At 47.6% G+C, this 57671-nt stretch carries 50 protein-coding genes and 1 other RNA gene (2 of these 51 running past the window's edge); 4 read left to right on the plus strand and 47 right to left on the minus strand.

Annotated elements, in window-relative coordinates:
* Positions 1–54, plus strand: the final stretch of a protein-coding gene (locus BM358_RS09040) for a S8 family peptidase (RefSeq protein WP_028540466.1). It extends 1827 nt beyond the left edge of the window; only the last 54 of its 1881 coding nucleotides appear in the window; the start codon falls outside the window, past its left edge; the stop codon is at positions 52–54.
* Between the two features lie 57 nt (positions 55–111).
* Here the strand turns inward: BM358_RS09040 and BM358_RS09045 are convergent, their stop codons facing one another.
* Entirely contained in the window at positions 112–342 is a 231-nt protein-coding gene (locus tag BM358_RS09045; RefSeq protein ID WP_071558470.1) for a hypothetical protein, read from the minus strand.
* An 88-nt stretch (positions 343–430) separates the two neighbouring features.
* Positions 431–1906, minus strand: coding sequence for a MocR-like pyridoxine biosynthesis transcription factor PdxR (locus BM358_RS09050; RefSeq protein ID WP_028540465.1), 1476 nt, complete (start codon positions 1904–1906; stop codon positions 431–433).
* A 116-nt stretch (positions 1907–2022) separates the two neighbouring features.
* On the opposite strand from BM358_RS09050, the gene BM358_RS09055 reads away from it, so the two are divergent.
* Complete coding sequence (locus tag BM358_RS09055; RefSeq protein ID WP_028540464.1) at positions 2023–3243, plus strand: aminotransferase-like domain-containing protein; 1221 nt, start codon at positions 2023–2025, stop codon at positions 3241–3243.
* A 409-nt stretch (positions 3244–3652) separates the two neighbouring features.
* Here BM358_RS09055 and rnpB read toward each other — a convergent pair.
* The 34 genes from rnpB to BM358_RS09220 all read right to left on the minus strand — a co-directional run bounded on the left by rnpB (position 3653) and on the right by BM358_RS09220 (position 45592).
* Positions 3653–4051: RNase P RNA component class A (gene rnpB, locus BM358_RS09060), an RNA gene on the minus strand.
* 79 nt (positions 4052–4130) lie between these two features.
* On the minus strand, positions 4131–4697 hold the full coding sequence (locus BM358_RS09065) for a flavin reductase family protein (protein WP_028540463.1): 567 nt from the start codon (positions 4695–4697) through the stop codon (positions 4131–4133).
* A 62-nt stretch (positions 4698–4759) separates the two neighbouring features.
* Complete coding sequence (locus BM358_RS09070) at positions 4760–5875, minus strand: Nif3-like dinuclear metal center hexameric protein (RefSeq protein WP_028540462.1); 1116 nt, start codon at positions 5873–5875, stop codon at positions 4760–4762.
* A complete protein-coding gene (locus tag BM358_RS09075) occupies positions 5851–6612 on the minus strand; it encodes a tRNA (adenine(22)-N(1))-methyltransferase (RefSeq protein ID WP_023989476.1) in 762 nt (253 codons plus the stop codon). The genes BM358_RS09070 and BM358_RS09075 overlap by 25 nt, the downstream gene beginning before the upstream one ends.
* Positions 6609–7448, minus strand: coding sequence for a hypothetical protein (locus tag BM358_RS09080; protein WP_023989477.1), 840 nt, complete (start codon positions 7446–7448; stop codon positions 6609–6611). The genes BM358_RS09075 and BM358_RS09080 overlap by 4 nt, the downstream gene beginning before the upstream one ends.
* Positions 7449–7535: 87 nt before the next feature.
* Positions 7536–8669: an RNA polymerase sigma factor RpoD gene (gene rpoD, locus BM358_RS09085; RefSeq protein ID WP_007431230.1), complete on the minus strand. Its 1134-nt coding sequence runs from the start codon at positions 8667–8669 to the stop codon at positions 7536–7538.
* Between the two features lie 43 nt (positions 8670–8712).
* On the minus strand, positions 8713–10587 hold the full coding sequence (gene dnaG / locus BM358_RS09090) for a DNA primase (RefSeq protein WP_025722118.1): 1875 nt from the start codon (positions 10585–10587) through the stop codon (positions 8713–8715).
* Positions 10580–11056 carry a YaiI/YqxD family protein gene (locus tag BM358_RS09095; RefSeq protein WP_013311130.1) on the minus strand — a complete coding sequence of 159 codons (477 nt, stop codon included), beginning with the start codon at positions 11054–11056 and terminating at the stop codon, positions 10580–10582. The genes dnaG and BM358_RS09095 overlap by 8 nt, the downstream gene beginning before the upstream one ends.
* Positions 11057–11177: 121 nt before the next feature.
* Positions 11178–13253 carry a glycine--tRNA ligase subunit beta gene (glyS, locus tag BM358_RS09100; protein WP_028540461.1) on the minus strand — a complete coding sequence of 692 codons (2076 nt, stop codon included), beginning with the start codon at positions 13251–13253 and terminating at the stop codon, positions 11178–11180.
* On the minus strand, positions 13246–14133 hold the full coding sequence (gene glyQ / locus BM358_RS09105) for a glycine--tRNA ligase subunit alpha (protein WP_023989480.1): 888 nt from the start codon (positions 14131–14133) through the stop codon (positions 13246–13248). Before glyQ ends, glyS begins: the two co-directional genes overlap by 8 nt.
* A 118-nt stretch (positions 14134–14251) precedes the next feature.
* Positions 14252–14398 carry a hypothetical protein gene (locus BM358_RS26420; RefSeq protein WP_155613687.1) on the minus strand — a complete coding sequence of 49 codons (147 nt, stop codon included), beginning with the start codon at positions 14396–14398 and terminating at the stop codon, positions 14252–14254.
* 136 nt (positions 14399–14534) lie between these two features.
* The gene (gene recO / locus BM358_RS09110) at positions 14535–15287 is read right to left on the minus strand and encodes a DNA repair protein RecO (protein WP_023989481.1); all 753 of its coding nucleotides are present in this window, start codon (positions 15285–15287) and stop codon (positions 14535–14537) included.
* A 42-nt stretch (positions 15288–15329) separates the two neighbouring features.
* Positions 15330–15467 carry a YqzL family protein gene (locus tag BM358_RS09115; protein WP_013372137.1) on the minus strand — a complete coding sequence of 46 codons (138 nt, stop codon included), beginning with the start codon at positions 15465–15467 and terminating at the stop codon, positions 15330–15332.
* A 447-nt stretch (positions 15468–15914) separates the two neighbouring features.
* Entirely contained in the window at positions 15915–16817 is a 903-nt protein-coding gene (gene era, locus BM358_RS09120) for a GTPase Era (RefSeq protein WP_013311134.1), read from the minus strand.
* Positions 16818–16866: 49 nt separating this feature from the next.
* Positions 16867–17241, minus strand: coding sequence for a diacylglycerol kinase family protein (locus tag BM358_RS09125; protein ID WP_023989484.1), 375 nt, complete (start codon positions 17239–17241; stop codon positions 16867–16869).
* A complete protein-coding gene (ybeY, locus tag BM358_RS09130) occupies positions 17241–17738 on the minus strand; it encodes an rRNA maturation RNase YbeY (protein WP_023989485.1) in 498 nt (165 codons plus the stop codon). Before ybeY ends, BM358_RS09125 begins: the two co-directional genes overlap by 1 nt.
* Before the next feature lie 55 nt (positions 17739–17793).
* Complete coding sequence (locus tag BM358_RS09135) at positions 17794–20040, minus strand: HD family phosphohydrolase (RefSeq protein ID WP_028540460.1); 2247 nt, start codon at positions 20038–20040, stop codon at positions 17794–17796.
* A 95-nt stretch (positions 20041–20135) separates the two neighbouring features.
* Positions 20136–21107 carry a PhoH family protein gene (locus BM358_RS09140; RefSeq protein ID WP_013311138.1) on the minus strand — a complete coding sequence of 324 codons (972 nt, stop codon included), beginning with the start codon at positions 21105–21107 and terminating at the stop codon, positions 20136–20138.
* 6 nt (positions 21108–21113) lie between these two features.
* Positions 21114–22307, minus strand: coding sequence for a sporulation protein YqfD (gene yqfD / locus BM358_RS09145; RefSeq protein WP_028540459.1), 1194 nt, complete (start codon positions 22305–22307; stop codon positions 21114–21116).
* Entirely contained in the window at positions 22304–22597 is a 294-nt protein-coding gene (gene yqfC, locus BM358_RS09150) for a sporulation protein YqfC (RefSeq protein ID WP_023989488.1), read from the minus strand. The genes yqfD and yqfC overlap by 4 nt, the downstream gene beginning before the upstream one ends.
* A gap of 379 nt (positions 22598–22976) precedes the next feature.
* Positions 22977–24386: a branched-chain amino acid transporter BcaP gene (locus BM358_RS09155; RefSeq protein WP_028540458.1), complete on the minus strand. Its 1410-nt coding sequence runs from the start codon at positions 24384–24386 to the stop codon at positions 22977–22979.
* Positions 24387–24805: 419 nt separating this feature from the next.
* Entirely contained in the window at positions 24806–25384 is a 579-nt protein-coding gene (locus BM358_RS09160) for a hypothetical protein (RefSeq protein ID WP_028540457.1), read from the minus strand.
* Positions 25385–25428: 44 nt separating this feature from the next.
* The gene (gene floA / locus BM358_RS09165) at positions 25429–26436 is read right to left on the minus strand and encodes a flotillin-like protein FloA (protein WP_043922497.1); all 1008 of its coding nucleotides are present in this window, start codon (positions 26434–26436) and stop codon (positions 25429–25431) included.
* A 37-nt stretch (positions 26437–26473) separates the two neighbouring features.
* Complete coding sequence (locus BM358_RS09170; protein ID WP_028540456.1) at positions 26474–27841, minus strand: NfeD family protein; 1368 nt, start codon at positions 27839–27841, stop codon at positions 26474–26476.
* A 280-nt stretch (positions 27842–28121) separates the two neighbouring features.
* Entirely contained in the window at positions 28122–28565 is a 444-nt protein-coding gene (locus BM358_RS09175) for a GatB/YqeY domain-containing protein (protein WP_013311146.1), read from the minus strand.
* A gap of 16 nt (positions 28566–28581) precedes the next feature.
* Positions 28582–28755 (minus strand): 30S ribosomal protein S21, encoded by a 174-nt coding sequence (gene rpsU / locus BM358_RS09180; RefSeq protein WP_005547957.1) that lies wholly within the window; start codon positions 28753–28755, stop codon positions 28582–28584.
* Positions 28756–28926: 171 nt separating this feature from the next.
* Positions 28927–29286 (minus strand): histidine triad nucleotide-binding protein, encoded by a 360-nt coding sequence (locus BM358_RS09185; protein ID WP_025722131.1) that lies wholly within the window; start codon positions 29284–29286, stop codon positions 28927–28929.
* Positions 29287–29448: 162 nt separating this feature from the next.
* Positions 29449–30792: an aminotransferase-like domain-containing protein gene (locus tag BM358_RS09190; protein ID WP_028540455.1), complete on the minus strand. Its 1344-nt coding sequence runs from the start codon at positions 30790–30792 to the stop codon at positions 29449–29451.
* A gap of 328 nt (positions 30793–31120) precedes the next feature.
* A complete protein-coding gene (locus BM358_RS09195; protein WP_028540454.1) occupies positions 31121–31525 on the minus strand; it encodes a hypothetical protein in 405 nt (134 codons plus the stop codon).
* Between the two features lie 262 nt (positions 31526–31787).
* Positions 31788–35183, minus strand: a complete 3396-nt coding sequence (locus BM358_RS09200) for an AAA family ATPase (RefSeq protein ID WP_028540453.1) — start codon at positions 35181–35183, stop codon at positions 31788–31790.
* Positions 35180–36364 (minus strand): exonuclease SbcCD subunit D, encoded by a 1185-nt coding sequence (locus BM358_RS09205; RefSeq protein ID WP_028540452.1) that lies wholly within the window; start codon positions 36362–36364, stop codon positions 35180–35182. The genes BM358_RS09200 and BM358_RS09205 overlap by 4 nt, the downstream gene beginning before the upstream one ends.
* Before the next feature lie 28 nt (positions 36365–36392).
* A complete protein-coding gene (gene addA, locus BM358_RS09210) occupies positions 36393–40412 on the minus strand; it encodes a helicase-exonuclease AddAB subunit AddA (RefSeq protein WP_028540451.1) in 4020 nt (1339 codons plus the stop codon).
* Positions 40409–43975 carry a helicase-exonuclease AddAB subunit AddB gene (gene addB / locus BM358_RS09215; protein WP_028540450.1) on the minus strand — a complete coding sequence of 1189 codons (3567 nt, stop codon included), beginning with the start codon at positions 43973–43975 and terminating at the stop codon, positions 40409–40411. The genes addA and addB overlap by 4 nt, the downstream gene beginning before the upstream one ends.
* 237 nt (positions 43976–44212) lie before the next feature.
* Positions 44213–45592, minus strand: a complete 1380-nt coding sequence (locus BM358_RS09220; protein ID WP_028540449.1) for a class I SAM-dependent rRNA methyltransferase — start codon at positions 45590–45592, stop codon at positions 44213–44215.
* 143 nt (positions 45593–45735) lie between these two features.
* On the opposite strand from BM358_RS09220, the gene BM358_RS09225 reads away from it, so the two are divergent.
* Positions 45736–46758, plus strand: a complete 1023-nt coding sequence (locus tag BM358_RS09225) for a Na/Pi cotransporter family protein (RefSeq protein WP_023989500.1) — start codon at positions 45736–45738, stop codon at positions 46756–46758.
* On the opposite strand, the gene BM358_RS09230 is transcribed toward BM358_RS09225, so the two are convergent.
* From BM358_RS09230 to prmA, 5 genes are all read right to left on the minus strand, one after another.
* Positions 46748–47182: an NUDIX hydrolase gene (locus tag BM358_RS09230; protein ID WP_023989501.1), complete on the minus strand. Its 435-nt coding sequence runs from the start codon at positions 47180–47182 to the stop codon at positions 46748–46750. The genes BM358_RS09225 and BM358_RS09230 overlap by 11 nt on opposite strands.
* Before the next feature lie 104 nt (positions 47183–47286).
* Complete coding sequence (gene mtaB, locus BM358_RS09235; protein WP_023989502.1) at positions 47287–48630, minus strand: tRNA (N(6)-L-threonylcarbamoyladenosine(37)-C(2))-methylthiotransferase MtaB; 1344 nt, start codon at positions 48628–48630, stop codon at positions 47287–47289.
* A 1-nt stretch (position 48631) separates the two neighbouring features.
* The gene (locus BM358_RS09240) at positions 48632–49396 is read right to left on the minus strand and encodes a 16S rRNA (uracil(1498)-N(3))-methyltransferase (RefSeq protein ID WP_023989503.1); all 765 of its coding nucleotides are present in this window, start codon (positions 49394–49396) and stop codon (positions 48632–48634) included.
* Between the two features lie 188 nt (positions 49397–49584).
* The gene (locus BM358_RS09245; protein ID WP_023989504.1) at positions 49585–50277 is read right to left on the minus strand and encodes a site-2 protease family protein; all 693 of its coding nucleotides are present in this window, start codon (positions 50275–50277) and stop codon (positions 49585–49587) included.
* Positions 50278–50279: 2 nt separating this feature from the next.
* Complete coding sequence (gene prmA, locus BM358_RS09250; protein WP_023989505.1) at positions 50280–51245, minus strand: 50S ribosomal protein L11 methyltransferase; 966 nt, start codon at positions 51243–51245, stop codon at positions 50280–50282.
* 195 nt (positions 51246–51440) lie between these two features.
* Here prmA and BM358_RS09255 point away from each other — a divergent pair, with 195 nt between their 5' ends.
* A complete protein-coding gene (locus BM358_RS09255) occupies positions 51441–51860 on the plus strand; it encodes a hypothetical protein (RefSeq protein WP_023989506.1) in 420 nt (139 codons plus the stop codon).
* An 85-nt stretch (positions 51861–51945) separates the two neighbouring features.
* Here BM358_RS09255 and BM358_RS09260 read toward each other — a convergent pair whose 3' ends face one another.
* The 6 genes from BM358_RS09260 to dcuS all read right to left on the minus strand — a co-directional run.
* Entirely contained in the window at positions 51946–52131 is a 186-nt protein-coding gene (locus BM358_RS09260; RefSeq protein ID WP_023989507.1) for a YfhD family protein, read from the minus strand.
* Between the two features lie 24 nt (positions 52132–52155).
* Positions 52156–52530, minus strand: a complete 375-nt coding sequence (locus tag BM358_RS09265) for a hypothetical protein (RefSeq protein WP_013311164.1) — start codon at positions 52528–52530, stop codon at positions 52156–52158.
* Between the two features lie 179 nt (positions 52531–52709).
* Positions 52710–53906, minus strand: coding sequence for an NAD(P)-dependent malic enzyme (locus BM358_RS09270; RefSeq protein WP_025723348.1), 1197 nt, complete (start codon positions 53904–53906; stop codon positions 52710–52712).
* 63 nt (positions 53907–53969) lie between these two features.
* Positions 53970–55316 carry a 2-hydroxycarboxylate transporter family protein gene (locus BM358_RS09275; protein WP_023989508.1) on the minus strand — a complete coding sequence of 449 codons (1347 nt, stop codon included), beginning with the start codon at positions 55314–55316 and terminating at the stop codon, positions 53970–53972.
* Between the two features lie 121 nt (positions 55317–55437).
* Positions 55438–56145 carry a two-component system response regulator DcuR gene (dcuR, locus tag BM358_RS09280; protein WP_028540448.1) on the minus strand — a complete coding sequence of 236 codons (708 nt, stop codon included), beginning with the start codon at positions 56143–56145 and terminating at the stop codon, positions 55438–55440.
* Positions 56138–57671, minus strand: partial view of a DcuS/MalK family sensor histidine kinase gene (gene dcuS, locus BM358_RS09285; RefSeq protein WP_071558461.1) — the 3' portion only. Its footprint extends 122 nt past the window's final position; only the last 1534 of its 1656 coding nucleotides appear in the window; its start codon lies beyond the right edge, outside the window; the stop codon is at positions 56138–56140. Before dcuS ends, dcuR begins: the two co-directional genes overlap by 8 nt.

Genomic DNA, 57671 nt, shown 5'->3' on the forward strand with positions numbered 1-57671 from the left:
CCACAGCATTTAAGTGACAAGTTAAAATCAATATTAAAGAAACTGGAAACGTAAGATTCCTTATTGGAAAAAAGCAGCCATGTTGCTCCATGGCTGCTTTTTTGGGCTTTATTAACGCTTGGAACTGCTGCGAACAGGACGCTTGCCATGGCTGCGAGTATGACAGCAAGGTTCTCCAGGGTCCTTTATACTCACCGGAAATACGTGATGAGGTACAGGTACAATGTGCGTCTGATTAACAATTTCAATCGGATGAACCACAGGCACGACTTGTGGGAAAAATTGATGATTTACAAATTGGATCGGCGGGCACACGATCGGGTCGTAGGGGCAATGACTCATAATGTGCAACTCCTTTCGGTGAATTAGTACAGCATATTAAGAAGGCGTGTGCTGTGCTTGGATGTTTACCCCCTAATACAAATATCCCTTATAAAATAGGCTTCCGTTCAACAATGACCGAATGATCAGGCAGTTCGCCCAACAAACGGCACAGTTTGTGAAGACCTGTTTTAAGTGTTTCCTTGTCCGCATACGAAAAAGAAATACGGATATGATTACTGTCCATACCACCTGCATAGCATACTGCACCAGGTAAAAAGGAAACTCCTTCTCGGTCAGCCAGCCGCTCCAATTCTGGAATATCAACATTAGGTGGAAGCTTAATCCACACATTTAAGCCGCCTTCGGGAGCATACCAGCTGACCTCTGGCGGAGCATAGCGCTGGAGCGTATGCAACGCGACTGTCAACCGATCCCGCATTTGTTCCCGCAACCAAACAAGATGCTGATCAAGTCGATTCTTGATAAAGGGCAGTAGCGCTTTTTGCGTTAATAGAGGGCTCCCCAAATCCGTAGTAGACTTGGCAGCCACCAAACGATCCATTACACTGCCAGTGGCCGCTACACAAGCTATACGGCAGCCGGGAGCAACGGTTTTGCTAAAGCTTTTGATATATATCACATGTCCGGACTGATCATGCGCCTTGATAGAGAGTGGCGGCTTTGTTTTATAGTATAGGTCGGAAAATGGATCATCCTCAACAATGAGGCAATGATAACTTTGAGCTAGATCCAGTAATTGTGTGCGTCTGGCCATCGTTAAAGTTACTCCGGTAGGATTATGAAAAGTGGGTATCGTGTAGATCAGTTTTGGGGGATGAGTGTCACAGAGACGCGTGAGGATATCGATCCTCATGCCCTGCTCATCCATCGGAATCATAATTACTTTGGCACCACGACTGGTAAACACATCAATGGCCCCCGTATATGTAGGAGCCTCCATGTAGACAACATCACCAGAACCAACAAAGGTCCGTGCCACCAAGTCAATGCCCTGTTGGGCACCACTAGTCACGAGCAGCTGTTCTGCCACTGTGCATATACCGCGTTCGTTCAGGTGATCTGCAAACACTTCCCTCAGCGCTAAATCACCTTCAAAAGTCCCGTATGCTGCCATTGCATCGGGATTTCCAGAGGATAGACGTTGAGTATCAGCGATGATTTCGCGTGTAGGAAGAAGCTCCGGTTGAATTGCTGCTATATGAAAAGAATAAGGAAACTGTCTGCTATGGTTAAAGTTTCTCCATAACTGTGCGCGCGGCAAATAATCGATCAGCGACATTTGCCATGACAAATCCTGCGCTCCCTCACGTTGAACAGCTACCGAAGGCTCCGCTACATAGCAACCTTTTCCCTGTGTACAGGTAACCAAATGAATAGACTCCAGCTCAGCATACGCCTTGCTTACAGTTACGGGACTTACCGCAAGCAGACTGGACAGATGACGGACAGAGGGAAGCTTTGTACCCTGAGGCAGCAATCCAGACTGGATGCGATCTGCTAATGTTTTGGCAATCTGTAAATATAATTTGACACTGCTATTGCGGCTGAGATCAATATGCATCGGAACCGTCCCCTCCAAAAATCAACTGTTACATTTAGACGTTTACTGTTATACTTCATTATCGATATAATACAACAAATTTCATAGTACAGTATAGAACACAGGAGATGATTGGATTGGAACACAAATTTTCGGGTATGGCTCGTACTCAGGGCTCGTCCATGGTAAGGGACATTTTAAAGCTGACACAGGGAACAGATGTATTATCTCTGGCAGGCGGCCTTCCGGCCGATGCCTTTTTCCCCATCGAAGCTGTTGCTAAAGCCTATGAGCGGGTATTTCGTCTCGGCGGTACTACCGCTCTTCAATACGGCCTAACCGAGGGCTACATTCCTCTACGGGAACGTCTTGCAGCAATCATGTCATCCCAAGGCATCTCCGTCACCAGAGATAATATCATCATGACGACGGGCTCACAGCAGACCATTGATCTGGTTTCGCGTGTGTTGCTCGATCCGCAGGATACTGTATTGGTGGAGTCCCCTACTTATTTGGCAGCTCTTCAGGTATTTAATTCCTATGGTGCCAACATTGTAAGTGTAGATACAGACTCTAACGGTATGCGATTAGAAGATCTTGAAGCCAAGATCAAAAAACATCAGCCTAAATTCGTGTATGTCATCCCCACCTTCTCCAACCCGGCAGGAAGTGTTTGGAGTATGGAACGCAGAACAGGCGTTGTTGAACTATGCCGTAAATACGGCACTTTGATTTTTGAAGATGATCCTTACGGACGTCTTAAATTTGACGAAAACCTTAACTTTCCATCCCTTTTCTCAATTGATCAACAGCTAGGTGGAGACGGTCATGTGATGTACACTTCTACATTCTCTAAAACCGTTGCTCCTGGTGTTCGCTCTGGATGGTTGGTAGCCGATCAAGCTATCGTCGTTAAAGTCGCGAATGCCAAACAATCTGCCGATCTGCACTCCAGCAGTATTGATCAACGTGCTTTGAATGAGTTATTGGACTTTTTTGACTTGGACGGACATATTCGTACCGTGTCCGCCGAGTACTACACTCGTATGCTACGTCTCACATCGCTGATGAAAGAACGTCAATGGGAAGGAATCACCTGGAATGATGCACTCGGCGGTATGTTTATGTGGGTTACTCTACCCGAGGGCTTCCGTTCTGATCGGTTGCTGCAACTCGCAATTCAGGAAGGAGTCGCATTTGTCCCCGGACAAGTCTTCTATGCTGACCTAAGTGGCAGCAACCACATGCGGATCAACTTCACGCATACGGATCCTTCCCTGCTGCCTAAAGCGGTTGACCGATTGGATCGAGCACTGAAGATGTACACAGAGGAAAGTGTGGTAAAAAGCGTGCGATGATGGAGTTGGCAGGATATGTACGTGAGGCCGCTTCACCAATCATTTGATTTACGATCGCTGTTACCCCTGATTCGTTTGGAATTTGAATAGTATGGTGGAATCTGGGACAAAGGTGCAGGCCTCGCTTCTACAGATTCAAATGCGTTGCTAAGCTACGTGCCTCATCCTCGAACGGTTTTACGGTAGAGGAAGTAAAAATTAAAATGAAAGCCCCCAGTAATTATGCTGGGGGCTTCATTCTAAGAAGGCACTATGTCTGCGTAATACGGTATGTTAAAAAGGGTGTGCCATGATTCCCGTTGGAATATGACACACCCTTTTTAATTCAATAAATACATTTGGATTAAAAGCTTTCATGCAAACAGGTCATTTACAAAAGTTAAATTTATGCATTTTAAGGTGTTGCAGTGGGGAAAGTTTTCCGTAAGCCGGGTTCTGTGCTATTCGTGGTACAGACGGGAACTACCCTCCCACTACAAGCGACAATCATCTATCTAGGCCGAACATTGCTATCCAGCTCCAGCGACCAACCTAGACACGCCTCGGGCTAAGGCTGCTTCGCGAAGAAGCTGTGTCCCATTAGGTCTTGCTCCAGATGGGGTTTACCAGGAACGAAGTCACCAGCGTTCCTCGGGGTCTCTTACACCTCGGTTCCATCCTTGCCTGTGCCGCAAGCGGCCATCGGCGGTCCATTTCTGTGGCACTATCCTTCAACTCGCGCTGACTGGACGTTATCCAGCATCCTGCCCTATGGAGCCCGGACTTTCCTCTCGCGGCTCACGCCGCCAGCGATTGTCTGTCAAACTTTCCGAACAACATTACATAGTATACAGGGAACGCGCGCATGATACAACCCTGAAAATATTGTAAAACGTATAGATCTCTGTTTACTTGCTCAAATAAAACGGATGCACCTTTCTCTGCAATGAATCATCCGCCACATAATAAGCAGACCTTCCCACGTATAGCGGGATAGAAAGCTTACTAAAATCAGGAACGTCCTCATCTAGGAACAGTTCATCATCTCGGTAGGTCTGCTGTATTTCACCGACGATCCAATCATGATCTCCATAGGTATGAATATCCACGACTTTACACTCATAAGCAAGATAAGCCTCCAGCAATATAGGCACATTGACTGAAATTCCATCCTCATATGCAATGCCAAACTGCTGAAACTTATCTACATCTTTACCACTAAAGGTACCTACAGCCTGAATCCATTCCGATCTGTGTGCAGGCAGAAACTGAATACCAAAGCCTCTGCTTTTCTCGATCAGACCGTGAGAATATGTTTCCTTCCTCAGTGAAATGCCATACATGCCCGGTGATGATCCGATATAGGTATGCCAGCCTGAGGCCATTACATTATTTTCCCCCTCATAGCGGGAAGTAACAACAGCGACCATGCCTGGATAGGCATGAATTGCAGAATCAGCTATCAGCGTCCGCATAGAACCTCTCCCTACGAAAAAAAATAATAGAGCATCTTCATTTTCTCATAGATGTTGAGATTTTACAAAAATTGAAAAGGCTCGGTTTCCACCTGAGATACATGTACTTCCGTTGAGTATCGACCTTCTACCAAGCGTTTACGCATCCACTCTGCAGTTTTAGGCTTCATAATCTTTTCAGCGTTATGTCCAGGGTCAATAATAGCAATCCCCGCCATAAGGGCATCCTGAGCCGTGTGATAGTCAATATCCCCCGTGACTAATACGTCAGCTCCCTTAAAGAGCGACTTGTTCACATAACGGCTACCAGAGCCCCCAAGCACGGCTGCCTTTTTGATCGTACGATCTAAGTCGCCCACCACACGTACATGCTCGACGTTGAGACCGTTTTTTACAACATCGACAAACTCCCGTAACGTGCAGGTTTCCTTGAGCTTGCCGACCCGCCCCAAACCAAAGCTACGGCCTTGCAAATCCATATGGTACAGGTCATAAGCCACCTCTTCATAAGGATGAGCCTTCAGCATCGCTTGAACAACTTTACTGCGTACACCCTGCGGTACAATGGTCTCGATACGAACCTCTTCACTACGTTCCATTTTACCCAGCTCACCCAAAAACGGCTGTGTGCCTTCACCCGGCACAAAAGTTCCGTAGCCGTCAATGTTAAAGCTGCAATGGCTGTAGTTGCCGATATGTCCAGCTCCCGCCCCTAATACGGCATCAAGTACCCGTTGATGATGTGTTTTGGGTACGAAAACAACAAGCTTGAATAATTGCTCGGTGTGAACATCCTCCAGCGTACCTTCACTTTGAATACCCAGAGCTTCCGCCATCCAGTCATTCATGCCGTCCTCAGCCGTATCCAGATTCGTATGACTGATGTAGACAGCAATATCATTCTTGATCAGCTTTTCATACAATCTGCCCGCAGGCTGATCCGTGTTCAATGCTTTAAGTGGGCGGAATATAATCGCATGATGTGCAATAATGAGATCAGCTTTTATGCGGATTGCCTCTTCGACAACCTCATCATTAACATCCAGGGCTACTAATATGTTTTTGATTTCCTTTTGCAGACTACCCAGCTGAAGCCCGATTCTATCGTCCGGAACTGCCAAGTATTTCGGAGCCAGCTGCTCCATGTAGCTAATCACTGTCTGTCCTTTGGCAAACATGCAAGTACCTCCTCTAGCTGTTCAATTTGCTTGCGCAATTGCTCCCGCTTATGCTGTGCGGATTCCTGATCTGATCGTGCCACTTGTGCCAGCACATCCTCAAGCTTGCGAATCTCCAATTTCCATTTATAAAAAAAGATTTCATTCGGTGCTTTGACCAATAGCGGTCCAAGTTGCATTAACAAATCCTGTGTCAGTACCAGCGAACTATCGGGAAGTTTCCATGGTTGATACAGCTCATCCTGTTTCAGTGGGCTTACCGAATCAGGTACGGCCGTCAGAATTTCATATATTTTTCCGTCTTCTTCCATAATATGTTCACTTGTTAGTACCCATTGATGTTCGATGAGCCAACGGCGTAAGATATCCTCGCCTACGTTAGGCTGTAGAACAAGCTGTTTCACTGAAACAAGCTTGTCTTTCCCTTGCTCTAAAATGGAAGCGATCAAGGCACCACCCATGCCGGCTATCGTAATAACATCAACCTCATTGGCCTTAATTACAGCCAAGCCATCTCCCTTTCTAACCGCAATGCGATCAGTAAGACCTGCTTCGGCCACCTGCTTTTGAGCCGCACGTAACGGACCATCGTTGACCTCACCCGCCACGGCTTGCGGTACTCTGCCACTACGCACTGCAGCCACAGGGAGTAGTCCATGATCCGAGCCAATATCCGCAAGTCTGCTCCCGGCAGGAATTTGTTCCATAATATATTGTAATCGTTGAGAAAGTTTCATGACGTCACCCACGTAATCCATTTTTTTCGAGTCCAAAATAAAATTCCTACAACAAATGCCAACTTCAGTATGCTGTAAAATACCACATCACCCGCCGCTTGATGGCGCAGGATAATCATGTCTGCTTCAGCCATGAATGCTAGTGTCATGCCTATAGCGAAATAAATCAAAGCGAGACCCGGAAAGCGGCGATGTACCCACCAGCTTAGCCAGATCAACAATACTGCGTGCAAAATCCAAAATGCCTCAAGCATCACTAAAGTTGCTGTAGGCCAGTGGCGGCCTATAAGGACCGCGTACACTAAAAGCAGCCCAGCAAGACCACAGTAATGAAGTAAGCTGATCCGCAAAGTTAATCCCACAAGACACCATACCACACCGCATAGGCCTACGAGCAAAAGAAACCAAACCCTAGCTTCACCTTGATGGAGCTGAATGATCCACACACCCGAACCCAGCATAATCGCACTGCCTAAAGTGCTCAACATCGCACTCATACTCTTTTCGGAAGACCGCCAAAATGCGGCCACTCCATAGCAAATCGTAGTAACTGCACTTGCCGAGAATATTTGCATTGCCAACGGAAAAGCGGTAAAATAAAAACCGATCAAACAAATGCAGGAAATAATGACAAAACCAAGAAGCCAGGCGATCCCATGCCCGTGTCTAAGATATGTAAGTAGCCCGGTGTTGTTACGGTTCTGGCTCTGCGACGGATCTTCGTCCTCCCGATACAGGTTAGACAAAAAATCGCAATATTGCTCAGGGAGCAGCCGACTTCGCCGCCAATGCTCAATTTCATGCAACAGTATTGCCCGTTTTTTCTCCTGGTCCAAGCTTCTTCCCCTCCACCAAGGCTGCCATGAGATAAAAAAAGACCTCCTGCGCGCTTCAAGCCGCAGAAGGTCCGCAATGTTACGCTTCTATTCGAGGAAATCCTTCAGTCGCTTACTGCGGCTTGGATGGCGCAACTTACGCAGCGCTTTGGCCTCAATCTGACGAATACGTTCACGTGTAACACCGAACACTTTACCCACTTCTTCAAGGGTTCTGGTTCTTCCGTCGTCCAAACCAAAGCGGAGACGCAAAACATTCTCTTCCCGTTCGGTTAACGTATCCAGTACATCCTCGAGCTGTTCCTTCAGAAGTTCATAGGCAGCCGCATCTGCAGGCGCCAATGCTTCTTGATCCTCAATGAAATCCCCCAGATGTGAGTCATCCTCTTCACCAATTGGTGTTTCCAATGAAACAGGTTCTTGGGCAATTTTCATAATTTCCCGTACTTTTTCCACGCTCAGCTCCATCTCGGCAGCCACTTCCTCCGGCGTAGGTTCGCGCCCCAACTCTTGCAACAGTTGACGCGATACGCGAATCAGCTTGTTGATCGTTTCCACCATATGCACCGGAATACGGATTGTTCTCGCCTGATCGGCTATTGCGCGCGTAATGGCCTGACGAATCCACCAGGTTGCATACGTACTGAATTTAAAGCCTTTTTCGTAATCAAATTTTTCTACTGCCTTAATCAAACCCATATTACCTTCCTGAATCAGATCCAGGAAAAGCATTCCGCGACCAACATAACGTTTGGCAATACTTACAACCAGACGCAAGTTCGCTTCTGCCAACCGACGCTTAGCTTCTTCATCGCCGTTATTTATCCGTTTGGCAAGCTCTACCTCATCATCAGCAGAAAGCAACGGTACACGACCGATTTCCTTCAAGTACATCCGGACCGGGTCATTAATTTTAATACCGGGAGGCAGGCTCAGATCGTCATCGAAATTAAAATCATCCCCATCATTGTTTTCCGGGTCGTCATTTTGACGCAATCTGGTAACTTCTTCGTCGTTGTCATTCACAACTTCAATCCCCAAGTCACCCAGTTGCTCATAAAACTCATCCATTTGCTCGGGGTCCTGATCAAACGGCGACAGTTTTTCCATGATATCTTTGTAGTTCAGAGAAGAACTTTTTTTACCCAACTCAATCAGTTGATCTTTGACCTGATCCAGTGTTAGTTCCGTCTCCAGTTCAGTATGCTGATCATTCGCCATCTTTCGACTCCCTCCTCCCTAGAAACATCCGACCTCTGTGTGTTCATTGTCTCTCTAGGGCTATAATCTCACTTGCAATTTGTGCTGCGCGTAAAAAGTCACCCAAGCGCTCAGCGGCTCTCATTTCTTCCCTTTTCAAATCCAGTTGCTCCTGCAATGGAAATTTTCGCACCTGATGAATATAATCATCCAAAATGTGCGGTGCCCATACGCCTGGAGCATCCATCATCATGATCGAACTTACGTTCTTCTCCAGCCGGTCGTCTTGCAAAGATGAAATAAAACGGCTTGTATCTGGTAACTTCCCTTGCGCGTAATAGGCATATAGATAAGCAGCAATTGCTGCATGATCCTCAATATTAAAGGCGTCGCCCAGATGCTTTTCTACATACTCTGCAGCTTCTAAATCCTGCATCATCCAGTGAAGCAGCCTGCGCTCAGCCACATGGTAAGCCGGCAACAGATTAGGTGTGGAGACCTGCCCTTTTTTATGCCTACCATTATTCCACCCATTTTCGTTATTATCCCCAAAGTTCTGTTTTTTTTGCAGGGATTGACGCAGTAAATTGCATTCTTGCTTCAAGGTTTCAAAATCCACCTTGACTTCGGCTGATACTTCGCGCAGATACACTTCCCGCTCAGTCGGGGATGACAGAGGTGCAATGACATTTAATGCTTCGCGGGAATACGCGATTCTTCCTTCTTCCTCTTGCAGTATATGGTTTTTTTTCAGATATATAAGCTTAAATTTCACCGTTGAAACAGCACTTTCGATAATTTGACGCTGGAATCGTTCGCCGCCGTATTGCCGGATAAAATCATCCGGGTCCATACCGTCACTGACCAGCGCTACTTTCACGTGAAGTCCCGCATTTTCCAACAGCGGAAAATTTTTAAGCGCAGCAGCTTGTCCTGCCCGGTCACCATCATAACAAATAATGACCTCATCGCACAGTCCTTTTAACATCGTAGCATGGTGCTCCGTTAGAGCAGTGCCCATGGCGGCCACCCCATTTTGTACGCCAGCTTCCCATGCCGAGATGACATCACCGTAGCCTTCAAAAAGAACACTCTGGCGGAGCTTGCGAATTGAGGTTTTAGCATGATGAAGATTGTACAGCGTTCGGCTCTTGTTGAATAGCTTGGTCTCTGGTGAATTCAAATACTTTGGCTGTCCCTCACCAAGTATACGGCCTGCAAAAGCAATAACTTTTCCGTTGCGATTCCAAATGGGAAACATGATACGATCTCTGAACCGATCCACATATCCATCACCCTCATGCCGGGGAGAAATAAGCCCTCCCTTTTCCATCTCCACGGGATCAAAAGAACGCTTCTCCAGAAACTGAACGATCGTATCCCATCGGTTGGGTGCATAGCCAATTTGAAATTGATCAATGATCTTGTCACTGAATCCCCGTGAACGCAAGTATTCCATCGCTGGTTTGCCGTGCTCCGTATTTTTAAGCAAAAAATGGTACATCTTAGAAGTTAACTCATACGCTTGCAACAGCCTGTCCAACTCAGGATGCTGATGCGATGAATCACGTCCCTGCCATTCGCCGAGCGGGATATGACTTTCTTCTGCCATTGTCCTGACAGCTTCGGGAAAGGATAGTCCTTCGATTTCCATCATAAATTTGATGGCATTGCCTCCCGCGCCGCAGCCGTAGCAGTAAAAAATCTGACGATCCGGTGTCACGGTGAATGAAGGGGTTTTTTCGGAATGAAAAGGACAGAGGCCTTTCATATACTTCCCCTGCTTGGTCAAATGCACGTACTTGCTTACCGTATCTACAATATCATGATGTTGTAAAACCGACTCAATGATATCATCCGGTATGTTACCTTGTCCGGCACTCATATTAACCACCTTCATCTCTTTAGCACGTAAATATAATTCGATACCGTTACTCATTCTCCTGCAAGCGAAGTAAAAGTTTTGTCAGTTTATGTTGAAAAACTTCACGATCCTCTAATGTAAACGGTTTAGGACCTTTTCCATAACGTCCTTTTTTCCGTTCTTTGGCAGAAGTATGACGTCGGTCAAGCATGAAATCTATCGAATCGTTTCGATACATAGCTCCGCGAAAAGACATCACTTCACAACCTTTTGCCAAGGCAAGTGCAGCAAGACCATAATCATTGGTGGTTACAATATCGCCGCGGCGGATATGATTGGCAATATAGAGATCGGCACTTTGGTCGCTTCGGTCTACTTTAACGATGCTTACGCCTTTGCTGCCCTGAATGAGATGATCATATGAAGATACCATAATAACCTCAATATGAAAACGGGAAGCTATCTCCGCAATTTCACTTTTAACAGGACAAGCGTCCCCGTCAACAACGATCCGCACATCCAGTAAAGTTCCGGTTCCCTCCATGAGCATCCCCCATCTCCATCCGCATTCGAGTAAAATACGGAACGGCTGCAAGATTACTCTTACACCGTTCCGTATATTTATACCCATTTTTTCAAGTTGTTCATACTACCACAACTGACGTTTAAACTACAAGCTTGGAAAAATCGGCAAAACGCTTCAGTTCTGAGTCAATAGCAGCCAGCAATGCCAAACGATTATTACGAACAGCATCATCCTCAGCCATAACCATAACGGAATCAAAGAATGCCGTCACCGCAGGGGTAATGGATGAAGCAAGCGCTAACGCCCGTGTCGCATCACCTTCCTGTAAAGCTACGCTATAAGATTCATAAGCGCTATACCATGCTTCGTAAAGCGTTTTTTCGCCTTGCTCCGTAAACTCACCCGTATTAACTGACTTATGAACTGCTTTAGCAGCCAGATTACCTACACGATTAAAGGACTCAACTGTTGCTTTGAATACCTCACCTGTTTGAACGGCAGTCATTAACGCAGTTCCGCGGTTAACAACGGAAGCGACGTCGTCATATCCAGCTGCAAGCACTGCATCCACAACGTCATAACGAAGTGTCTCAGACAATAGTTTCTTCACGCGTAATCCGAAAAACTCATGTAATTCTTTACGTATTTCATCCGCGGAACGTTTCATATTTCCAAGGTTGCCGTGCACATCGAGCGCGATATTGAACACATCAGACAACGTAGCCGAAAGCTTGCGATCCAACAATATCTGCACAATACCTGCTGCCTGGCGACGAAGCGCGTAAGGGTCCTGTGAACCTGTTGGAATAATACCGATAGAGAAGCAGCCTGTAATGGTATCTATCTTGTCTGCGATACTTACAATCGCTCCAGCATTCGTTGAAGGAACCGTTTCTCCTGCATAACGAGGCTGGTAATGCTCAAACACCGCTCTTGCCACTTCTTCCTTCTCTCCAGCCTTACGAGCATAATCCTCACCCATTACACCTTGCAGTTCTGGAAACTCATATACCATTTGTGTTACCAGGTCAAATTTACAAATATCCGCTGCTCGACTAACCGACTCCTGTGTATCTGGAGAAACGCGAAGCTTCTCTGCCAGAGCATCAGCAATACGGCGAATCCGGCGCACTTTGTCTCCAACCGTTCCCAGCTCTTCGTGGAAAACGATACTTTCCAGTTTGGAGAGTGCATCCTTAATTTCCAGCTTCTGATCTTCTTCATAAAAGAATTTGGCATCAGACAGCCGCGCACGCAATACTTTTTCATTCCCTTTAGCAATGACTTCCAGCGATTGACTTCCTCCGTTACGTACCGTAACAAAGTATGGCAATAGCTCTCCTGTGTGATCCAGCACTGGGAAATAGCGTTGATGTTCGCGCATGGAAGTAATGAGTACATCCTTCGGAATGTTCAGGAACGCAGGATCAAAACCTCCGAACAGTACTGTTGGGGTTTCCACCAAATACAGCACTTCTTCCAGCAAATCATCCTTGACCGCAATCGTCCAATCTTTTTCGGCAGCCAGCGCTTCAATCTGCTTTACAATAAGCGATTGACGTTCCTCAATGTCCACAATGACATGCTGCTTGCGAAGCACTTCAACATAGTCAGCTGGACTTTCTACTACGGCATCCTGTCCCAGGAAACGATGCCCTCTTGTCACATTTCCTGACTGCACGCCGGCAATCTCCAAATTAACAATATCGCTACCAAACAAGGCAATCAACCAGCGGATCGGACGAACAAATTTAAAGTCATAACTTGCCCAGCGCATGAATTTAGGGAATGTCATGGCATGTAAAATGTGCAATAAACCTTCGGATAGCACATCCGCTGTTGGTACACCTATGCTGCTCTTAGTTGCGTAAATATATTCCACGCCTCCAAGCTCCTTGAACGTGAACTGTTCAGGATCAACACCTTGGCTGCGAGCAAAGCCTAGTGCAGCCTTGCTCCAGTTACCAGCCTCGTCGAGTGCGATTTTGCGGGAAGGACCTTTAACTTCTTCGTTAATATCTTCTTGCTTCTCCGCTACTTCCTTGACAAGTACCGCCAAACGGCGAGGTGTAGCATAAACCTCTACAGCACCATAAGCAATACGCGAACTGTCAAGCCACGCCGTCATACGCTGCTTCAACTGCTGAATTGCATTCGGGATAAAACGTGCAGGGACTTCTTCCAACCCGATCTCAAACAATAAATCCTTAGACATTTGCCGCACCTCCTTTCTTCAACAGCGGGAAGCCCAGCTTCTCGCGCTCCTCCAGATAGGTCGCAGCCACCTGACGCGCCAAATTACGCACTCGTATAATAAACCCAGTCCGTTCCGTCACACTGATCGCTCCGCGAGCGTCCAGCAAGTTGAACGCATGAGAACATTTCAGCACATAATCATAGGCTGGAAATACAAGATGCTGCGCCATCGCTTTATTTGCCTCTTCTTCGTACATATTAAAAAGAGTAAAGAGCATTTTGACGTCAGATACTTCGAACGTATACTTGGAATGCTCAAATTCAGGCTGGTGGAAGACATCACCGTACGTAATTCCATTGACCCACTCCAAATCGAACACATTCTCCTTGTCCTGGATGTAGGAAGCAAGACGCTCCATACCGTACGTGATTTCTACGGCAACCGGACTGGCATCAATACCGCCCACTTGCTGGAAATAGGTGAATTGGGTAATTTCCATACCGTCCAGCCATACTTCCCAACCTAAGCCCCACGCTCCCAGCGTTGGTGCTTCCCAGTTGTCTTCAACGAAACGAATATCATGTTCCAAAGGGTTAATGCCCAAACGGCTCAAACTCTCCAAATACAATTCCTGAATGTTATCTGGTGAAGGCTTCAAAACTACTTGAAACTGATGATGCTGATACAGGCGATTCGGGTTCTCACCATAACGTCCGTCTGACGGACGACGAGAAGGCTCAACATAAGCTACGTTCCACGGCTCAGGTCCGATCGAACGTAAATACGTCATCGGGTTCATCGTGCCTGCCCCTTTTTCCGTGTCATACGGCTGTACAATAATACAGTTGTGTTCAGCCCAAAATTGTTGCAGCGTTAAAATCATCTGCTGAAAATTCATTGGTCCACGCTCCCTTTCCAATTCCCTCAAATGTTGGTGATTTCTTCTCATTAAGCTCGTATGTACAGGGCTATTTTATCCCAAAAGCCTTGCTAGAGACAGCAAAAAGCCCCCGCCTCTACGCCTGTACAGACGTAGGGACGAGAGCTGACTCCCGCGGTTCCACCCTACTTGATTGCGATCCTACATCACCAATCAGATCGTAATCCTCTTTTCCGTGTCCATTCAGACGCTCCCGAGTGCCTTGTTCACGAAGAATTCCCACTGGGCTTACACCGTCCCCAACTCGCTAATTACAGAGAATACATCCCGCTACTTTCTCGTTCAATGCATCTGCTCCCGAAGGAGATATAGTAGGATATTACACGTTTTCAGCAATACAGTCAAGAGAATAGGGCGTTTCACATATCGTACTTGTCCAGCTGATCCAAGAAATTGCGGGATTTCAGCTTGACCTCCAACTGCATATCCATGAACTGACGCATGACATGTTTGATCTCCAGCTTTGTGGAGTCCTTTACGTCAATGTTGCCGAGCCGATTCAAATCCATTCTGGCGAACAAGCGCAGCAACTTCAATGTACGTGGAGTCACGCTCAATGCAGCTGGATCATAATGCTTGTAGCTCCGACACAAAACTCCGCCCAGCCTCGGACTGACAAACATATCTTCATCAGCACATTGTTGACCACTTGAAATACATGCATCAAGCTGAGGAGCATATCCGGCCGCCTGCAATATTTTAAATTCATAAATACTCATGACGATCAGCGGATCTTTGCCACTCTCCAGCGCCTCCAAACATGCTTTAAGCTGCTTAAACCAGAACGCGCCTGTTTCCTCATCCTGTAACACCCGATCGAGTAATTCACAAGCATAAGAAGCGTAAGCAGCTTTAGTAATATCCTCGCGTAATGTATGGTGGGATTGGATGATTTCACCGGCATTCAACGTGCCTAAGCCTGTGTTTCGAAAAAAAACGAATTCACCGTACGTAAACGGCTGCGTTAAAGCAGCGTGACGGCTTTTGGACTTTTTTGCACCTCTGACCAGCACGCCTGCTTTGCCTCCGCTTTCGGTGCAAAGCGTAATAATTTTGTTCCCCTCACCGTAATCCATGCTGCGGATGACGATTCCTTCCACCCTGTAAAGCATGCCTCTTCCCCCAAACATTCGCGAAGAAGCCAGTGGCTTGTACTATTCACGGGCTTCTTCATGCTCGTCCGACTCTCCCTCATCCGTGTCTTGCTCCCTTGTCACGGCGCTCTCCCGATATAACAGATACGCACCGACATCTCCAGTCATCGCAAAATACTTCCACGAAAAATCTCGCAATCGTATTCATCCTTTCTTCGGAAATGACGTTTGCATCTCAAAAATAGGATGATGCGAAGAGGGGAGAAGTATGCGATGAAATTAATGGATTACGTTGAAAAAGGCTACTGTATGTAGATTGGAATGCCGCTTCGCAAATGATTTGATCTTACGATCGCTTCTTCAGATTCAAATCCTTCGCTCCGCTACAATGTGCACACAGTTACAATAACTCTTTTAAAAGCACTCCTTATTTCATCACTGGAAGAAAGGGGTAAAAAGAGCAAGAGTTAAGCGCCGCATATGCGCGGCGCTTTGAATGACCAAAAAACTGTTACTTATCTCAGTCATAGAGATCGGGACGGCCTTTTTATGATGCTTACAACAACTATACATATTTATTTAATAAAAATTTTTTTAGCCTCAATAAACCCTTGAACTAAAGTGACGTAGAATCAAGTTCTGTTTTTAAGCGTCGCGATGGAAGCCAAGGTCACGAAGGACGCGTTCCTGGTTGCGCCAGTCTTTTTTGACCTTAACCCAAAGTTCCAGGAAAATCTTGGAGCCTAGCAGGTTTTGGATATCCTGGCGGGCCTGTTTGCCCACTTCTTTGAGCATGGCTCCCTGTTTGCCGATAATGATCCCCTTCTGGGAGTCACGCTCTACAAAAATAACAGCCATAATATGCACTACCCCATTATCCTGCACTTTCATGTCTTCAATCATAACCGCAATAGAATGGGGGACTTCCTCACGTGTCATATGCAGAATTTTTTCCCGAACCAGTTCGGAGATGACAAACTGTTCTGGATGGTCGGTAATTTGATCATCCGGATAATATTGCGGACCTTCTGGCAAGTATTTTTGCACCTGCTCCAGCAGGGTGTTTACATTGTTGCCCATTTTGGCCGAGATCGGTATGATTTCTGCAAAGTCGTACAACTTGCGATACTGCTCAATCAGGGGCAACAACGCTTCCGGCTCAATGCGATCAATTTTATTCAGCACCAAGATAACTGGCGTTTTTACTTGTTTAAGCTGTTCCGCAATAAAACGGTCGCCACCGCCTAGACCCTCAGCAGCGTCAATAAGAAAAAGTACCGCTTCTACTTCACCCAACGTATTAAAAGCAGTCTGATTCATGTAATCCCCTAATTTTGACTGGCGCTTATGAATCCCGGGTGTATCCAAAAATACAATTTGTGTGTCCTCTGTAGTAAATACGCCGTGAATTTTGTTGCGTGTAGTTTGTGGCTTGTCTGACATAATGGCGATCTTCTGCCCAATGACGTGGTTCATCAGTGTTGATTTTCCGACATTGGGTCTGCCAACAATTGCGACAAAGCCTGATTTAAAGTGTTTCTTAGCCATTTCATTTCCTCCAGCGCGATTAAGCACCTATTTTATTTTGGTTTTTCCATTAAAACAGCGAACTAATTAACGTTAACATAGGCCTATAAAACACAAATATACCAATAATTACAGCAAAAACCGCTGCCAGGAGCACGGCTCCGGCGGCGGTGTCTTTAGCCGCTTTGGCCAGCGGATGAATATCAGGTGAGATGAGATCCACCGCTGCTTCAACAGCGGTGTTGAACAGTTCGGCTACAATGACTATAGCGATAGCCACGCAGACGAATAACCAGTCGAGCCGGGAGATGTGCAGAGTTAAGCCTGCTACAATGACAAAGAGCGCCATGGCCACATGTATCCGCATATTTACTTGCGTACGCAGAGCGTACATCACGCCTTCTGCCGCATAGCGAAAGGTCATTCTCCAAGGCTGACGTCTCATTACCTTGTCAACCCCGCTTGAGCCAGTACAGCTTCCTGTTTGCCCATCATTTCAGCTTCACTCACATCATCCTGATGATCATAGCCTAACAGATGCAGAAAGCCGTGAACAAACAAAAAACCGATTTCACGCTCAATCGAATGTCCGTATTCTTCGCTCTGAGCTTGCGCTGTCTGTACAGAGATTATAATATCCCCCAGAACATCCGGTACATCATTCATTGAAGTTTCTTCATTCGGTTCGTAAATAATTTCAAGCTCTTCATCCAGTGTCTCCTTCATAGCAAAAGACAACACGTCGGTGGGACGATCAATTCCCCGATAGTCCCTGTTCAACTCATGAATTTGCTCATCATTAACGAAGGTAAGGGCTACCTCACCGTCTGTGACTCCTTCCACTTTGCCTGCCTCCTCCAATAAGGTGTTCAGCAACGTAATCAAGGATTCGTTAATTACCATATCGTTTTGTTCATTATTCCAAGCTAATTGAAGGCCCATGCCAACCGCTCCTTTTAATTCTAGTGCTCTAACCGTGCTTCGTGCACAAGTTATATTAAGCTTTTCCGTTTTCAGACTTGGGCCTTTCCTCTGGATACTCAATACGGGAATGGAAAATCCCCATTACTGTTTCCTTGAGGGTTTGAGCCACGATATCAAGCTCCCGCATGGTCAGCTCACAGTCGTTAAATTGGTGATCATCAAGACGGCTCTTAATAATTTTCTCAATCATGGATTCTACCTGTTCCACCGTCGGCTTCCGTAAGGAACGAACTGCTGCCTCCACACTATCAGCAATTCCCACCACAGCAGACTCTTTAGACTGAGCCTTCGGTCCCGGATAACGGAAATCATCCTCCGTGAAGTCAGGCTCTACCCCTCGCTCTTCAGCCTCACGCAACGCCTTGTGATAAAAATAGTGTAAGAATGTCGTTCCGTGGTGCTGCTCGGCAATATCGCGAATTGGCTTGGGTAGCTTGTAATCCAATTGCATTTCCACCCCGTCACGAGCATGGGCGATAATGATGGATTTGCTCAGCTTGGGCTCTATTGTATCATGTGGATTTTCCAACCCATTTTGATTTTCAATGAAGTACGAAGGCCTCTTGGTTTTACCAATATCATGATAATACGAACCAACCCGGCACAACAAGCCGTTTGCTCCTATAGCCTCCGCTGCGGCCTCTGACAGATTGCCCACCATTACACTATGATGATACGTTCCCGGTGTCTCCGTAAGCAGCTTGCGGAGCAAGGGATGGTTGGGATTCGACAGCTCAACAAGCTTCAGTGCCGACAAGATACCAAAGGTAGACTCAAAAAATGGCATTAGCCCAATAACAAGTATTGCTGTTATCAGACCGCCTGCAAAAGCAAAAGCTACCCCATAGAGCGTTGTCGTTTGAGTCCAATTCCCTTGGTCAATCAGTGCCAGAGAAAAAACAGACAGGGCCCCGAACAGGCATACCATGATCGCCCCTTTGAACAGTGTTGAACGCTGGCTGGCTCGATGGGTAGAGAAAATCGCCGCCAGACAGACCACAAGAGCAAAAAACCCAAAATTAAAGTCAAAAATTTGTCCCTGACGGACATTCAAAATAACACTAGCCAATATACTGAATATAACGGCACATACGAAAGCCAGCGACATATCAAGCAACAGCGTTACAAGCATAGCTCCAAGCGCGATAGGCGCCAGATAGCCGAGATAGGAACGTTCACTGTTCTGCAGTATGGAAATTAACATCATTGCCCCCACTGTAATCACAAAGATTAATACTAGCATGAGCAACTGCGCATTATTATACTTGAAGTTTCGTGTTCGTGATTGGAATTGACGAATATACATAAACAGGCCCAACGCAAGCATCATAGACAGCATCAGTAGGCCAAATTGTGGCCAATAATTGATTTTATCCTTGAGCAATTCATTTTCATCAAGCAGTGTGTAGATTTCCTGGGTAATAATCTCACCCTTCTTGACGAGTACTTCACCCTGTTTAATGTAAACTGTCGGTGTATCTTCACGAGCCTGTACCTTGGCGTCCTTCGTAGCTGTATCATCATAAAACTTGTTGGCGGTAATCACAAGCCTTGCAAGTTCCTGAACAACCTCCCGTGAAGTACGCTTAGTAAGCGAGCTTGTACTAACCCGCTCCGCTACCTTCGCTCGGGCTGTCTGGGCATCCGTAATTTGATCATTCATCAACCCTGTCACAATCTCACGGGCAACAGGCCGCATTTCAGCAATATCCTCAGATGTAAGGCGCGGAATTTTAATGAATGTCTCCTCTGGAATTCGGTACGTTTGCTCTTTCGTTTTTTCCAGCACTTCATCCAGCAACTTATCTGGGTAGGCATCCGCATTACGGCTGTTATTCACAAAATTTTGCACAAATTCCCGTGCACGTTGCGGAATCTCATCCTTATAAATCGAAATCTTATCTGCTCTGGAAACCTGATCATCCTGATTGAGCCGTTCAATTCGATCCAAAATACCAGTAATCAGGTTATCGTTGCGAACTGGCACAATGGTATACATGGGCTGCACACGTTCAGCTGATTCCTCTTGAGCCTTCAAAGTCGCCTTACTGTTAGGAAGCTGCATCGGGGCGACAATTTCCTTTTCACTCGGTTGATTTACCCGAATGTCATAACGCTCGGGAAGCAGTTTGGACGCAAAGCCTACATAAAAAAGAACCACCAAAAATAAAAACAGAAGATAGCGTGTCGCCACGCTATACTTCCATCCATTCATTCTATGCTGGAACGTTTTCCCTTTAGATAATTCCTTCGAGGTCATCTAAAACAATCCCTCTCCATCATCTTTTTCAAGGCAGCTACACTGCTCATTTTATACTTTTTCTGATCGTACACACCATACTCGTGATTGAATGGCTATCCATGATTTTCGGCAATACGGTCATAAGCAACAATGATTTTTTGAACTAGGGAATGACGGACAACATCCTCTTCTGCAAACTGGACAAAGCCTATTTCTTCAATCCCTTGTAAAATCGCATTCGCTTCAATCAGACCGGATTTTTTGCCACGAGGCAAATCAATTTGCGTAACATCGCCGGTAATGACCATTTTGGAGCCGAAACCAAGTCGAGTCAAAAACATTTTCATTTGCTCGGGTGTGGTGTTTTGCGCTTCGTCCAAAATAATAAATGAATCATCCAGCGTACGTCCCCGCATATAAGCCAAAGGAGCAATTTCTATTAACCCGCGCTCCAGTGCCTTTGCAGTCTGCTCTGGGCCCATCACATCGTATAGGGCATCATACAATGGGCGTAAATACGGATCAACCTTTTCCTGCAAATCCCCTGGTAAAAAACCTAAATTCTCCCCTGCTTCGACCGCAGGACGAGTCAGTACAATGCGCTTGACTGAACCTTCCTTCAGGGCAGCTACAGCCAGCACTACAGCCAGATAGGTTTTACCCGTACCCGCCGGGCCAATTCCAAATACAATATCGCGTTTCTTAATCGTGGTTACATAGTGCTTTTGTCCAATCGTTTTGACGCGAATCGGTTTCCCCCGGAACGTCGTCGTAATTTCACCCTTGAACAAATCGAGCAGCTGATCAGCACGCAAATCTTTTGCCAATTCAATCGCATAATGGACGTCCCTTTCGGTCAGTATATACCCATTGCGAATTAACTGGAGTAATACATCGAACAATTGTTCGAGCACTTCCACCTCGTGAGCATTACCAAAAACATTAACTTCTGCCTCACGAGATGCTATTTTTGCTGGAATAGCGGCTTCGATTAATTTTAAAAAGGAATCCTGCGGGCCAAATAACGCCTGTCCTTCTCCCGCATTGTTCAATGCAATTTGTATGCTGCGTTGTTGTTCTGCCAAATAGCCTCATTCTCCTTGGTTATGAACTAACGGAAGTTCTTCCGCAATATCCTGCTCCACTTCAAAAAGCACTTTCATATAAACTTTACCATTCTCTCTCTTCTCATGCAAAATTTTTTGGCTCATTATTTTCGTTCCTTTGCCGTATTTAGCTAAAATATCAGCTCGCGCGCCTTCTATTCCTGACATTTTCGCTTCTGCTTCCGTAAGCTTCTGCTCTTGTATCTTTGTCTCCCTCACACTTTCAGTCATCCAACCCATCGGAAGTTTGAAGGAACGCCAAGTTAGCGGATCATGTTCAACTGTTGTTTTATGTGTAGAATAAGGTATTTTCCCATATCCCCACAATTGTATCGCACGATTGCCTAACACCAGATACAAGCGGTCGTGACTGTTACCTGTATACGTGCTGCTGCGTTGCACCGTAGGACTGCTAATTTCGTATTCATGCCATACAAGACCCTTAACCTCTCCTTTGGCTACGACCTGCTGCTGATTCTCCTCATCTCCAAGCGTTCCCGAGATGAGGATGGCTCCTTTTTTGACACGTGTATTTTTATGCACGACAGGACGACCCTGCTCGGCAAAAATCTCAGTGACTACCGCGTCTGCCTTACTGATGATATGACGTGGGCTGTAGAGCGGCGCAGGGGTAGGCTGTGAAGCTTCAACAACCTGAATCGTTACCAAAGTACCCTGCTTTTCCACACCGATCCAGGATGCCTCTGGAAGCTTCTGCATGAGCGCACGGGAAAGCTTGTCTTGACTGGAAAGACGAAAGCTCCATTGAAACGGATACAGCCCCTCCTGTCGGGCGGCTTTGAGAACGGAGTCCGTCGAGAGCTTATCATTCCCCTTCACTTCAATGTCCCAGATAAGCGAAGACATCAGCAGGAGACCTATCCAGAACAAAGCCAATCCAGCCATAAAAAATTTACGTTTGGCAAGCCGTATAACAGTAAAGGGAAGCCCTTGCCGCTTCAGAACATGCATTTTACAGCCTGTCCTTCTCAAAAGCGGGCGTAGGAGGAAGACGTGCGGCAGCAGAAGGTTCATTTCTGCATGTCTAGTACCCATCGGCCGCACGTTCCAAACAGGTATATGGTGATCGGTGAGTAAATTAATGAAAGCTTCCACACTTTCGCCCTTGACAGCAAGGGTAACCGTGCCACGCAGCATTGCTAAAGCAGGATGTTTCACGAGCCTTCCTCCGTTCCTTCCATTTGGATATCTGTTATATGTCCCTCCACACTTACCTGCTCTGGCAGAATAGACGTAATGACTAAATCATGGCCGGACACCCTCAGCCTGCCTTTCTCAAGTGCAAGTACGAGCTGATTCGGTGTGAAATCCACCACGCCCCGGTGATTCTCCACATAAAGCTGGCGGCTGCCGATGAGGGTTAACCGCGGCAGGTCAAATAGAATGTCCTGCGGAAGCTCCAGCGTCTCGCTGGCCCACTTTCGCAGTTTGCGGCTCATCCGGCTCATACGGCGAAATCTCCTTTCCTGTCATCAAAACATCTGTTATCCAACGGCTAATGTTGTTTTGATGACAGCACGCTGCTATTTTTTCATCTTCTGTTATTGCCATTCGGTACCCATAGATGTTTCATGGCAGCTACGCTGCTGGCTTTTCATCTTATATTCTTATTATCAGTGAACGCCATTACACCAGCGCCACAGATATCTGTACTGTACATTTTATGATCCAGTCCCCGCATTTATGAGGCTAAACTTACAATTCGCAGCAGCTGCTATATTGCAGAGGAAAAAGATGTGTCCTTTCAAAATTTACAACAAAAAAGACAGCCTCATTTTCATATCGAAAACAAGGTTGTCTTTTTTTTATTTTCATCAGATGACACAGTTATTTTTCGGTATTTCGATTCAAAAGAGAGTTTTTTCTAGAGTATAAGAAGTAAACAGCCATACCAATGACAAGCCAAATAATAAAGCGAATAAATGTCTGGCCATTCAGATTAAGAATGAGCACCCCACATGAAACGATAGCCAGGATCGGAATATACGGAACTCCAGGACATCGGAAGGCCCTGGGCAAATCAGGTTGTGTTTTTCTCATAACGATGACGGCGACCGAAATCAGAATAAATGCTGACAAGGTTCCAATGTTCACCAAACTAGCTAACTCATCCAGCGGGATCAGCCCACCCATTAATGCAGATAAAGTACCAAAAAACAACGTGTTAATGTAGGGAGTTTTATATTTGGAATGAACCTTGGATAATATTTTAGGGACTAAACCGTCACGTGACATGGCAAACATAATACGAGTTTGACCATAGAGCATAACCAGCATGACCGTTGTCATCCCTAAGATGGCTCCTATATCTACAATACCTGCAACCCAGTTCTGGCCCGCAACCTGCAATACCAATGACACTGGGTGAGAGATACCTTCAAATTGCATAAACGGCACAATACCTGTCATAATCGCGCTAACAATAACATACAAAAACGTACAAATAACGAGTGAGAAAATAATGCCTCGCGGTAGATCACGAGCGGGATTTTTGGTTTCTTCAGCCGCTGATGAAACAGCATCAAAACCAATAAAAGCAAAAAACACAAGTGCTGCGGCTCCAAACACCCCACTGAACCCAAACGGCATAAATGGTGTCCAATTATCTGGCTTCACATATTTAAAAGCAACGATGATAAATAATAAAATAACAATAATCTTTACAATTACCATGAAGTTGTTTATCCGTTTTGATTCTTTTATCCCAAAATAAAGCAAGAACGTGATACCCATCAAAATTAAAAAAGCTGGGAGATTAAAATAAGTAGTTTGGTCTTTTAAAGTCCCCGGTGCGGCAGTGAATTCAAGCGGAATGTGAAGGCCAATTCCATTCAAAAATGATACAAAGTAACCCGACCAACCTGCGGAAACGGCGCTGGCTGCCAGCATGTATTCCAAAATTAAATCCCATCCAATAATAAAGGCCAATAGCTCCCCCATCGTAGCATATGTAAAAGTGTAAACAGAACCGGATACTGGAACGGTGGATGCAAACTCCGCATAAGCCAATGCCGCGAATAAACAGGCGAGTCCCGCAATCACAAAAGAAAGTACCAAGCCTGGACCAGCCGTAACTGCTCCCGTACCTGTCAACACAAATATCCCCGTTCCGATAATGGCTCCAATCCCAAGCATCGTTAAATCAAACGCACCCAGTTCCCTTTTGAGTGCTTTTTCCCCCCGCGTAGCGGCAATCAACTGATCAATGCTCTTCTTTCTGAACAAGCTATTTCCCATCTATCCCATCCTCCTAGAAATTAATTTTCCATTTTTATAATCTTGTTTTATCACCTCGATATAAATCAAATTTTAGCTAAATTTGGAGTAAATTTCATAAGTATCTATCATTGAGAACATTATATATAAAAAAGAAAAAATGAAAACTGCTTTTGGAAAGCTCCATTCATATTGTTACATTTGATCATTTTTCACGAATATATTTTCATAAACGAGACCCTAAATTAGACAAAATGCCACCATTTTAGATGACAACAAATGTGAGAAACCTAGGGCGCACAAGGGATTATCACATTCGTTGTCAGGTAATTAGAGCATTTGTCGTTAATTCATTTTTTATTCTGAGCATGCTTATGTATTCCTAAAGCTCACAAAAAAAGATCCGCCACAGCCAAAGCCGTGACGGATCCACTATCATTTTAACGTCTTCCTCCACCCATATAGCGCTTGGAACGCGGAGGACCTAATATTTCTGCCCAAATCACACCTCTACGCAGATCAGCCGTATCCACCGTATTACGGTCTTGCGAAGCTATCTCTGGCGCATCTGTAATTTCCCCTGACTCCCTCGCGTTGGATATACGATCGAGACGGGCTAAAACCAATCTGCGTTCTTCTTCCATAGCACGGATCCGATCCTCTAGAGTCGAACCGTTATCTAATGAATCCCGGTCCATCCGTTCTTCCGTTTCTGACCGATCGCCCACTTCTTCTATACGACGAGCTTCCATAACCACCCGTCGTTCATTAGGAAATTGACGTTGCAACTCCCCAGTAACATCCTGTTGGCGCTGCTCTTGTCCATGTTCCGTTGTGAAGGGTCTGGATGACGTCGAGGGCCCACGAGAACCATGATCACCACCAAAGGTGGGCATACCTTTTCGTGGCGGAGATTTCCGCCCTGTGCCTTGGATGCTTTTCCCCAAAAAGGACACCAAAGCAAAGCCAATCACGATCAGGATATACAAATGCTCAAAGATCCAGCTGATAAAGTTCATTACTCACCACCTAGCTGCCGTAATTCATCGGCTATGTCCCGTTATTAATCCCGGTTCTTGTTATCATTCCCCGAGTTCTCATTCGGTTTGCCTAAGGAGCCACGCATTTGCGTATCCGCCTCAATATTTTTCAAATTCATATAGTCCATGACGCCAAGTTTCCCGCCACGCAGTGCTTCAGCCATTGCCAGCGGCACTTCGGATTCGGATTCCACCACGCGTGCTCTCATTTCTACGACACGTGCCTTCATTTCCTGTTCCTGCGCTACAGCCATCGCACGCCGCTCTTCTGCTTTTGCCTGCGCAATACGTTTGTCGGCTTCCGCCTGCTCTGTTTGCAGAAAAGCACCGATGTTTTTACCTACATCAACGTCCGCAATATCAATGGACAGGATTTCAAATGCTGTCCCAGCATCCAAACCTTTGGACAATACAGTTCTCGAAATTGAATCCGGATTCTCCAGCACGTCCTTATGCGAATTACTGGAACCTACGGTTGTAACGATACCTTCACCGACCCGTGCAATAATCGTTTCTTCTCCGGCACCCCCGACGAGTCGATCAATGTTGGCACGCACGGTAACACGAGCTTTAACCTTCACTTCGATACCATCCTTGGCGACCGCTGCAACAGTAGGTGTCTCAATAACACGCGGATTAACGCTCATTTGGACCGCTTGCAGAACATCCCGTCCTGCCAGGTCAATCGCAGCCGCACGTTCAAATTCAAGCGGAATGTTAGCACGCTGGGCAGCAATCAACGCATTGATCACTCGGTCTACATTCCCTCCTGCGAGAAAATGGCTTTCCAGCTGGTTGATGTTCAATCCCAGACCCGCCTTGGTTGCCTTAATGAGCGGATTGACAATTCGGCTTGGCGTGACGCGCCGTAACCGCATAGCTACCAGCGTAATGATGCCAATACGCACACCCGATGCCAATGCTGAAATCCACAGCATCACCGGGAAGAAACTGAAAAATACGCTCAATACAATAATCACTACAACGGCAATCAGCAAAACGCTGACAATACCCGATTCGAACACTCGCATCATCCTCCATTAATCTAATTCTTTGTTATTTACTTGTTTAGACGCTAGTGTCAGCCTTGACCACAATTCGCCCACCTTCTACTTTGGATACTATAATCGGCATATCTGTAGCAATAAACTCGCCGTTCGTTACAACATCGACTCGCTCATCAGCAATCAGCACCGTTCCGGCTGGACGAAGTGGTGTCAGACTGACACCCCGTTGACCTAATAGCATTTCCCGGTTCACAACTGAAGAAAAGCCTTGTTCAGCCGTTAAACTTTCTTTAAGTATAAAACGGTTCCATATCCCTCGGTCCTTGAATACAACTGCGATAATCGCCACAACAGCAACCGCAGCTGCAAAGGCAATGCCCAAAGATATAAACGCATGCTGCATGTTGTATGCTGCCCGAACAACTCCGGCGACAAGGCTGACTGAACCCAAAATGCCCAAAATACCAAAGCTTGGGATGAACATTTCAAGTATAAGCAGAGCCAGACCGATAATAAACAACAACCACGTCTCCGAACCTGCAAAACCAGCGATATAATTGCCGAAAAAATACAAACCAAATCCGAGTATGCCCAAAATTCCCGGTACACCAAAACCGGGTACGAGCAGCTCAATAACGACACCCGCGATACCGATAAATAAAAGTAACGTCTGCACAATTGGGTTGGTCAATATCTCGGCTGCTTTTTCAGCCCATGTTCGCTCCACATGAATTACATCATCCGTGCTGTAACCCATCCACTGGATAACTTCTTGTTCGGAAGACGCGATGTGATCCGCATAACCCAACTTCAGCGCTTCCTCACTGGTTAAAGAAATGATCTGACCATTTTCCTTATTAAAGTTCATCTCTGGAATAGATACGGTCGTTTTGGAGTCAACCATACCTCTGGCAATATCCGGATTACGTCCGCCAGCTTCTGCGGCAGATGCCATGCTACTCTTCCACCAAGCTACCGTTTTTGGATCTGTGATAGCCTGCCCCCTACCGTCTACTAACGCTGCTGCTCCGATAATACTCCCCGGTTTCATAACAATCTTGTTTGCGCTCAACGCAATATAGCTACCCGCTGAGGCCGCTTCGCCCCTTATATAGGCTACGGTCGGAATTGGACTGTCTTTAATCAGTTTACCCAGCTTCTCCGCTGTATCTACCCGTCCACCGGGAATGTTAATATCCAGTAAAATCAGACCTGCTTTGGAATCTGCTGCTTCTGCAAATCCACGTTCCATAAATTTGCCTAGACCTTGCTCAATTTCCTGATCAACTGGTATAACAAACACAGCTCCACCTTTAGTTTGGGCCGCCGCTGATTCAGAATGAACTAAGGGTAACAGCAAAACGGATACCATAATCCACAACGTTAAAAAGATCAATTTGCGACTGGAGTGGTGATGTTCTCTATGCATTTCTCTCCCCCCTTTCGACCTTTCTATGTTACAGCATACCAAACTTTGTTAGACAAACTATACAGTTTTCAGGATTTAATGTGAAATTATTGGGTATATTGCTAATCCTGACGGCTGTCAGATACTTTACGCACCCAACGGACATCACGTTTCATACAATTAACGATAGCGCTTACATATAAGAATCTTCTCACCATTACATTCTATGGTAGGCATCGCATATATAGAAATAACACCCTCTGTAAACAGAGGGTGTTGTGTTTTCCTGTTTGTCGCAGGTTTATTGCAGAAATTGCTGAACCGCTTGGTTCACGAGCTTACCGTCAGCGCGGCCTTTTACCTTAGGCATCAAGGCCGTCATTACTTTCCCCATCTCGGCTTTCGAAGAAGCACCGGTTTCCTGGATGGTCTGCTGTACAATAACTTTAATTTCTTCCTCAGAAAGTTGTTCGGGAAGGTACTGAGCGATGATCTCTATTTCTGCTTTAGTGCTTGTCGCAAGTTCATCACGACCGGCTTTTTCAAATTCATGGAGGGCATCTTTTCGCTGTTTGATCTCACGACTCAGAATATCAAGCACTTCGTTGTCGTCCAAATCCCGTTTCAAATCTATTTCAAGATTTTTAATCGTAGAACGAACCATTCGAATGGTGGAGAGTTTGAACTTGTCCTTACTCTTCATTGCTTGCTTCATATCTTCGTTCAATCGTTCGCTCAAATTCATGATTGCTTAGATCCTCCTAGAACTTTCTCTTACGAGCAGCCTCGGACTTTTTCTTGCGCTTTACGCTTGGCTTTTCATAATGCTTGCGTTTCTTCACCTCAGCCAATACGCCATCCTTAGCAATGGAGCGTTTAAAGCGACGAAGTGCAGCATCAATTGTCTCGTTTTTGCGAACTTTAGTTTCAGACACCAGTTTTCCCTCCCTCCGACCAGACCGTCCAAGAGCAATAACACGGTTCATCAAATTTTATTATAGGTGAAACGGAAACCAGGTGTCAACCTATAAGAAAAAATGAATACATAAAGGGCCATTTTTCTCCATTCACATCCGTATTACTGAAAAGACAAGCTCTGTCATTTTTTAAGAATGTGAGTCCGAAATACCTGTCAAGGCACCCAATTTGGCGCCGCCCAGTAAGTGATAATGCAGATGCCCCACCGCTTGTCCACTATCTGGGCCACAGTTGTTAATCAACCGATAGCCAGACTCGGCAATTCCTAACTTTTTCGCAACCTCAACCGCAACACGATGAATCTCCGCGATAAGAGGAAGATCCTCCTCTGTCACAGCGTTCATCGAAGGAATATATTTTTTTGGAATAATGAGCACGTGTACTGGCGCCGCAGGCTGGATGTCATGAAATGCGAGCACATTGTCGGTTTCCAACACCTTCTTACTGGGGATGGTTCCATCCACAATTTTCAAAAACAGATCGTCCATTCAAAACCCTCCTTTGGCAGTGAGCCGATCATAAGCAAATAGACAAAAACAGCCCTTGCTCTCGGCATTCAAAGTTATGTATTTCCCACACTGAATAGAAACATATACAGCCATGTTTGGTTATACTTATGTTTCTTTATGTATCATAACGGAAAAAGGGTCTTAATACCAGTTTCCCTTACTAACTTCCTCTATAATAGCTTTCACCCCTGCATCAATTTGATCCAACTGTGCGCGCGAAATACTTATGCGCAAAAATTTCTCTTGTTCCCTATAGCCTGATAAATAAAAGCCTTTGCCAGCTACAACCTGGATGTTCCTCGCGGAAAGACACTGTACCAAGCGTTCCAAATTCACCGTCCGAGGCAGTTTAAACTGCATATAAACTCCTGAAGTTACAGCTGAAGTCTGAACGTATCCGGCCTGATTGTATCGTTCCACAGCCTTGTTAAGAGCACGAACGCGCTCCGAATACAGTTTATATATCGTGTGCTTGTGGCGTTCATACATTCCATTTTTAATATAAATATCAAGCGCCGCCTGAGACAAAATAGATGTGTCGACATATCTTTTATAAGTGTTAAACGTCTTCAATAGGACTTCTGGCAATACCGCAACTCCTAATCGCAAGCCGGGGAAAATGATTTTCGAGAAGCTTTTCAAATAAATAACATGGTCCGTCTGGTCGTATGCATAAATGGGATCAAAAAGATGATCGGCCCCCAAATCTGCCATATAGTCATCTTCTACGATGTACACATCATATTTGGCGGCTAAGGCAGCTATCGCTTTTCGCTCCTCTGTGTTGTAAGAGACTCCTAATGGATTATGATATCTTGACATGGTATAAAAAAACTTGATGCTCTCGTTCTTAAATTGATTCTCCAATTCCTGAAAATCCATACCTTCCGCTGTCCGGACGATGGTACTGACGGGAATGTTCTCTTCCTCCAGAAAACGCAAATATATATCGTAACTTGGCTGCTCGACCAAAACCTTTTCTTTGCCATTGGGAAACGGCATTTTAGCGAGTATCTCCAATGCCTGCTGAACACCCGAAGTAACGATAATCCGATCCATTTTTGCAAACACCTGAGTATCAGCCAAATGGGAAACCAACGTATGACGCAGTGTTTCCAGCCCTTGCGAATCGCCATAAGTGAACAGATGATATTTGTAGGTGTCAATAGCCTGATTCAAACAATGTTGGAAATCCAGATAAGGGAATACATTCAAATCCGGGGAGGCCGAAGCAAAATCAACGGAGTCTTGAATATGGCTATGGTGTAAATCGCCCGAATTTTCCACTACATAGTATCCACTTTGCGGTATGGAATAGATGGCGTGTTTCTTTTCAAGTTCAGCATATGCCCGCAGAATCGTGCTTTTGCTGCACCTGTATAATTCAGAAGCCTCACGGACCGACGGCAACTTGTAACCTGATTTATATTGTCCCTCGCGAATTTTAAGTTCTATATCCAATAAAATTGAAACGTATTTTTTCACAATATCCTCCCACCTGCTCTTTACATACTCATTACATGCTCATTTCATTACATGCTTATTCCGTCTTATGTTTCTTTACACGCTAGATGTTACCATGGTTTATGAATAAACAGGATACCTCATTTCATTGAACTGTACTAATACAGTTTCAATCATTGGATCATATTCGGGATGTTTTACGTGAAAAAGAGGCTGTTTCTTCATAATGGAAGAAGCAGCCTTACATGGTGATAATGTATGGATGCGCCTTAAAGTCACTTGTACTGCACAAGAACTGTAGGCGGGAGAGAGCAGGAATTCACTATGTCTGACGACTAAGAAAATAGGATTAGTAATAAGGCAGCAAGCTAATTGCTGTCAACGCTGCAAGTGGCAGAATCAAACGATTAAAGCGACGGCGTCCGTATGGGAACCCATATGCATAAGCGGGTGCTGGATACGGGTACGGGTACGGGTACGGAGGATAAGACGCATAGCCACCATAAGCACGGGAGCCGCAGCCACAATTATTAGGCGGATATGGGAGATTAACATTGACATTCTCCATCTCGTCTCCACCCATAGGAACGGCTAAGTATATCTTTTCATCATCCACATGCTCTACAATGCCGTCATACATTGTCCCGTCCTTCACCCATACGCATACATAACGATGCATATGCTTTTGACATAGTGTTTTAGCATCCGTCTGTTCCGGTGCTGTAACTTTTTCGGTTGTCATGCTTTTTTCCATGGTTGTTTCCTCCTAGGCTCTTGCATGTATACCGTATGTTATTCAAAAACGGGCTATTTGCTACATCAAATTGGGCGAATTCCGGCTTGCAAAAAAAAAGAAGCACCCCGGGAGCTCTTGGCAGAGCCCCTCTGAACGGACGTATGATGGGAAGATTTCTTCCGCAGCATACGTCCGCCGGGGTGCTGTATGATTAACTTGTCGGCTTGGCTGTATTATAACAATAGTTTGAAACTGTATCTGTGACCTGTATCACATTGCTTCAAAAAGTTTCCATAACCACACGTGAGCCGCCTCCAGCCTGCTCTGCTGGCAGAACAACTAGCTTGCGCGGAAGACGGGCCCGTAGTTCAGGCACATGACTAATCACACCAACAGACAATTGATCGTGGTGCAGCTTTTCCAGTGAGGTGATCACTGTGTCAAGCAGCTCAGGGTCCAACGTTCCAAAGCCTTCATCCAGAAAGAAAAATTGCAGAGGGTATTGGCCCCGCAATTGAATTTGAGCCGACAGCGCAAGCGCAAGCGACAAGGAGGTCAGGAACGTTTCGCCACCGGACAAGGTCGATACCGGACGTTTGACCCCACCGTTGGCATCGTCACTAATGACAAATCCACCGCTGGAATCTACCTCTAGCGCGTAACGCTGCTTGGTCAGAAAACGCAGGCGGCGTGAAGCCGACTGACTGACCTGCATGAGCTGCTCCTCGGCAATATATTCAACAAAGGCATTGCCGCGAAAAACAGACTGGAGCTTGGACATTTTTTCCGCTTCGCTACGCAAATGTATACGATTGGACTCCAGCTCCATCCAGCGGACGTGCCGATGCTGCAAGTCCTCTAAATCACGCTCAGCCTTGGCGCGATTCTGAAGCGCCTCTTCATCGCGTGCACGGCAATCACGTAGCTGTGCAGTGGCCGTTTCCCACTGTTCCTCTGATACCGTTGCTCCATTCAGCTGCTCTTTGACATGTTTTAAGCGGGAAGACAGCTCTTTTTCCCGTTCTCGATGCAAACTCACTTCACGCTCATAGCGTGCGGCTTCTTCCGGTCCCAGGCAGCATTCCATGACCTCTGCTTCCGTAGCGAAGGAGGATGCTTCCAGACGGCTGCCCCAACGGGACTCTGCCATCTGACGTCTTTCTTCTGCCGAGTCGGAGGCCTGCCGGGCAATCAGTGAAGCATGAACGGCTTGCTGCTTGCGTTCTTCCGCTTCGGTACGGCGGCGTGCCGCGGCTTCGGCTCCGTTTTTAAGTCCCAACAGTCGCGAGGTCGCTTCTTCCAGCAATGAAGCCGCTTGGCCATCTCCAACCCACTTTCGGAGCTGTGCTAGCTTTTCACGAAGCGAATCATCTTTGCTTTGGAGCCCTGTACGGCGGGCAATAATGATTTTATCCTCCTCGATGATACTCTGCTGTATCTGTTGAACACGCGCCGCCTTTCCTTCGAGGAAGGTCACACTCGTCTCCAGCCGGGACCGCAGCTCTTCCGCACGCCCGTCGCGCTCCTGCATGGCGCGGTAACGCTCCGCGGCTTCGCCCGGAGCGACATCCGGCAGCTGCGCCGCCCATTCGGCGCGCAGCCCCTCGCTGCGCGTGGTGCATGCCTCGCGCTTGCTGCGTGCCTGCGTCAGCGCTGCAGCTGCTGCCTCCTGCTCGGCGGCAGCACGGATACGCCGCTGCTGTCCGGCGGCGTCTGCCTCGCGCAGCGCCTGTGCCTCGGCAGGCAGCATATGCGCACGTGCGGCTAGCTCTGCCGCAGCACGCTCCAGCGCCGTGCAGCTCTCCGCCCAAGCGGCGGCACCGCGCGGCTCTGCTGGCGCTGCCGCAGGCGTGAAAGGCTCGCCTGTGGCGGCAGCGCCGCTGTCTGCGGTGGCGGGCAGTGCCAGCAAGCTGCGCTGCTCGTGCAGCTGCTGGCGCAGTGTGAGGCGCAGCTCCTGCAAACCAAGCCGCAGGCGGTGCAGCTCATCTGGCGCAGCGGCATCCGCGCTATGCGCCGCGACGACGGCAGGCGCGGGGTGATGCAACGAGCCGCACACTGCGCACGGCTCGCCTTCGCGCAACTCGGCAGCGAGATGCTGAGCAAGACGGCCCAGCTCCTCGGCACGGAGCTCGTGGCGCAGTTGCTCTTCCTCGGAGGCCAGTGACGACATATCGACGGTGATCTCTGCCTCCAACGTCAGCAATGCCTCAATGCCATCAGCTGCCTGTGCAGCAAGGGCAGAACGCCGTGCCTCTGTCTCCTGTGTCTCCTGGTCCGTCAGCTGTAAACGTTCGTCAGCTTGCACAAGCCGATTCTCCTGAGCGGTGTACTCCAGTTCAGCTTCACGCAATTGCTCATTCGCGACTTCCAGCTGTTGCAGCCGTTGCACAGCCTCTTGCAGCATACGCCGCTCATCTGCCCGCACTTCATTTTGCTTTAGCTCCTGTTGAAGCTCTTGCTGTCGCTTCAAGCCTCGCGTCTGTAGCTCTTGTTCCTTTGCGAGTCCTTCTGCATGTTCAGCAAGGGTTTGTTCGCTTTGCACAAGCTCGGCCGCCAGACGTTCCCGTTCGGTCCGCAACGCTTCCGTATCACGCTCCAGTTGAAGCGCCTGCTCTAGTTGGTCGATCCGAAGCAATAGCTTCGGTTCTTCGGCACTGAGTGCTTGCCGGGCCTGCTCATCTGCTTGCGCAGACACAAGCGCAGCCTCCTGCGCGGTAGCGGCCAGGACTTCCATTTCTTCGGCAGTCTTTTGCCGTTTTTCCGCTTCAGCAATGGCTTCCTTCCAATCCGTCAGCGCAGGCAGCAATGCCTCGGCTGCAGTTGCTTGTCGAAGCTTGCGCTCCAGCAAAGCAATGCCCGGCTCCTGTGCTGCCAACTGCTCCAGCTCGTTCGATCTTTGGCTGAGCTCGATGACCAGCTCACGGGTTTTGTTTAGCGCCTCCGATTCACGTGAGACACGCTCTAGCTCGCGACGCGAAGCTTCTGCATTGGCAATCGCCTCTTTGAGACGCAACTCTACATGTTCAAGCGCTTCAGCACTCGCATCCCCCAGCCCTTGCTGCTCCGCCTCTAACGCTTTCAGTGCGCTATCGTTATCTTTCACACGACGGCTTAGCTTCTGTGCAAGTTGATCTCCGTACTTCTCCAGATGGAATAAACGCTGTAGCATCTGTCTACGTTCACTGCCTTTTAAGGACAAGAATTCCGCAAACTTTCCCTGCGGCAATACAACAGCTCGTGTAAAATCGTCCATTTTCAGGCCGATATACTCCTCTACACAGCGCGTCACATCCTGCACCTTATCAGCAAGCACTTCCTCGCCATCCTCTGTTAACGCAATAAAACGGCTAAGCGTATTATTAACCGATACGCCTCCAGCACGTTTGAAACGTCGTTCTACACGGTAACGACGAGGCCCTTGAGCTGACATTAATTCAAACGTAAATGCAACAGACAACGTATCCTCAGCATGATTCATAATGCCTTGTGTACCATTCACTGCCCGCTCCACTTTACCGTACATAGCCAACGTAATGGCATCCAGCAGCGTTGATTTTCCACTACCCGTTGGGCCAAAAATTCCAAACAGTCCAGTTTCGGTCAAATCGTCAAAGCGAATTTCCTGTGACTCCCGGTAGCTTTGCAACCCCGCCAGTTTTAGAAGGATTGGTTTCATGCGTCATCCTCCTCAGCGTGCTCTCTTGCATCATCCTGTTCCACCAGTTCCAGAAACAACTGCACTAATCCGTCATCCGGCTTTGCTCCACCTGTCTGCCGCTGATAGAATGCCCGGAACAACTCATGCACTGGCAGTTCTGATCGTTGGTGCTCCAGCTGTGCGGCAGCCATTTCTGGATACATTGGGCGAATATGAATGATGCCTTCACGGCTTTTGCGCAGCCGCTGAATATCTCCCATCGACATCGCTTCATCCAGCGTAATTTCCAGATCAATAAAGGCATCGGCATCCAGTCCTTCGTCCAGCCAGCGATATACTTCCTCCAGACCTCCCCGTGCACGCCACCTCACTAATGGGCGTCCACTGGTAATATACAGTTCCTCGACCTGAGCAGGCTTGCCAGCAACCACGTCAATTAACGTAACCGATTTGGCTTGTCCGGCTTCGGAAAAGCTATAAGCCAGCGGCGAGCCACTGTAACGCATCAGCCCGTCTCCCTTCACATATTGGGGACGATGCAAATGTCCTAGAGCCGTATACTGTGCCCCAATGCTCAAAGCAGACGGATCTACGGTATACGCCCCCCCGACCTGAATCGGACGTTCCGAGTCCGATTCCAGCCCGCCGAGCACATAAATATGGCTCATCGACAAATTAACGGTGTCAGGCCGAAATGCTGTACCCAGCTGTGACATCAGCAAGCCCACACGGCGGCTGTATGCCTCGCGCAATACTGTTTCATCTCCGTCTTCAGACAATAGCTCGTTCAGACGAGACTCGGAGGGATATGGCAAGGCTGCAATGCATGCCATTTCACCCGTTCGCGGTGTATGAACGCGTACCGCTTCCCCATGGGGCAGTCCCAGCAATGTAATTCCGCGCCCGCTCACCAGCGGTGTGACCGAGGATACCCTTTCCGGCTGATCATGATTGCCCGCAATGACGACTAGTGGTCTTCCTCCAGCCGTAAGACGGGCAGACGTTTCATAAAACAATTGCTCGGCTGCGGCCGATGGATTGACTGAGTCGTATACGTCTCCAGCCATCATAATCAAATCGGCCTGCTGATCGTCAGCCATTTTCGCCAATTCTTCCAAAAACGCCTCCTGCTCCTTTAAACGGCTGCGTCCTTCCAACGTGCGGCCCAAATGCCAATCACCTGTATGCAAAATCCGCATGCTATTCCTCCTCTCCCTATCTATATAACTACAGCCGTACACTCTCTCCAGCTTCTAAAAAATACAGCCACTTCTCAGCAACCTTTTTGCCTGTAATCTCTTCGATCACACGGGCATACAGCTCCAATTGAAATCGATATTGGTCTGTTAAATGGGACAGTGTACGATATTCAGATATCCGATCTGTTTTATAATCTACCAGTACGAGTCCTTCAGGAGTTTCAAATAGACAGTCAATAATCCCGTTCATCAGCACCTTATCGCCGTCCTGTCTACCTTCCGAATCTGTTTCTTGTCCTGGTGACATCGATGGTAAGCTGTGGTTCCAGTAATCGGTTGCCCGCATGGTATAAGTAAACGGAAGCTCTCTTTGAACATGGGATGCTCCCAGCATTCTGCTACCCAGCTCACTAGTGAAAAAGCGTAATATTTTATCCGTATCTAGCGCCTCTGCATGAACATCCAGTAACATACGCTGATTGAGCAAACGAGCCTTGGTTTCCTCAATAACTTCGGCGCTCATCCCCCCATCTAGTGGCAAATGCAGCATCAACGTATGATAGACTGTTCCTCGTTCCGTTGGAGTCAGACGCTGATTCCCCATAAACTTAGGTCTGCGCAAGTGTAATTGACTTCCCCCAGTGTGAGAATCCTCCCGATCCTCCGGTAACTCTGCTAGTAGGGAGGTAGATAGATTCAGCCAATCGTCCGAACCCATCTCCTGCATTTCCAGCCATCTTTTCATCTCAGTAACCGATGTATTGGCTGCCGTCTTGCCAGCCCGTTCATACGGATAAATCCAGGAAAGAGCAGCTTCAATATCCGTTTCACTCTCTTCGTTCAAGTCGATTAGCTCCGCATTTCTCAGTGCTTCTGTCTTCTTTTGGCGCTCTTCTCCCGACACCTCTTCCTCATGATCTGAGTTCACACGAGAGCCGGAAAGTGTTTCCGAGGCCACGATTTTAAATAACCAGTCTGTTCCCGGCATATGTTCCAGCCTGTGATAGTACCCATCCTGATCACCTGCGGCTTCCCTCAACAAAGTAGCAGAAGGATGCCGAATCAAAGCGGGACCTACCCAGTCCAGATAGCTGCGGCCTGCCGCCAGCATATAGTCTGGTAAGACAATTTCCGTATGTTCTTTGGCACGTGCCCAACCCGCTGCGCGCGAAGCGAGATCCTTCACGGTTCCGGTCATAATCAGCTTTTCGCGCGGACGTGTAAGCGCCACGTATAACACCCGCATTTCCTCAGCCAATAGCTCCAGCTGTGAGCGTCGGCGGATCGCTAAATTAGGCAGCGTAGGGTAGCTGACACGATTTTGTTCCTCCACATATTTAGGACCAAACCCCAACTCCTTGTGCATAAGAAACGGCGCATTGAGATCCTGTTGATTGAACATTTTTGCTGTCCCGGCAATAAACACGATAGGGAATTCAAGTCCTTTACTTTTATGAATGGTCATAATGCGGACAGCCTGATCGGGTTCAGTCCCTCCGCTAATTGATCCTAAATCACCGCCTCGCTCCCGTAGACGGGAAATGAAGGTCAGAAATCGGAACAATCCTCGGTTGGACGTAGAAGTCTCATACTGTCTCGCTCGGTCATATAGCGCCCGCAAATTGCTTTGGCGCTGTGAGCCGCCAGGCAGTCCACCGACCCAATCCAGATATCCTGTTTCCTCCAGCACATTCCAAATCAATGCACTTAAGCTGCCTTGTCTGGCTTCATGCCGCCAGGCTTCCAAATTACGCAAAAATGAACGTAGTCGGGCAGACAACGTATTCCCGTCATTTCTATTACCAAAGTCAGATGAAGATAAAGAGTCCTCTGGGAAAATATCCAACTCCATGATGTCAGCTGAAATCCCTTCTTCGCTTTCTTCCAGTAGGTCAGCCTCAGCCGCCGCCAGTAATGCGCCATAAAACAATCCATCCGGCTTCTCCAACCGAATTTGTGCCAGTTCATCTTCGGTCAAGCCGACAATCGGCGAACGAAGCACGGATGCAAGCGGGATGTCCTGCTGCGGATTATCAATAATATGCAGTAGAGACAACATTACCTCAACTTCCGTTGCTTTAAAAAAGCCTGTCGTCTGCTCCCCGGAGGCCGGAATGCCCTCAAGCCGCAGTTCCTCCACAATTAGGGGGGCCCACACGCTTGCGGAACGAAGCAAAATGACGATATCACCGTAGACTGCCGGACGCATCGCTTTTAATCCTCTGTCGTAAATCAACAGTGGTTGTCCAGTGTCTCCGGTCAGTTCTTTAATCCGTTGCGCGATCGCACGAGCCTCTAACTGTGCCGTTTCTAACTCCACAAGCTCAGCCAGCTCACTTTCCTGTAAAGCAGATTCGTCCCCCGTTTCGGACAGCTCCGAAGCCTCGGAAAGACCATGTCCACCCTTATCAACTAACAACAGCTCAGGTGCGTATACAGATGCGGCGTCTTGATCCGACTGGTCGGGATAGGATGCGCCGTGTACCAGCCACGCTCGTTCATCGTACTCAATTTCCGCCACATCCACACTCATAATCTGGCGGAACACCAAATTGACCGCATCGACAACTTCCTCCCGACTGCGGAAATTACGCGCCAGATCAATTAATAAGCCATCTTCCTGCTCCTGCATGCCGTACCGTTGATACTTATTCAAAAACAGACCCGGCTCCGCCAGCCGAAACCGATAAATACTCTGTTTCACGTCGCCCACCATAAAACGGTTACCCGGTTCCTCCCGTGATACCAGCCTGACGATATCTTCCTGTACGGTATTCGTATCCTGATACTCATCCAGCAGCACCTCGTCGAATTGCGCCTTGTATTCGAGCGCAGCGTCGGAAGGTAGTAGCTTGTACGGAGTAGAATCGGGATGTCGTAATATTTTCAGACAGTAATGTTCCAAATCCCCGAAGTCCACCAGCCCTTTTGACTGCTTGTGATGTTGAAATCGTTCCCCGAATACAATCACGGTTTCTATCAATTCGTCCATCAGCGGAGCCGCGGCGTGCAGCTCCTCCCAATAGGCTTCTGCTCTCCTGCCAAACAGGGAAGCCTTCATATCTGTAATCATTTTTTTGGCTGCTTCACGCAGCGTTTTAACCCGTTCCTGCAATGCAGGCTCGGTCTGATCTTTTTTGACGGGCTTGAGCTTACCGAAGGAAGCTGTCTGAAAATGATCATATAGAGATGCCCACGGCTGTGTCTCCAGCTCCTGTAACAATCCCTTCACCATCGCCGCATCCTCTTGCAGCGTCACGGCATAAGGTGCAGGACCGCCAGGCTGCATAGCTGTTTCATGCGCCTGTTCCAGCAAGCTCGCTGCTCCACGCAATGAAAGTGCAGCATCCGCCAAAATACTGCGAACCCAGGGAGTCTCTCCCAAAGCGGCTACATCCTGTACACGAAATGCTGCCGCTGTCTCCCGCAGCCAATGTTCTGGCCAAGGATGACTTTGAGAAAAATCATACAGCCGCTGAACAAGCACGTACATTGCATCATCGGTGCGTTCTCCACTGAACCAGTCGACCAGTCTGCGGAATGTACTGCCTTCATCATGAGCCTCATATTTCTCCTCAAACAGTTCTTCTAGAAGCTCCTGACGCAGCAATTCTGTCTCATGCTCATTCATAATCCGAAAACCGGGATCAAGGGGAATGGCCTGATAATGCCTGCGGATGACCTCCATACAAAATGAGTGAAGCGTCGTAATCGAGGCCCGATTCAGCAACGATAGCTGGCGGCGTACATGCTCACTTTCCGGTTCCTGCTCCAGTACACGTTCCAACGCTTCGCGTATCCGTTGACGCATTTCGGCGGCGGCAGCCTTCGTAAAGGTCGCTACCAGTAACCGATCCACACTGAAGCCGAGCTGGGGATCGACGATTTTACGAATAATACGCTCTACGAGCACCGCTGTTTTACCAGACCCTGCCGCTGCCGCGACCAGCATGTTATTACCAGATTCCGAAATTGCACGCCACTGGTCATCACTCCACATACTGCCTTCCGGCTTCGGCATGCCTTTAGTGTTTGACGTGCCTATCATTGGTCCATTCCTCCTTTCCCTTCCTGTGTATGACCCAGCAGATTCCAGATCTGATCCTTACCGGGTTTACCCCATTGATTGTAGCCACTACCGTCCAGACTGTCGTCAAATTGACAAACAGGCTTAAAAGAACAGAAGGTACAAGCCGTCTCTTGCTGGATACGATAAGGTTCAATGGCCACATCGCCCTCTGTCATCCGTGTGCCAATCGTCCGGATATTATGACGTACCGAAGCTAGCAGGCTGTCCCACTGTTCCGGCGAAGCAACCGAAGCACTGCTATAAAAACTGCCGTCTGCTTTCACCGCAACAGGTAAAATAGAGGAATATCCCTTGTCCAATGCTGTATCCATTTGCCCAACTACATCCCGATCCGCGAGCAATAATCCCTTCATCTTAAAACGTTTTAAAAGCTCCTGACGGGCCTGTTCTGCGCTAAGACCGTTAGGCGACTGCAACATCGGATTGTGGACGTGAAAATACAGTGTACCCGCTGGATAAGCTGTCTCGCCCAACCATTCCTCCGCCGCATTCAGCAGCACATCCAGGTAGGTGAGCATCTGCAAGGACAGGCCATAGTACACTTCATGCAGCTTGAGATCCTTTTGGCTAGATTTGTAATCGATGACACGCAAAAGTAACCCCTTTTCTCCCTCTGCCACATCTACACGGTCAATCCGTCCGACAATTTCCATTACAACGCCGTTATCTAACCGGAAGCTTAACGGAGGAAGCTGCTGACCCGGCCCAAAGTCTAACTCCAGCCCAATCGGCTCAAAGCTACCTCTTCGCGCATGTTCACCTAAAATCAACGAGGCACGGCTCACGATGTCTTTCAATTTACGCAAAATGTAGCCATACCGCTTGGAGCTCATTAAAATCTCGCCTTGCAGACGAGGAGCCAAACGCTCCACTGTACTTTCCGCCTCTTGGCGGCATTCCTCCGTGCTGAGACTGCCCCAGCTGACATTGCGTTTACGCAAATTGATCGCCATCTCTCCAAGCGCTGCATGAAATAATTGTCCGATATCCGGGGCCTTCAGGCGATACATTTGACGTTCCTTCAAACGAAGACCGTGAGAGGCAAAGTGCGAAAATGGACATGCCACAAAACGTTCCATACGAGATACGCTGGTACGCAGCTTGCTGCCGTACAGACGGCGGCTCGTTTCCTTCTGCATTTCGGCATGGTTCTCGTAAAAAAGTGAGGTCAACAGCTGACGCAGCTTGTCCTTCTCACGCCCTTGCTGGCTTGCGTACCAGTTATATACCTCCCACCAAGGGGATAAAATGTCACCGCCACGCCGCCAATGCCGTAATTGCGCAATGAGCTGCGGTAAAGCCTCGGACGGATGAGAAGCATACTCCCATTGCGTCGTCCAAGCATCCCCAGGCAAAGGGTATCCAGCCAGTGGACGCTCGTCCAGACTAGGAAACAGGTGCCGCACATGTCGTACTAACTCAGACGGCAGCAACGACTTCCCTTCTTCATCAGTCACTGCATAGCTCATCCACAGGCTTTTACCGGCTGAAGTAAGGGCCGTATAAGCGAGAAAACGTTCGTCCAACAGACGTCTTGTCATATCCGGCGCCAGCTCTACGCCTCGTTCGTTTAATTCCGTACGCTCCTGCTCATTCAGCACACCGTCCTCATGGAACACAGCCGGCATCACACCTTCGTTCATACCTAGTACAAAGGCATGTTGAATACCGGACACACGTGTACGGTCCGTGTTTCCGACTAGAACCTGATCCAGAGCTGGCGGAACAAGTCCCATACGGAACTCAGCCAATCCCGTTTCCAGCACACCCGCAAACAAAGAGGTATCCAGCCTCTCATCACCCATCATTTCGACAATTTGATCCAGTAGTTCAAGCACCGCATCCCATACTTGACGATGCTCCTTCGCCTGCTCAGGTTTTCCTGCTTCCTCTGCCTGATGAATGAAGGCGTCCAGCTTGTGGCCGATTTCTGCATCCTCCAGTAACAGATATACCGCTTCACACTTCTCAAGTGCAGTTCGTGCCTTGCCGACACGTTTCTCAAACGCACGTAAAGGCGTCACGATCACATCCCGGCACAGTTCCATCAAATCCAACGTTTCATCCCGTTGACGGCTCCGTTCCTGCTCCTCCAGCTCCAGTGACAAGCTGGGCACAGCCTGCCACGGGCGACCGTCTGTCCAACGGCTGCCTTGTATTCCGCAGGCTAGTACATAGTTTTCCAAACGGTCCATCTCCTCACGACTTACCCGACCATCCAGCGGCAGGAGAAGGTCTGTTTTGACCGCACGGAATACATCCTCATATCGCCAACGACGCTGCACGATATCCAGCGAAGCCCGAATCAATTCCACTAAGGGATGATGCAAAACACTTCTCCGCTGATCCAGAAATACTGGAACCTCATATTGTTTGAATATCGGTTCCACCCATGGCTCATAATCTTCAATATGACGTACAAACAGGGCCATCTCCCGATAACGAGCGCCCTCATCTCGGGCCAGACGACGCATTTCGCGTACAGCCCCTTCCAGCTCTGCACGGCGATTAGCCGCAGTGTACAGTTTTATGCCTTCCGGCTGTTCTTCTGTCCACTGCTCTCGTAGCTGCTGCAGCCGCATCCATTGTTCCTGATTCCGTAACCCTGTACGATGTTCAAAGTTAGCCTCCAAATACGCCAACGCCGGACGCTCCTTAAATCTCGGCAGCGGATCAGGGCGCAGTAATTGTGTCTGCGTCTCTATCATCAGCTCGTCTGCCATTCCTTTGAGCTTTACATACGTAGCCGCTGAGGGATGAAACAAATCCAGCTCATGCGGAAGCTGTCCGCTCTCGTAGCTGCGGTTGCAAGTCAGCGCCACCGTCAACGAAGAAGCGTGCAGCATAAGCTGCTCCACCACCTTGTATTCATGTGGTGTAAACCTGCGGTAGCCATCCATCCAAATATCTGCCCCACGCACAAGGGAAGACTCAGCAATCTGTTCTGCCAGCATGCGCAGCGTATCTTCACCGTCAATATATTTAAGCGTCAGCTCTCGTTCAAAATCCTCATAGATTAGACTGATATCTTTGAGCTTGCCGCGCAAAATCGGAGTTGACTCTCCAGCAGCGTTCATTCGCTCCAGTTGCTCCGGTACAGACCGAGTATCATTTCCATACTGCTTTAGCTCCGTAAACAATGTATTCAACCGATCCACAAAGCCGAGCTGGTCTCCCGAATCCTTAAACAAACTCAGTTCATCCTTGCGACGACGAATAATTTTATATAAAAGCATCTTCTTGCCTTCTTCCGTTACAGGCACCAGTGCTGAACCCCCGGTTTCCTGCATAACTAAATAGGCAAGACGATGAAATCCCATCACTTGGGCGCGCACCGACCCCTGAATACCGTTTCCGGATTCTGTAAGTAACGCATGCTCAGAAGCAAATGACGATTGCTCCGGTACAAGTAACAGCATAGGCTTACCTAGCGGCTCCTCGCGTAACATAGACGTCATTTCATTGCGGATTAACGTACTTTTACCACTCCCAGAGCGGCCAATCAACAAGCGAACCGACATGATGCGGCCTCCTTTCCAACGAACAACATTCTATTAAACAGTATAGCATATCAGGCAAGGGAGAAAAGAACGTACGTTTGCCATGTTGTAGCAATTCTTCCTCCCTCTAAAAAAACAAATCAGTCCCGCAGATTGGCTTGGTGCATGCCTTCTCTACAGGACTGATTTATACCTAAACGAGTCTATTTTACCTATTTAATCACCAAAAAGGCGATTGACTTTGACCTTGTATGAAACCTACAGCTGTGTCCGGCTGCGCACCTCAAAGATGGCGAATTTCAAGTAATGGCCTTCCTCCACACCCAAAATTTGAGGATGGTCTTTACCAGCCGCTCTCCAGTCTACCAGACGAAGGATTTTGCCGGCATCTGCCGCCGCTTCCTTAATGGTATCTAAAAACAACTCTGGCCGCATATGGAACGAGCAGCTCGCAGTCACCAGATAGCCGCCCTCATTAACCAGCTTCATCCCGTGCAGGTTGATATCTTTATATCCACGTGTAGCTCCTTTGACAGCGTTCTTCGTTTTGGCAAAGGCTGGCGGATCAAGAATGACCACGTCAAAGGTGCGTCCGCCACCTGCTGTCAGCGGCTTGGATGTATCTCCTTTGCCCCCGGCTCGTGCATTGCGTTCCTCTACACCTTTCACTTGATTGCGCAAATATTGAAAAGCATCGTCGACGACAAACTCAACGCGTTCCTCAAAACCGTTCAGCTTGACATTATCCCGCGCACTTTCAATCGCATGCTCTGAAATATCAAGACAAGTTACTTTTTTAGCACCATGTTTACATGCATTGAGCGTAAAGCTTCCCGTGTGCGAAAAACATTCCAATACGGTTGCGCCATCCCAGAATGGGAATTCAACAACCTTACCACTTTTATTCACTGGCTTCATGACCGTTGTGCCCGCATCCCCTGAGTCTGCAGCTACTTCTTGTAGCGTAATTCCACTACGTGCTCCCCAACCTGTCATCAACGGTGCTATGGCCGCACGATTTTCACGCTGGTCAAAGAAATAACCCGTCTTCTGGCCCTCTACGATATCAACCTTGATTTGCAGGCCATTTTCCGTCACTACCACATGACGCGGGCAATCACCGTACAAAGGACCCTTCGTTTGTTCCAATCCTTCCAGCTCACGGATGGATACATCACTTCGCTCATATATACCAACAGGACCCACTACTTCAACGAGCGCATCCCTGATTTCTTCCCTGCGCCGATCCATGCCAAGCGTTAACAACTGCACGACTAACACATCACCAAATCGATCTACAATCAGTCCAGGCAAAAAATCAGCCTCGCCGTACACCAACCGATAAGCGTTTCCCCCGGTCACAAAACGTTCGCGGTGCTCCAGACATTTGCGAAAGCGTTGGGCAAAAAAGTTTTGATCCATTGCTTCCAGCGGCTCGTAGGACATCACACGCACTGTAATTTGTGAAGCTGGATTATAGTAACCTGTCGCCAAATAACGCCCCTGATGGTTAACGATACTGACCAAATCGCCTGCCTCTGGGTCCCCTTCGATCTTGGCTATTTCGTTTTTAAACACCCAAGGGTGTGCGTGCTCCAGCCTTTTTTTACGGCTGCGTTCTAATATTACTGAAGGCAAAATCCTTCACTCCCATTCTTGGATTACTCAAAGTCCTTAATATCGTTCCGTAAAAAAGAGCTCAGCCATGCTTGTCATGGCTGTCCCCGACAGATCATAGGCTGTTACATAAGTATTTTTACCTAGAAAAGGGGGCTATGCCCGTGTTTATACATGTTATACTCCCACTGTGCGGCGGGCTGTTTATTTTTTTGGGCGGGATGAAGCTGATGGAAGCAGCCCTCCGGCATTTAGCCGGCCCCTTCCTCACCCGCTGGCTGAACCGCGCCACAGTTTCCCCTTGGCGGGGCATGCTGTTCAGCTCAGGCATTACGGCCCTGCTGCAAAGCAGCACCGCCGTAACGGTGTTGACGATCGGACTGGTTAACGCCGGGCTGTTGACCTACGGCCGCACGCTCGGCATCATTCTCGGCACCAATATCGGCACCTGCCTGACCACTGAGCTGATGGGGCTCCAGCTTGGCATGCTGGCTGTTCCGCTGCTCTGCGGCTCACTGCTATGCTGGAGCACTGCCGTCCTGTGGGGTGAAGCTGTCCCCAATCGCCAGTATGCGTCCGCCGGAGCTTCACCCGGCTCCAATGGGCTTAGCCGTCCGCAGGCTGTACAATATATCAGCCTCGTCTTTGCTGGATTTTCGCTGATTCTGGCAGGTATCCGCGTAATGCAAACAGTCGGCCCCTGGATTGAGCAGGCCGGACTATTCCGCTGGTTTCTTGATCACGCTGCGGCCAACATGTGGTGGGCCTTCGCTGCTGGAGCCTGTCTGACCGCGCTGGTTCACAGTAGCGCAGCCGTCATTGGCATGGCGATTAGCCTTGCCGCTGCGGGAGCCTTGCCAGCCGATGTGGGGATCGCCATCGTCATCGGCTCCAATGTAGGCACCTGCGTAACCGCCCTGATTGCCGCTGTTGGCGGCAGCGTGTCCGGCAAATTTGTGGCCTGGTCCCACGTGCTGCTGAACGTAGGCGGAGCCTTGCTCTTTATGCCGTTGATCCCTGGTCTGGAGATGGCCGCTGCCTGGATATCTACCGAGCCCGGAGCTAAAGTAGCCCATGCCCAAACTCTGTTTAACGTTATTAGCTCTCTGCTGGTTTTGCCTCTCTGCTATCTACCTGTGTGGACGCGTTTAGAGGATCGTATATCTCCCCACAGAATCAAACGTTAATTCCTAGCATGGACAGCGCCTTGCTTAAAATGACATCATTATTGTCATATCCACCCTGGCGCTGGAGACGCCATGCTTCCTCAGGCGTATGCCACGCAACTCCTTTAATTTCTTCGATCTGTGCCTGTAAATCCCCATCCAGTGCCTCTACGAGATAATAGTGTACTTCTTTATCTACTTCCCCAAATTCTGGATGATGATACGTATAAGCAATCATATCTACATGCTGGATAATCCGCCCGTTCAACCCTGTTTCCTCGCGAATTTCACGTAAAGCCGTCTGTTCGATTGTTTCTCCCAACTCCATTTTCCCTTTAGCCAAGGATACCTTGCCATATCGGTCAGTAATGAGCTGAATTTCAAGTTGCTCCCCCTGTTTGCGAAACACAACGCCGCCTGCGGAAATTTCCTTTTTTGCTGCCATCCTGTAATCTCCCTTCCTTGCGCAACAAGGATTCCGTCCTCTCTGTAAGGAAAGGCGAAATCCTTGTTTGCCATCTCTATTGCCTGTTCAGGCTTTTTTTGTTCTTACAGAGCTGTTTGCAGCCCATTCTCTAGTACGCGAACCAATTGGCCTTCACTTTCATTAATGCCCGCCTTCGTCAGCTTCACGCGGCATACCTTGCCAACCAGATCCTCAGTACCTTCAAACGCCAGTTGAATATAATTGTCACTATATCCATGGAGTATGCCGCTATCTTCGGTCCCTTTCGGTGCAACTTCCGGAATGACCTCCAGTACCTGACCTACAAACTTCTCAGCATACGCCAATTGCATTTGCTCTGACAGTTGTATCAGCTCATGCACTCGTGCATTTTTCACGTCTTCGTCCACCTGATCCTCCATACGCGCCGCAGGAGTTCCACTGCGCTTGGAGTACGGGAACACGTGCATTTCTGAAAAATCGATTTTTTTCATCAGCTCATAGCCATTGCGGAACATTTCATCCGTCTCCCCAGGGAAGCCGACAATCACATCCGTAGTAATCGCTACATCTGGCATTGCCTTGCGAATCATAAGCATTTTGTTATAAAACTCTTCTGTCGTGTACTTGCGACGCATCCGTTTCAACACGGTGTCGTCCCCCGCCTGAAGCGGTATGTGAAAATGACGAACCAGCTTGGTGGAACGGTTCAGTACATCAAGCATTTTTTCATCAATCTGGCTGGCTTCAATCGAACTGATACGGATACGCTCCAGCCCTTCCACCTTCTCCAGATCCCACAACAGATCAGATAGGTCATAATTATCCATGTCGTCACCATAACCGCCAGTGTGGATACCTGTGAGTACAATTTCCTTGTAGCCTGCGTGTACCAGTTGACGCGCCTGTGCAATAATACTCGCAGCATCACGACTACGGGATAGACCCCGCGACCACGGAATGATGCAGAAGGTACAGAAGTTATTGCACCCATCCTGAATTTTCAAAAAGGCCCGAGTATGATTAGCAAAATCAGGCACATCCATTTCCTCAAATACACGCGTTTTCATAATATTGCGCACGGCGTTCACCGGTTGACGCGTTTCTTGAATTTCCTGCACGAACGGAATGATTTTGTCCCGATCCTGAGTCCCGATAACGAGATCTACGCCAGGAATATCCATAATTTCGGCAGGAGAAGTTTGGGCGTAACAGCCCGTCACTGCCACAATGGCATCTGGATTCCGGCGAATCGCGCGGCGAATGATCTGACGACTCTTTTTATCACCGGTATTCGTAACGGTACATGTATTGATAAGATAGACATCAGCAGTCTGCTCATCAAAGTCCACCTGTTCATAACCTTCATTTTTAAACAGCTGCCAGATCGCTTCTGTATCATAAAAGTTTACCTTACAGCCCAATGTGTAAAATGCCACTGACGGCATATTAAACCCCTCCCATTTCTCCTGTCTCATATAAAATGCATGCCAATGCAGCCATTCCTGCGGTCTCCGCACGCAAAATACGTCTTCCCAGTCCTGTAGACTGTGCCCCGGCCTGCTCGGCCTCCAGGCTTTCCGCTTCAGTAAAGCCGCCTTCCGGGCCTACCACCAGCAGAACACGCGGCATGTCCGTCGACGCCCATTGTCCTGCCAAAGGCTGGATTACATCCCGTAGCTGTTTACCCTGCTCTTTTTCATAACAATAACATATCAAATCATACCCAGCAAAAGAAGCCAGAAGTTCTTTCCACGTCATGGGCGCGCTAATTTCTGGAATCCGGTTACGGTGGCTTTGTTCAGCCGCTTCCTTCACAATCTTGCGCCAACGCTCCAGTCGCTTGCCTTCTTTTTTGGCATCATACTGCACGACCGTACGCTCGGACAAAAACGGTACAAACCCGGTTGCTCCGATTTCTGTACATTTTTGCATCACCGTCTCCATCTTGTCTCCTTTAGGAAGACTCTGAGCGATAGTGACCTGCACATGCGGTTCAGAGGTCATCTTCAGCGGCTCAATAATCGTCGCCGTAACATGATCCTGCTCAATCGTATCCAATGCAGCCAGCGCTTCCCTAGATATCCCGTCACTAACTATAATTTTGTCACCACTACGGCCCCGCATGACTTTAGCGATATGCCGCGCGTCCTCACCCGCGACAATCACGTGATCTTCTAGAAATTGCTCTGCCGGAATAAAATAACGCTGCATTCTCTCTCACACCTATTCCTGGATTTTGCAAAATCCTCATTCTAAAAATAACTGTTATCCACTAACGTTCCGTACAAAATCCGAATAAATCACCAAGCAACATCATATCATCTTTTGCGCCTGTATGACCAGTCTGTTCCCTCTTCTATTCAGGTTATACCTACCTATTCTCGTAAAAAAAGGAGCCCTTAGGCTCCAAACAATCCAGTGATATAAAAAGAGAACTGCAAAAACTGTATATAAATCATCTGGGCCAGCGTGTAAAGAGGTTCAATTGTTACAGCTCGAACCTGCGGAATGACCAGGATAAGCAGAAAAATAAAGATCGACCACTGTTCAAATTGCTGAAGCTTACGGCGTACAGGAGTGGGGGCCACATCTTCCACAATCCGGTATCCATCCAGTGGAGGCAGTGGGATCAAATTAAAGATAAACAAAAATAGATTTAAATTGATCAGAGCATTGATAAACAAATAGATTGCTTGAGCTACCCGTTGGTTCTCCATCCCCGGCAATACTTGAAAATGAAGGAGCACGGCATAGATCAAAGTAGTAACAAATGCAAGCAGCAGATTGCTCAGCGGACCCGCAGCCGATACGATAATGCCCATGAGGCGCGGACGGCTAAAATTGTCACGATTAACCGGAACTGGCTTGGCCCAGCCAAAGCCTCCGATCAACAGCAGCAGCGTACCCAGCAGGTCAATATGCACTGCCGGATTTAAAGTCACGCGCCCAAGTAGCTTGGCCGTAGGGTCACCAAATTTATTGGCATAATACGCATGTGCAAACTCATGAACCGTGAACGATATGATCACAGCCAGTAAATAAAAGGGAAGAACATTTAAATTTACACGAAAAATATTTTGTAGAAAATCCATACTTACCTCTTTCTCGCCACAAACGCCAGCCAATCTTCATCCCGGCTTATTTCGGCAATCTCAAAGCCAGCTGCTTTCAAAGCAGTTTCGACAACCTCTTCTTTGTTCTTCCAAATCCCTGAAGCAATATAAATACCACCTGGTTCCAGGGCTTTATATACATCATCAATGAACAGCAGAATAATCTCTGCCAATATATTAGCTACCACTAGCTTGACCGGTAACTGGATACCCAGCGTTGGATCGCTTGCATTAAGCACAGATAGCAAATCACTTTCTTTAATGGTGATGCGTTCCTCCAGTCCGTTCAAACGCGTATTTTCCCGCGCACTGGATACTGCCACCGGGTCCAAATCCAAGGCAAGTACATGCTTCGCTCCCAGCTTTACAGCTCCAATGGCCAAAATACCGGAACCCGTGCCGACATCAATAACTTCTTCTCCACCCTTAATCACAGACTCCAGCGTTCTCAGACAAAGGGATGTCGTAGGATGCGTTCCGGTCCCAAAGGCCATACCAGGGTCCAGCTCAATGATTTTTTCCTCTTCACTCGCAGGCTCATAGTCTTCCCAAGTGGGTTTAATCGTCAGACGGTCCGACACACGCAAAGGCTTGAAATATTGCTTCCAAGCATTTGCCCAGTCATCCTCATCAACTGTTTTCAGCTCATACTGAACCTCACCAGGATCAATATCGAAAGTTCTCAATTCTTCGACGCGCGGCTCAATCTGCGAACGAATACGATCCATATCCACTTCTTCGGCAAAATAGCCTTTGATGATCGCTTGTCCTTCAGGTATGTCGTTCAAAGGCCGATCATACCACTGTCCATAGGACGTATCCCGCGGCTTGTTGAGCGAACCGGATTCTTCAATGGAAACCCCTCCTGCACCTGCTTCGTGCAGAAAATTCGAAATCATTTCGATGGCTTCTTCGGTTGTATGTATTGTAATTTCATTCCACAACATGGTTTTCATTTCCTCCTCATTTCACATGCATACATTACATTGTACTATATACATGCACAGGAGTTCAAAAAAGCTAATATTATCGAAGTTCAAAATATTTTTTGTAGAGCTTGTATATATTGTCCACTCTTTTAGTCCAAGCACCCTTAACTCTAGTACATACAATACAATATACTAGAAAAGGAGTGATTTAGTATGGCAAAGACGGTGTTAGATTATAATGCCAGTGTTATTACACCTATCACTAATGGTATAAATCTTCCTGTTCCGATTTCTCCAGCCGGACTTGGAATTGCTACGACGTCTGTATTTATTGATCCTGCTATTTCTGGAGCTGTCAACAACCGAGTAGAGTTAAAAGCCTCGATTGGACTACGCTTTGTCGGTGCCGGCAACATTAGAGTGCTTGTACGGATTTGGAGAGCCGGCAAGGAAATTTATTACGGACTGGAATCCAATGTCTTCGATAACAATATTATTCTTAATGTCGAAACGGTAGACGTTGCGCCTCTGGGCGTACAAAACTACCAACTGATTATTGAAAATCAAACGCCTGCGACTACTGCTTTCGTCGCCGGTCCTCTTGTTTTTAGTGCAACAGCATACAGCGGATAATGAATAGAAAAAGGAAAGAACACAAATAAGACGGGCTATCCCACAAATCATCCTTATTAATGGAGATAACCCGTCTTATTAAATTCTACTCATTGTCGATTATGATACGCTGCTGACGACGGTCAGCTACTTCGCTACGCCGGATCGCTTCTAGATCCTCAGCATCTGCCTGATCTGCCGAGAACTCTACATCTTCATTTTTAGCAGATTGCATGCGTTTGATTTTCTCCGTTTTGGTCAGCACTTTATCAAACCGTTTGTTTTTGGACATCGGTCACTACTCCTTCCAAACTTTTCACAGCATTCCACCCGCTTGTTCCACGATGGACATCGCCTGATGATGAATGGATTCATCCACCACAGCAGTCAACAAAATATCACGGCCCGTCGGTCCGCCCTGTCCTCCATCACTCATGCCACTGGCGGACGGATCAGCTGCAGCCAGTATTGCTGGAGTTGCATCTGTAAAGTCCACGCCCTGTGTCAGTGAGGACAAGCTGCTAATCTGTCCTGAAAATACAGGCAATCCGGCGTTGCCAGTAGACTGCCGCGGATACCGGCTAAATCGGTCTATCGACACATCGGCTACCCGGAGAGCTTCCAGTTTTCTAGCGGCTCCCTGTGCTTCCTCAGGACTTTTGAAATACGCCAAAATATTTTTTTCGCCCATCTCAAAATCTCCCTGTGTAGTATTGAGCGCAACTGCTCTTCAAGAGCATAGAGCGTTACGCTTTGTTATATCCTGCTCATTGGCACGATTTTATATTCCCTACGAAGGCTAGACGGATCAGGCGGTATCGAGAACAGCAGGCCAAGACTGTGAACCATAGTTTGTGAAGAATATAACTTTTACGGGTGTAAAGTAGCAGCCGGAGCTTCACCTGACTTGGCCACTCCTGTCTCCCATGCAGCACGAATGACAGCATCCCGTACCTTTTGAACCACCTTCGGATTAAAAACATTCGGTATGATATAAGTTTCACTTAGCTCCTCAGGACAGATCGCATCAGCGATGGCAAGTCCGGCAGCTAGTTTCATTTCCTCATTAATCGTCGTAGCATGGCAATCTAGAGCACCCCGGAAAATTCCCGGGAAGCATAGCACATTGTTAATTTGATTTGGAAAATCGGAGCGGCCAGTAGCAAGCACACGTACATGAGGTGCGGCTACAGCCGGATCAATTTCCGGCTTCGGATTCGCCATGGCGAACACGATAGGATCAGTTGCCATGCTCTGTATATCCTCCACAGTCAGTATATTCGGGCCTGACACACCGATGAATACATCAGCTCCCACAATCACATCGGATAAACTTCCACTTAAATTGTGCGGATTAGTCATGTTCGCATACTCTGTCCAATGCGGGTTACTGTACTCCACGTCACGATGAATAGCTCCCTGTCGATCAACGCCAATCAGATTGCGCACACCTGCCTTAAGCAGCATACGGGAGCAGGCCATACCCGCCGCACCGATCCCTGCAAATACAACTTTGACATCCTCCATTTTTTTGCCACATACCTTTAATGCATTGACCAGACCCGCTAATACAACGACTGCCGTACCATGCTGATCATCATGAAATACTGGAATGTCCAGTTCCTGCTTCAACCGTCTCTCGATTTCAAAACAGCGTGGCGAAGATATATCTTCCAAATTAATGCCGCCAAAGGCAGGAGCAATCATTTTGACAATTTGAACAATTTCATCAGCGTCCTTCGTGTTGAGACAGATTGGGAAGGCGTCAACACCTGCAAATTGTTTGAACAAGACTGCTTTACCCTCCATCACAGGCATAGCGGCCTCCGGTCCGATATCTCCTAATCCAAGTACCGCAGTTCCGTCTGATACGACTGCTACTGTATTCTTTTTGATCGTTAATTGATACGCTTTGGCTGGGTCATTGGCGATTTCCATACAGATTTCAGCTACACCCGGCGTATAAACTTTGGACAGCCCCTCCATCGTTTCAATTGGCTTCTTTGGTAAGGTCTCCATTTTGCCACCTGCGTGTAATTCTCTAATTTCATCTATTAAACTGCTCATATTTTTCTCCGTCCTTCCATGTCTCTATTTGGATATGAATCTCAGTCCTGTGTATAAAACTCATCAGCTCCATAATTGGAGTAACAAAGTTGCTAAAATGACCGTGCCTGCCCCTCCAATACGTGTTGCAATTTGCGCAAAAGGCATCAGTTCCATCCGATTGGACGCAGACAGAATGGCTACATCTCCCGTGCCCCCTAATCCACCGCGACAGCTAGTCACCAAAGCAGCTTCTACGGGATACATGTGAATCCATTTTCCTGTGAAGTATCCGGTAACAATCAATGCAACTACAACAGATGCGCAGGTGATGGCATAAGGAACCGTTAAAATCCCAACTACACTATCCAAAGGTACATACAAAATACCCAATCCCACCATCAAGGGCCACGTCAGACTTGCCGTTATACATTTGTACAAGTGAAAAGCTCCCTGCTCCAATGTGTTCGGCATGATCTGAATACACTTAATTAATGCCGCCGCCAGAATCATGAGGATCGGGCCTGGAATATGGAGATACGGCTCCAGCAACTTACCCACAATAAAGAAAGTGCAAGCTAACAGCAGGCCTCCTCCCATCAATGGAAAAGAAATCGATTGCTCCAAACTTGCCGGAGCTAACTTGTCTGCATCTTTCTCAAGTTTTAATAACCTCCCGTTACCTGAAGTTTTCGGATTTTTCTCTGCTAATCTCTTCAGAACACCCGCACCTATGATTGCAACAATGTTCCCGATAATTGCAGCCGGGATAAACTGGGATACGAATACTGCGGAATCCTTGCCCAGCACCAATCCATACGAAATGGACAACGGTAAAATGCCTTCCCCAATCCCACCGGAGATAATCGGAATGATGATGAAAAAAAATGTATGATAGGCGCTATAGCCAAAAGCCATCCCCACCACCATCCCCACGGCAACAGCTGCAATAGATCCTATAATAATGGGGGCAAAAATTTTGACAATTCCGTTCATCAGCATTTTCCGATCCATGCCAAGAATACTTCCCGTTACTAGACATGCGATGTAGAAGTAAAGAAAATTCGAGGTTTTCATAAGCGTGTGTACAGCACCCATCGCAGATGGACTGAACATATTCCAAAATACCATTAACGATGGAACCATAAGAGATAAAATGGCCGGCCCGCCAATATGCTTAAGCAACGGAAGTTTGGCCCCTAAATCACTGAGAAGTATACCTAAAATCATGATGACGGCAAACCCGCCCAACAGATCGTTCGGAAGTCTTTCAGTAATTGCAGCTGCATAAACAATTAGCGCGATCACGGCATAGAGTGGAAGAGGAATAACCCCCACCTTTACCCTACCCAGCATTCTGATGCCATCTACAAAATTTTTACTCCATCTTTGCCCCTTTTGAATGACAGGCTGATTCGTAGCATTTTCCATAAATCTCCCTCCATAAAGTGAAGAATGATGATCATGTTTCCATTCTACACCTTGGAAAACGCTTTATTTGGTTTTAAAACTAATCATTCACTTTTGTAATTAAAGTAATCAGAAAGAAGATTTAAATAAAACTATTCATGATGCCTTCTGCCTGTGGCAATATTCGGTATTGGTAAACAGGACGCCCTATGGTACCGTATATGGTTTCCATGGAAAGAGCCTCAATCTCTGTCATAAAAGCCAGGTACTTGCGCATAGACACCCTGGATATTCCTGCACTTTCCGCAATATCCTCGGTGGAAAATAGCACCTTATTATGCTGCTGGATACAATTCCATATCATAGCCAGCGTGGATTTAGTTATGCCTTTGGGCAAACGTGCCAATTCTTTAGTCAAGCTTTTATGATAAATCAGTCGGTCCAGTTCTTCCTGCGAAAGTAGGCTGCGCTCACGCACGATGCTAATGTGCTCTCGGTACCCCGTGAGGGCCTCCAAAAAACGGTTAAAGTGGAACGGCTTAATCAAGTAATCCACCGCGCCGAAGTTCATCGCTTTTTTGACACTGTTCATGTCACTTGCAGCCGAGATGACAATGACATCTATATTTACACCTGTCTCCCGTATGAATGACAGTAAATCGAGGCCATTGCTTTCCTGCATATACACATCTAGCAATATCAAATCAATGGCTTGTTCAGCTATATATTTCTTAGCCTCTTCCACAGAAGAAGCCCAACCCCCACATCGAAAACCTTCTACCTGCTCCATATATTTGCGGTTAAATTCCGCAACCATCGGATCATCTTCTACAATCAGGACATTAATCATGTTCATCATTCCCCGCTATAATGTATGGAATCGTAATCTGAAAACAGCACCCTTGCTCGGCTGGGATCAACTTTATACTTCCCTGTAATCTTTTCACGCTTTGCGTCACCAGATAAAGACCCATCCCTCGTGACTCTCCCTTGGTCGAAAAACCTTTTTCAAATATAGCCTTCACAAGCCCTTCCGGTATACCCGGACCATTATCGCACATGATACAGGTCAGATAGCCGTTCTTCTGGCTTTCCTCAAAATAAAGTGAAAGGGTAATCCGTTTGTGCTCCAAAGATTCCATCGCCTCCACCGCATTATCAAACAGATTGCCAAGAATAGTAATCAGTTCATGCGTCGTTTGAGTTTGACTGGATTCGGGCAAGTAACTACCTGGAGTCAGTTCAAAATTCACCCCTACTTCTCTGGCCCGGCTTAATTTCCCCAACACAAACCCTGCCATAACTGGGTCCCTGATCTGCCGGGTGATGGAGCCAATCTCCACTTGATGATGCTCGACGGCATCCATAATGTAATGCTCCAGTTTATCGTACATTCGCAAGTGTACCATCCCCATAATGACATGCAGCTTGTTCATAAATTCATGAGCCTGCGCACGTAGTGCTTCCGTGTACAGGGACACTCCTGTCAAACGTTCCGCAAGCTGGTTCATCTCCGTTTTATCCCGAAAGGTTACAATTGCTCCCACAATTTCCCCTTTGACCCGTATCGGAACACTGGTGGTCAGCAAGGTTATTCCACCCAGCTCCATTTCCTCATCCATCTGTGGAGTACTCGCTTCCAAGACCTCTTGCAATCGAAAAGCGGATAAATAAACGGTAATCTCCTGTCCGGAGAATGAGAAATCTTCAATCCCCGCTTGCCTAAGCAGACGTATCGCTTCTGCATTCATCAGCATGACGCGACCGAATTCATCTACCGCAATAACCCCTTCCTTGATGGATTGCAACATGGCGCTGCGTTCCTCCAGCAAGCGTGCGATTTCCGGCGGCTCCAGACCGACTAGCATATTTTTGATTTTACGAGCCAGCACAACCGCACCTCCAGTGCCAATCAACATTCCAGTGCCAATGGCGATAGCAATAAGACGGTTGTTGCCTTCCTGAGCCATCTGTACATCTTGCATGGATATACCCACAACAATCGCCCCTACCTGTTTCCCCGTTAAACTGAACACGGGGGAAAAGGCTCGCATGGACAAGCCCAATGTTCCCTTCGCAACGGACACGCTCTCATGGCCATGAAGTGCAGTATACTCGTCTCCGCCGACAAAAGCTTTGCCTATCATCCTAGCATCCGGGTGCGTTTTACGAATTCCCTTCATATCCATAGCCACGATAAACTGGATGTGATTTGCTGCTGAAACCCTCTTCACATACTCCTGCATAGAAGGAGACGAACCCGTCCCTTGCAATTGCTCGACAATAAGCGGCGTATGGGCGAGTGTACGCGCGATGGACATTGCCTTTTCTTCCAGTCCCTTCTCAGTTTCATGTTCCACTCTCTCAGCAAATAAC

The sequence above is a fragment of the Paenibacillus sp. cl130 genome (assembly GCF_900116035.1).
Taxonomy (GTDB): domain Bacteria; phylum Bacillota; class Bacilli; order Paenibacillales; family Paenibacillaceae; genus Paenibacillus; species Paenibacillus polymyxa_B.

Bases quoted from the DNA above. Each gene is read 5' to 3' on its own strand.
- BM358_RS09045 (WP_071558470.1), bottom strand. From the start codon at position 342: ATGAGTCATTGCCCCTACGACCCGATCGTGTGCCCGCCGATCCAATTT.
- BM358_RS09050 (WP_028540465.1), bottom strand. From the start codon at position 1,906: ATGCATATTGATCTCAGCCGCAATAGCAGTGTCAAATTATATTTACAG.
- BM358_RS09065 (WP_028540463.1), bottom strand. From the start codon at position 4,697: ATGCGGACGCTGATAGCTGATTCTGCAATTCATGCCTATCCAGGCATG.
- BM358_RS09070 (WP_028540462.1), bottom strand. From the start codon at position 5,875: ATGTTTGCCAAAGGACAGACAGTGATTAGCTACATGGAGCAGCTGGCT.
- BM358_RS09075 (WP_023989476.1), bottom strand. From the start codon at position 6,612: ATGAAACTTTCTCAACGATTACAATATATTATGGAACAAATTCCTGCC.
- rpoD (WP_007431230.1), bottom strand. From the start codon at position 8,669: ATGGCGAATGATCAGCATACTGAACTGGAGACGGAACTAACACTGGAT.
- dnaG (WP_025722118.1), bottom strand. From the start codon at position 10,587: ATGAGTAACGGTATCGAATTATATTTACGTGCTAAAGAGATGAAGGTG.
- BM358_RS09095 (WP_013311130.1), bottom strand. From the start codon at position 11,056: ATGGAGGGAACCGGAACTTTACTGGATGTGCGGATCGTTGTTGACGGG.
- glyS (WP_028540461.1), bottom strand. From the start codon at position 13,253: ATGTCTAAGGATTTATTGTTTGAGATCGGGTTGGAAGAAGTCCCTGCA.
- glyQ (WP_023989480.1), bottom strand. From the start codon at position 14,133: ATGAATTTTCAGCAGATGATTTTAACGCTGCAACAATTTTGGGCTGAA.
- recO (WP_023989481.1), bottom strand. From the start codon at position 15,287: ATGCTTTACAGGGTGGAAGGAATCGTCATCCGCAGCATGGATTACGGT.
- era (WP_013311134.1), bottom strand. From the start codon at position 16,817: ATGGCTAAGAAACACTTTAAATCAGGCTTTGTCGCAATTGTTGGCAGA.
- BM358_RS09125 (WP_023989484.1), bottom strand. From the start codon at position 17,241: ATGAGACGTCAGCCTTGGAGAATGACCTTTCGCTATGCGGCAGAAGGC.
- ybeY (WP_023989485.1), bottom strand. From the start codon at position 17,738: ATGGGCCTTCAATTAGCTTGGAATAATGAACAAAACGATATGGTAATT.
- BM358_RS09135 (WP_028540460.1), bottom strand. From the start codon at position 20,040: ATGACCTCGAAGGAATTATCTAAAGGGAAAACGTTCCAGCATAGAATG.
- yqfC (WP_023989488.1), bottom strand. From the start codon at position 22,597: ATGAGCCGGATGAGCCGCAAACTGCGAAAGTGGGCCAGCGAGACGCTG.
- BM358_RS09155 (WP_028540458.1), bottom strand. From the start codon at position 24,386: ATGGGAAATAGCTTGTTCAGAAAGAAGAGCATTGATCAGTTGATTGCC.
- BM358_RS09160 (WP_028540457.1), bottom strand. From the start codon at position 25,384: ATGAACTTTATCAGCTGGATCTTTGAGCATTTGTATATCCTGATCGTG.
- floA (WP_043922497.1), bottom strand. From the start codon at position 26,436: ATGCGAGTGTTCGAATCGGGTATTGTCAGCGTTTTGCTGATTGCCGTT.
- BM358_RS09170 (WP_028540456.1), bottom strand. From the start codon at position 27,841: ATGCATAGAGAACATCACCACTCCAGTCGCAAATTGATCTTTTTAACG.
- BM358_RS09175 (WP_013311146.1), bottom strand. From the start codon at position 28,565: ATGAATTTGAGCGAACGATTGAACGAAGATATGAAGCAAGCAATGAAG.
- BM358_RS09185 (WP_025722131.1), bottom strand. From the start codon at position 29,286: ATGGACGATCTGTTTTTGAAAATTGTGGATGGAACCATCCCCAGTAAG.
- BM358_RS09195 (WP_028540454.1), bottom strand. From the start codon at position 31,525: ATGGAAAAAAGCATGACAACCGAAAAAGTTACAGCACCGGAACAGACG.
- BM358_RS09200 (WP_028540453.1), bottom strand. From the start codon at position 35,183: ATGAAACCAATCCTTCTAAAACTGGCGGGGTTGCAAAGCTACCGGGAG.
- BM358_RS09205 (WP_028540452.1), bottom strand. From the start codon at position 36,364: ATGCGGATTTTGCATACAGGTGATTGGCATTTGGGCCGCACGTTGGAA.
- addA (WP_028540451.1), bottom strand. From the start codon at position 40,412: ATGATAGGCACGTCAAACACTAAAGGCATGCCGAAGCCGGAAGGCAGT.
- addB (WP_028540450.1), bottom strand. From the start codon at position 43,975: ATGTCGGTTCGCTTGTTGATTGGCCGCTCTGGGAGTGGTAAAAGTACG.
- BM358_RS09230 (WP_023989501.1), bottom strand. From the start codon at position 47,182: ATGGCAGCAAAAAAGGAAATTTCCGCAGGCGGCGTTGTGTTTCGCAAA.
- mtaB (WP_023989502.1), bottom strand. From the start codon at position 48,630: ATGCCGTCAGTGGCATTTTACACATTGGGCTGTAAGGTAAACTTTTAT.
- BM358_RS09240 (WP_023989503.1), bottom strand. From the start codon at position 49,396: ATGCAGCGTTATTTTATTCCGGCAGAGCAATTTCTAGAAGATCACGTG.
- BM358_RS09245 (WP_023989504.1), bottom strand. From the start codon at position 50,277: ATGGATTTTCTACAAAATATTTTTCGTGTAAATTTAAATGTTCTTCCC.
- prmA (WP_023989505.1), bottom strand. From the start codon at position 51,245: ATGTTGTGGAATGAAATTACAATACATACAACCGAAGAAGCCATCGAA.
- BM358_RS09255 (WP_023989506.1), top strand. From the start codon at position 51,441: ATGGCAAAGACGGTGTTAGATTATAATGCCAGTGTTATTACACCTATC.
- BM358_RS09260 (WP_023989507.1), bottom strand. From the start codon at position 52,131: ATGTCCAAAAACAAACGGTTTGATAAAGTGCTGACCAAAACGGAGAAA.
- BM358_RS09265 (WP_013311164.1), bottom strand. From the start codon at position 52,530: ATGGGCGAAAAAAATATTTTGGCGTATTTCAAAAGTCCTGAGGAAGCA.
- BM358_RS09270 (WP_025723348.1), bottom strand. From the start codon at position 53,906: ATGAGCAGTTTAATAGATGAAATTAGAGAATTACACGCAGGTGGCAAA.
- BM358_RS09275 (WP_023989508.1), bottom strand. From the start codon at position 55,316: ATGGAAAATGCTACGAATCAGCCTGTCATTCAAAAGGGGCAAAGATGG.
- dcuR (WP_028540448.1), bottom strand. From the start codon at position 56,145: ATGATTAATGTCCTGATTGTAGAAGATGATCCGATGGTTGCGGAATTT.